Genomic DNA, 57,671 nt, shown 5'->3' with positions numbered 1-57,671 from the left:
TACGTCCCCTGCGATGCCGTTTCCCGGCACCTTCGGGCCGGCATATCACCCCAGGACCGGCGATCAGTCATTTACATGGGCCCAGTCCAGGATCACCTTGCCGGACTCTCCGGAAATCATCGCCTCAAATCCCTTGCGGTAATCTTTGATGTCGAAATGGTGCGTGATAATGCCGCTGATATCCAGACCAGCCTGAAGCATAGTGGACATCTTGTACCATGTATCCCATACCTTTCTTCCATAAATACCGCGCAGGTTCAGTCCGTTGAAGATGACGGTCTCCAGATCCACCTTGGCATCTGTCCTCTGCAGTCCGAGAAGCGCGATCTTGCCGCCGTGCTTCATATTGTGGATCATATCGTGGAGCGCTGCCTGGGAACCGGACATCTCAAGACCAACGTCAAAGCCCTCTGTCATTCCGATCTCTTTCATAACATCCGGAAGCTTTTCTTTGCCCAGATCAACTACCCTGGTAGCACCCAGCTTCTTTGCCAGGTCGAGACGGTACTCGTTGAAATCTGTCACCACCACGTGTCTTGCGCCCGCAAATTTTACGATAGCTGCTGCCATGATACCGATGGGGCCTGCGCCTGCCACCAGTACATCCTCACCCAGCACGTCATAGGAAAGAGCTGTGTGGGTCGCATTTCCAAAGGGATCGAAAATCGCATACATCTCTTCCGGTATATTAGGATTGCAGGGCCATACGTTGGAAGCCGGGATGACCAGATACTCCGCAAACGCTCCGTTGCGGTTTACACCCACACCCTTGGCATCCTTGCAGTTTTCCTTGTGTCCTTCCAGACAGTTGCGGCATTTTCCACATGTGATATGTCCTTCTCCGGACACCAGGTCACCGATATTAAATCCGCGAACGCCTTCCCCTGTCTCCACGACTTCCCCAACATACTCGTGGCCGGCCGTAAGACCAATGGGAATCGTATGCTGTGCCCAGTCATTCCACTGCCAGATATGTACGTCTGTCCCGCAGATCGCTGTCTTGTGGATCTTGATCTTCACATCATTCGGTCCTACCTCCGGTATGGGTACTCGCTTCATCCAGAGTCCCTCTTCCGGTTTCTCCTTGACAAGCGCCCACATCATTCCATCATTTTTTCCTTCTCCCATGATATACATACCTCCATATTCTATCAATTACTGCCCCGTTTTTATAGAAATATTCTATAAAAAATAGCGGCAGCCTGCCTTTGTTTATTATAGCACTCCTGGCCAGTGACTACAATTATATATTGACAAATTTTATGCATTTTGCATTATTTTAATTGTTAATCTTATAACATTTTTGTAAGATTTATTCTACTTTTTACAAGTTTTTTCACTTTTTCTATAGCATTATTGATGATAATATGCGATAATAAGTCCTATCAGGAAATACAGCAACTGAAATCATGAGAGAAAGAGAGGAGAAGCAGATCCAAACATATCTGCGAAAAAAAGTATGAAAAATCTAATCAAAAAATGGAACAGCATCAGTCTTGTAACGCGTATCATCTGCGGATTGATCATCGGTATCATCCTGGGGCTTGCTGTTCCACAGGCAACCGGCATTTCCATTCTCGGAGATCTGTTCGTTGGGGCGCTCCGCGGCGTTGCACCCGTCCTGGTATTCTTCCTGGTCATGAGTGCACTGTGCCACATGGGCGAAGGACAGAAGACCAACATGAAGGCCATCGTGATCCTCTACTGCCTGGGCAACCTTCTGGCCGCTCTGGTAGCTGTGATCGCGCACTATATCTTCCCGGTCACCGTAACCTTCTCCGAGAACACTGCTACAAGTGATGTAGCTCCCCCGAGCGGCGTTGTAGAAGTGCTGACCAACCTTCTGATGAACCTGGTGGACAATCCGGTGAATGCCATCGTGAACGCCAACTACATCGGCATCCTGGCATGGGCCATCATCTTCGGCGTAGCCCTCAAGAAGGCCGGCCCCGGCACGAAAAAAGCCCTGGAGGATATCTCCGAGGCCGTTTCCGTTGCCGTGCAGTGGGTTATCAGCTGTGCTCCCTTCGGTATCATGGGCCTGATCTTCGGCACCATCTCCGAGCAGGGACTGGGTGCACTTGTAGAGTACGGAAAGCTGATCGCTGTTCTGGTTGGCAGTATGGCGGTTGTCGCTTTTATCATCAACCCGCTTGTTACATTTATATGTGTGCGCAAAAATCCATACCCGCTCGTGTTCACCTGCTTAAAAGAGAGCTTTATCACGGCGTTCTTCACAAGAAGCTCTGCCGCCAATATCCCGGTCAACATGGAGCTCTGTAAGAAGCTGAACCTGGATGAGGATACATATTCTATCTCCATCCCGCTGGGATCCACAGTCAACATGGCCGGAGCCGCTATCACGATCTCCACCATGGCGCTGGCAGCAGCGACAACACTGGACATCCAGGTATCCTTCGGATCCGCTCTGATCATGTGCGTACTGGCAGCAGCAAGTGCGGCCGGAGCTTCCGGCGTGGCCGGCGGTTCCCTTCTGCTGATCCCGCTCGCCTGCAGCCTCTTCGGCATCCCGAACGATATCGCTATGCAGGTTGTCGGCGTAGGCTTCATCATCGGCGTTATCCAGGATTCCTGCGAGACAGGTATCAACTCTTCCACAGATGTTCTCTACACAGCCTGTGCGGAGTTCCGCGACAGACGGCTTCACCCTGAGAACTACGTTGGAAAGCCGGAAGCTCGCTTCAAAGTTCCTAAGAACAAATAAGATAATACAGACAAGTAAATATACGGCAAGTAGAATAGGGTGCCGCCCGATCATCAGATCAGAGGATCGGGCGGCACCCTTGTTCTGTTTATGGAAAAATCAAGAGAGTATCCCTCTGTTTGTGGACATACTCCTGGTTCAGAAAAGATACGAAAGGGTTCTTCCTGCCAGCAGCCACATAAAGTTGACATCCGCTCACACGCCGTCTCAACCCTTCTGGATAAATAAATGTTCTGGGAAACTTATTGTATTTTTTGATATTGCTCATATCTGATGATACCATGGATCACGACCTTTGGAGTCCGTTTTCTATTTTAAGCACAAAAAAGGAGCATTGCTCCACAGATGAATGACTCATCTATTTTGCAACACTCCTTTTCTTATCAACTCTTTTTACTTTCTGCTGCTGTCTTACCATTCAAATTTCTTTTCGAAATATTTCTCCAGATCCTCGATCTTCACTCTCTCCTGCTCCATGGTATCTCTGTCGCGGACAGTCACTGCGCCATCCTCCTCCGACTCGAAATCATAGGTCACGCAGTAGGGCGTTCCAATCTCATCCTGACGGCGGTAACGCTTTCCGATATTGCCCCGCTCGTCAAACTCACAGTTGTACTTTTTGCAGAGCTTCGCATAAACCTTTTCAGCTCCCTCGCTCAGCTTTTTAGAGAGAGGCAGCACACCGATCTTCACGGGTGCGATCGCCGGGTGGAAATGAAGGACCGTGCGCATGTCTCCGCCCTCCAGCTCCTCCTCATCGTAGGCGCTGCACAGGAAGGCAAGGACCATCCTGTCTGCTCCCAGGGAAGGCTCGATGACATAGGGAATATATTTTTCTTTCTTCTCATCGTCAAAGTAAGTCAGATCCTGCTTGGAAACCTCCTGATGCTGGCTCAGGTCGTAATCTGTCCTGTCAGCGATACCCCAGAGCTCACCCCATCCGAAGGGGAAGAGAAATTCCACATCCGTGGTCGCACGGCTGTAGAAGCACAGCTCCTCAGGTGAATGGTCTCTCGGACGGATTTCTTCATCCTTGATCCCAAGTGTCTTCAGCCAGTCAAGACAGTATTTCTTCCAGTAAGCGTGCCATTCAAGGTCCGTTCCCGGTTCACAGAAGAATTCCAGCTCCATCTGCTCAAATTCTCTTGTACGGAAGATAAAGTTTCCGGGTGTGATCTCATTTCGGAAGGATTTTCCGATCTGGCAGATACCAAACGGGATCTTCTTCCTGGATGTACGCTGCACATTCTTAAAGTTTACAAAAATACCCTGGGCTGTCTCCGGCCGCAGATACACAGTATTTTTAGCGTCCTCTGTCACTCCCTGGAAGGTCTTGAACATGAGATTGAACTCCCGTATCTCTGTAAAATTATGTTTTCCGCAGGACGGGCATGGAACACTGTGTTCCTTGATGAAGGCCTCCATCTGCTCGTGACTCCATCCATCAATGGTAGGGCCGATGTCAATGCCGTTCTCCTGGGCAAAGTCTTCGATCATCTTGTCCGCGCGAAATCTCTCATGGCACTCTTTACAATCCATCAGGGGATCGCTGAAGCCGCCCAGATGCCCGGATGCCACCCATGTCTGGGGATTCATCAGGATTGCACAATCCACACCTACATTGTATGGATTTTCCTGGACAAATTTCTGCCACCATGCCCTCTTTACGTTGTTTTTCAGTTCCACGCCAAGATTTCCATAGTCCCATGTATTTGCAAGACCGCCGTAAATCTCAGACCCCGGATAGACAAAACCTCTTGATTTCGCAAGGGCCACGATCTTGTCCATTGTCTTTTCAACCATTTTTCTTCCTCTCCTTTATATAGTTCTGGATAATGTCAATATTATACCGTTAACCACCGCAGTTTTCAAGCCCCGATCATCTGCTCCAGTATATCCAGCGACTTAAAATGGCGGTCCACATAGATTTCCATGTACCTTTTCATGATCAGGCCCAGCTCACCCAACACCTTCTCCGAGACAGCAAAAGTGTACAGCTTTTCAATGCTGGAAGTCTCGATGTACTGCATCGTGTAGAGGGTGGATGGGTCCATGGGCAGACAGTCCGCGCTGAGGTGCCGGCACCCGTCACATACCAGGCCGCCCTTAAGGGGGCTGAAGGAGCTGCCCTCCGCATTTTTCCTGCAGACTACACAGTGGAAAACATCCGGTCCTTCTCCGTTAATGGTAATGGACTTCAGCTCATATATGTACCGTATCAGTTTATCAGGGATGGACTTCTTGGCCAGGGCCCGGAGGGTCTGATAGAGCAGCTTCAGGAGCTGGGTCTCATCATTCGCCTCCCGTGCATAGTAGTTGGCAATGTCCATAAAATAGAACCCGTAGCAGGCTCCCTCCACGTCCATCCGCAGCTCCGCAAAGTAGTTGGAGATAGAGGCGGATACCAGCGTGTAGGAGGTGCGCCCCTCATACAGGGAAAAGCTGCCAAAGGAGAAGGGTTCAGTCGCACCTGCCAGGAGGCTGTTTGGCCTGCGCGCCCCCCTGGCAAATGCGGCAATCTTGCCCCGCTCCTTTGTCAGCAGCACGACCCGCTTATCATATTCACCGATAGGAGTGGTCAAAAGGACCATCCCTGTCAACATTATCTGCTCCACTTTTCTCCTCTCCCATCCCGGCCACAGCGCTGTCATACTTCTGCATGATCTCCATGCATCTTTCCATTCCCTTGTACTCGAGATAGTCTTTGACCGCTCCCGAGCGCATGAACCTGTCCCAGTATCCTTCCATTGTATCACCTCATCCTGTTCCTGATGAGGTTAGCATCTCCTCTGGACAGTTCTTTTTATTCATCCTCCCGGTATCCAAAATTTTTCATCAGGTATTCACTGTCTCTCCAGTCCTTTTTCACCTTCACCCAGAGCTTCAGATTTACCTGGCATCCCAGCATTTTCTCAATTTCGTACCGGGCTGTGCTGCCGATCTTTTTCAACATATTTCCTTGTTTTCCAATGATTATCCCCTTGTGGCTGTCCCGCTCGCAGATAATGGTAGCATCGATGTGCATGACCTTCCTGTTTTTTTTCATGCTCTCTATCGTCACGGCGATGCCGTGGGGGATTTCTTCATTTAAGCAGTGAAGGGCCTTCTCCCTTATCAGTTCAGCCACGATCTGGCGCTCCGGCTGGTCTGTGATGGTGTCCTCATCGTAGAACTGCGGGCCAAAGGGCAGGTATTTCATGATCACCTTCAGGAGCTCATCCGTATTTTCTCCGCTCCTGGCAGATACAGGCACGATTTCGGCAAAATCGTAGAGGTCCTTGTAGGCGGCGATAGCAGGGAGCACGTCCTCCTTCTTTACCATATCCACCTTGTTGATCACAAGGATCACCGGTGTTGTCACCTTCCGGAGCTGGTCCGCAATGTGCTTTTCACCTGCCCCGATAAACGTGGTGGGCTCCACGAGCCAGAGCACCACGTCCACCTCGTTCAGGGTGCGCTCAGCGATATTGACCATATACTCGCCCAGCTTGTTCTTCGCCTTATGTATGCCCGGCGTGTCCACAAAGATGATCTGGCCCTCCTCCGTGGTCAGCACGGTCTGTATCCTGTTCCTCGTAGTCTGGGGCTTGTTGGATGTTATCGCAATCTTCTGGCCGATCAGATAGTTCATGAGCGTTGATTTCCCGACATTTGGGCGACCTATGAGAGTCGCAAAACCCGATTTAAAATTGTCTGTCATATTAACTCCTTTTACTCCATTTCACAGGGGATCGCGCACAATTGCGCACCAGTTAGTGTTAATCCGGACGTAACACTTTTTAAAAGTGTTACGTCCCCTGTTAAAAGTTTGTCACACTGTCAAACATGTCCCTGTTTTCCTCAATTTTCTCCTCGCTTCCGATGACGCAGATCTGGTCCGCCGCCAGCATAGCCTCCACAACGCCTGCCAGAGCCCGGATATCCTCCTGGGTGGCGTCCAGCACCTGGGCCCGTTCTGCCCGTATCATCTCAGCGCTGACATGGTTCATATAAAGGTTCATGGACCTGTCTCCCTTGGCCGCCGGGGTCATAGGCTGATCCAGATTGCTGATGGTACCTATGATATATTTGTTCATATCCCGGTCGCTGACTGTGAAGCTTCTCAGATAGTCCGCAACACCCTCGTACACGTCCATGGTGCGCTTTAAATGAGGATCACGATAAGAGACCAGATATCCCTCCCCGATCCGGTTAAAGCTGCTCATGCAGCCGTAGGCACCGCCCTTGACGCGGATATTCTGCCACAGGTAGTCGTAGCTCAGGATCACCTTCAGTATCTGCAGGGCCCCTGTGTAGGACGCCCCGTGGTCGATGAAGTTGCCGGTGCGGGCCACATACTGGACCTTGGAGGCTGTCCTGAAGCCCTCGTTCTTCTTCTGGCAGTGGATCACGCAGGGCGTCCCCTGCGCCTCCCCGGCGAAGAGGCTCTCCTTCATCTCTCCTGCCAGCTCCTCCATCCCTTCCAGTCCTTCCCGGGAGGCGGTGTAGCTGACCATCATATTGTCTCCCCGGAAGATATGGCGGGTCAGGGTCTCAAGGGTCCGGGTCAGGTCCTCTTTTCTCTCCTCAAAGTGGTCTGTCAGGTCTGCCACGAACTGATAGAACTCAATGCCGTTTGTCATATCCTTGAATTTCGCCGAGGGCGAGGCGTAGGACAGTGCCCGCAGGGCGGCCGTGGTGTGTCCCGAGGACTGGAACCGCATGAGGAGCCGGGATTTCAGCATATCCAGTATCTCCCTGATCCGCTTTGTATCCTCCAGTTTTGACCCGGTCAGGATCTCCCTCATCATGCGGAAGGCAAAGGGGAGCTGGCCGTACATAGCCTTTGCCTTGATCTCAAAGGTGGCCCGGAATGCCTTCTCCTCCACTCTTGTCACATCGTTGTAGAGCTCCAGGGATGTGCCGATACCGCCGGTGTGGCTGTTGATCTCGTTGAACAGTTCCCCGTATCCGTAGTTCTCCGTGTCGATAATGCCCAGCACGGACTGAAGGATACCCACATACCCCAGCAGTTCCTCCGGCACATCCGAAAGATCAAACATCAGATCCACATAGCCGATCCCGTTGGTCCAGGTCTCGTGGAACACAGCAGGCACACCGGCAAGTGTCATCTCCTCGTTGATGATGGGCGCAATCTCCCGGGAAATATCCGTCCTCTGCAGCACGGGGATCTTCTCAATATCCTCCGGCCTGTCCGGCTGGGACTGGTAGTCCTCCAGCTCTTTGGTCTGCTCCACCAAGCGCTCTTTCTGGGCATCGCTGAGGCTGTCCTTGAGGGCCTCCAGCTTCTCCTCCAGCTCCCTGTCCATCCTGGCCGTGCGGCCCTTCTCCGGCTTCACCACGACAATGGCCCCGTGAGTGTTGTCCAGCAGGTATTTCCGGATCAGCTCCTCATAGTACCCTGTTCCCACCTGACTTTTCAGGAACGCAAATGTATCCAGGGCATCAATGTGCATAAATGGCTCGTTTTCATCGTAGAGCCAGCTGTCCATCATCTGCAGCCCGTACATAAGTCCCTTGGGATAGCTGCCGAAGTCCGCCTCCCTGTACCGGAATTCATGGTAGTTGATCCCCGCCTCCAAGGCTTTCTTGTCTATGCCTTTGTCCGCTGCATCTGTCAGCACCTCTTCGATGATGCGGATAAATTCCTCTTTCTGCTCCGCGTTGGCATTTTTGGCAACAACAGAGAAGATGGGCTGGTAGATGCCGTTGTCGTAGGAGCCCATGATGTCCTTTCCGATACCGGCGTCTGTCAGCGCCTTCTTGAGGGGCGCTCCCGGCGCGGACAGAAGAGCGTAATCCAGGATCTGGAAAGCCAGATACAGCTCTTTGTCCAGGCTGGTGCCGATCACTTTATTGTAAGAGAGGTAGGTGTTATCCTCCTCCGGTTCATCGCTTGCGATGGAGTAGGGGATCTCCTTTTCCACCATCCTGTCAAAAGGCTTCTGCAGACGGATGGCCGAGTCCACCGGCTCATTCTCATAGGCGCTCAGATATTCCGCATCCAGCCAGTTCAGCTTCTCCTCCATGTCCATATCCCCGTAGAGGTAAATGTAGCTGTTGGACGGATGGTAATATCTCCGGTGAAAATCCAGGAACTGCCCGTAGGTCAGCTCCGGGATCACCTCCGGGTCCCCGCCGGACTCATTGGCGTAGGAGGTGTCCGGGAACAGGGTATTCAGCACCACTCTGTCCAGCACACCCTCAGGTGAGGAAAAGGCCCCCTTCATCTCATTGTACACGACCCCGTTGTAGGTCAGCTTCCCGTCCTTCTCCTCCAGACGGTAGCTCCACCCCTCCTGGCGGAAGATCTCATCGTGCTCGTAAATATTCGGATACAGCACAGCGTCCATATACACATGCATCAGGTTCTGGAAATCCCTGTCATTGCAGCTGGCCACCGGATAGACCGTCTTGTCCGGGTAGGTCATGGCATTTAGAAATGTGTTCAGGGAGCCCTTCACCAGCTCCACAAAAGGATCCTTTGCCGGAAAATGCTTTGACCCGCACAGGACCGAGTGCTCCATGATATGAGGCACCCCGGTGCTGTCTGAAGGCGGTGTGCGGAAGGCGATGCTGAACACTTTGTTATCATCGTCATTTTCGATGAGGACCACTCTTGCTCCGCTCCTCCTGTGTCTTAAGAGGTAGCCCGTGGATCTGAGCCCCTCCAGCTCCTCCCGTCGGATCAGCTCATATGCTCTGCAGTTTTTTATCTCCATACTATCTATCCCCGTTTCTTCTTTGATCTCTTTTTATCTGAACATATATTATAGCAGTTTTCCCGCAAATAAGAAAGCTAATCATCTCTTTTTACCCCCCTGACCAGATGAAAAAAATCTCAGGATGTGCTATAGTCAGGGCAGATTGAAAAAAGCAGATCGGAGGATATACAAATGACAGCATTCAGACATTCCACACCGGATGATATGGAAGAGATCATGGAAATCACAGAGCGGGCCCGCACCTTTCTCAGGTCCCAGGGACTGGACCAGTGGCAGAAGGGCTACCCGGACAGGCAGACCTTCCTCTCGGACACAGCCACAGGCTTTGGCTATGTGCTGGAGGAGGAGGGGCATATCGCCGCCGTGTGCGCTGTCACCTTCACCGAAGACGCGTCCTACGGGGAAATTTACGGCGGACAGTGGCTGACCCAAAACAGGGACGGAAAAGCACCCGCCTACGCTGCCATCCACCGCATGGCCGTGAACGCCTCTCTGCGGGGGAGAGGGTATGCGGGCCGTCTCTTTGAGGAGGTCGCTGCCCTGGCCCGGGAAAGCGGCATGGACAGCATCCGCATCGACACCCACGAGGGAAATCTGCCCATGCAGAGGGCCCTTGAGAAATCCGGCTTCGCCCGCTGCGGCACCATCTTCCTGAAAGGCGGGGCTGAGGACGGAGACCCGAGGATCGCCTTTGAGAAGCTTCTCTAAAAATATCGCCCGGAACAGGAAAAGAACCCGGAAGAGCTGCTCGCAGCCCCGCCGGGTTCCCTTGCTTTCACGCTGTCCATTCCAGACGGACAGCCACTATTTTACTGCCAGGATCTTAAAATCGTCCGCCTCTTTGCCAATCTGGCAGAGGAGGCGCCTCATGTTGCTCTCCTTCAGATTCCCGTCCAGAGTCATGGTGATCTTCTGTACTCCGCCCTCTGTAGACAGATTCATGCTGTCTATGGCAATCTTGTTCAGCTTTGTCATATTGATGAACAGATTGAGATCGCTGGTCGCCGCCGGGCAGGTAAAGGATATCTCCACCCGCGTGTGGGCGGCATTTTTATCCACGCCTGCCGCAGCCGCAGCGCCATCCACCACTGCGTCCTGCATGGCTGTCAGCTTGCCGTACTGGTATCTTCTGCTGACGCTCATAAGATGGCGCAGGAATGTAACATACTCATCGTAAACTTCCTTGTCCACATCCCCGGCTCTCTTCTCGATAATGGAAAGTTCTCTCTCGAGGACGAACACATCGCCCCCTGTCTGGGCCTTCACCTCGGCCACTTTTTTTGCACATTCCATTCTCTTCAAAAACAAAGGTTTCATCTGTGTATCCACAGCGTCAATATCCGCGCGAGCTTCCTCAAGTGTCATGATCCGTCTCCTTCCCTGTCTCTTTTATATAATTTCGTACTTCTTTACAACCGTGTTACAGAAGCGCTCCCTGCTTCTCCAACTCCGCGCGCACCGCCTCTGCCGGAGCCTCACCGTGAAGCGCCTGGCAGGCCGCCGCCACGCCTGCTGCATGCCCGGTAGCAAAGCATGTTCCCATGACCCGGACCGCCGCGTGGGCTGTCTGCTCGGAGGACACCATCCTTCCGGCACCGTAGAGATTGTCCAGGCTCTCGCACTGGAGAGCGCCCAGTGGCACGTCAAACCAGCTTCCCTCAGACACCTCGATGTAGGTTCCCATCTTGTTGGCATCCATGTGGATCTCCGGCTTCCATCCGGCCCTGGCCACACCATCGGGCCGCTTTCTCCTTCCCAGCACATCCTCTGCCGTGATGATCTCCTTGCCCTTCATCCGCCTCGTCTCCCGGAAGCCGATGGCCGGGCCGATGACTGTCAGCTCACAGTCCTCCATGCCGTGGAGATACTTTTTAAAGGCCTCCACGTAGTAGAGCACCTGTCTTCTCGTATCCAGCTCCATTTTCGTGAGCTCCTCGCAGTCCAGGCCTGCGGGGATGGTGCTGGGAAGCAGGACTGCCACCTGATCCGAGCCTTCCCTTTTCAGGATGAAGCCCTTCTCCTTTGTCAGGTGGGGAATACCATCCTCCTTTGCCCGTATGACTGCCTTCTCCACCGCCTGAGGCGTCAGGTCACAGGAGGTGTCCACGCCGCTTAAGCGGAAGGGAAGCGTGGCCGCCTGCACATTCCCGTTTTCATCTCCCCAGAGCGTCGGAGCGCCCGCCAGGTGGACCACATTGGCGTCTCCGGTCGTGTCCACAAACGCCTTTGCCTCCACCAGGAAGCCCCCCTCATCGTCCACGCATTCAAGGGCTGTCACTGCCCGCTCCTCCGCGCAAACGCCTGTGATCCTTGTGTGGAAAAAGCAGGTGACGCCGGTCTTTTCCAGCACATTGTCCATGGCGCACTTCAGATACTCCGGATGAAAATTGACATTTTTATTTCCCGTGGCAGAGACAACATAGTTCCAGGAGCTTTCGCTGAGAGCCTTCATCTCTTTCAGGATCAGCTCTCCCGCTCCTTCCACGACCCGAACCGGGTTTCCGCCGCAGGTGAAAAATCCGCAGAAGGCAGCCACGCCGGAATGGGTGGCCTCGCCTCCAAGGTAAGGATTTCTCTCAATAAGCAGTGTCTTTGCCCCTGCCATGGCAGCTCCGGCGGCGGCAGCAACTCCTGCCGTCCCGCCGCCTGCCACGACTACATCATACTGATATTTTCTTTTCATGTGAATTTCTCCTCTCACACAACAGATATCCTTTTATCTCCTATGCAATGAACAGAGATCCAAGCGGGTATGCGATAAAGCTGAGCACCAGGATACCTGCGATGGCAAACAGTCCGCCCCACACGAACATGGACTTGGTGTCTGTCCATCCTGAACCAATGGCAACCGTGTTCACCGTACTCTGTCCTGCCGGCGTCATGTTGCAGATCGCCGCCGCAAAGCCTACCATACATACAACAGCGCCCACATTCACGGAACCTGCCGGAAGGGCTGTCAGGACAGACAGGGCAACCGCGCTAACAACTGTTGTGGTAACGATATTGGACGAGAAGTTGGTCTCGATAACCGCCCATGTCATGAAGAACAGGATCAGTCCGATCACGGGGAGGTTTGCTGTCAGAGGCTCAAGCGCACCTGTCAGCCAGGAGCTGATGCCTACGTCCTCGTTTGTCAGGCAAGAGCCAAGCTGCGTGGCTGCCGCTGTCATCAGTACGCTGCCCCAGAGGACCCCCTTGCTGACAGTCTCTTTAAAGTTCATGATGCTCTCGCCGTTCACACGCACAACGAACAGGATGATGCATCCAAGAAGCGGAGGCATGGCTGTTGACCAGCTGTTGACGGTCTCGTAGAACTCCGGAAGCACATTCTGCACAAGGCTGGGAGCCACCCAGAGAAATACGGTGAGGGCCATAACGCCAAGTATCACTTTCTCTTTGAAATCCGCCGCCGGAACAGTTCCGCGAAGACTCATGGCCTTATCCGGCTGGATGTCCTTCATATCGTCCGGACGGTAGATAAATTTAAATATCAGGATCAGGATCACGATCAGGATGATACCTGTGGGAATACCCATAGCCATGTACTGGAACTGGTTTACATCATTTCCCGTAGCCGCTGTGTAGTACCCGATGGCCATTGTGGGCCACACATGGCCGATGGCTGTCATACCGGAGGAAAGGCTGATGCAGAAAGCAGAGCCCATCATGATCATATTTCCGGCCTTGCCGCCCTTCTTAAGTCCCAGTACCTGGTAGATATCCTCCAGGAAGGGCATGAAGGCCACGAACAGTACGGACGGGGAAATAAAAAGTCCCATAAACGTCACAGCCGCAAGCAGGAAACACACAAAATACCAGGGTCCTTTTCTTGCGATCCTGTTTGTGATAAAATAAATGGTACAGCGACGCACAAAGTTGGTCTTGGAAAGCGGATATACCAGCATGAAGGTAAACAGCAGGAAGGCTACCGTTGTATTGCCGAACGCCCCTGCAAATGTACCGGAAAATCCGAATATCGGGATCAGTCCCAGAGCCAGCAGCGTGATCATACTGGGCCAGTCAATGGAAATCCCGATCCACATGATGAGTGAACCGAAAAATACACCCAGCACAGCCCATGCGTCTTCGGAAAGTCCTCCCATGGCCGGCATAAACCGGGAGCCTATGATGACTACAAGGGCAAGTACCAGGAATGCAGTGTCTTTTACGCTTTTCTTGTTTTGCATTGTCATTCTCCTCTCATTCCTATTACTTTATTACTTTGATGTATTAAATTACTGTTATATTATAAACAATCTCGTGCTATTTGTAAAGAATTAATATATTATAATACCAATAGGTTTTTCTTATACCATAATCCATTCATAAAGGAGGTCATTCCCATGCAGATCCAGCAGATGCGCTATGTGCTTGCCGCCGCGGAAAAAAAGAGCTTTTCAGCGGCAGCCAAAGCTTTATTCCTCTCCCAGCCCTCCCTGTCCCAGCAGATCCTCCATCTGGAAAAAGAGCTGGGGGTCTCCCTCTTTGTCCGCCACTCCAAGTCCGTCTCCCTCACCGAGGCAGGGGAGCAGTTCGTCACAGCGGCCCGGCGGATCCTCAATGAAGTAGACCAGCTTGCAGAAAACATGAAAAAATACAGTATCCTGGAGGCAGGGACGCTGCGCATCGGCATGCTCTGGATCGCGGGATATCTCCAGCTTCCCAGAGTGATCACCGATTACCACCAGCTCTTTCCGCTGATCAGCTACCAGCTCCATGTGGACGGCAGCAACACTCTGATGCGCATGCTGGCCGCCCGGCAGCTCAACGCCGTTTTCGTCATCGCATCCGACGACCTTTCGGACAGCGAGGACTTCTACTGCCACAAGATCATGGAAGACCATTATGTGGCCGTTATGTCACAGGCCAATCCGCTTTCCGGAAAAGACACCCTCTGCATCCGGGATCTGGACGGGGCAGACATTCTGATGCCTGCAAAGGAATCCGCCTTTCGCAAGGATATTGAGCAGGTCTTTGCCCGTTTCCAGGCAGTCCCCAATGTTCTCTGCGAGACCAGCCAGTCTGACATTGTCATGCAGCTCGCTGCCCAGAATCTTGCCGTGGGCTTTGCCTCACGCTCCATTGCGGAAAGGCTCCTCGTGCCGGGATGCCGCATCGTTCCTCTGGAAGTCAGTCTGTCCCGCACCATCTACTACGTAACCTTAAAAGAGCTTCTGGATACCCCCGCCGTCCGGTCTTTCACTGATTTTGTAAAGTCCTATCCGTTTTAAAAAGCGGGGCTGTGCCGTCAAGGCACAGCCCCGCTTTTCTTTTATCAGCAGAAGCCTATCCTTCCTCTTTTCCGTAAATATGTCTCAGCACAAGCAGCACTCCCAGTGTAAGTACGATACCTGCCGGAAGAGCGATCCAGGCTGTCTGCACAAACCCGGCAATGATGTAGGTCACAAACGAGATGGCCGCCACTGTGATCGCGTAGGGAAGCTGCGTCGTGACATGGTTCACATGGTTGCACTGGGCTCCCGCTGACGACATGATCGTGGTGTCCGAGATGGGCGAGCAGTGGTCGCCGCACACAGCACCTGCCATGCAGGCGGAGATGGAGATGATCATCATGGTCTCGTTCTGTCCCTGGAAGACAGCCACAACAATGGGGATCAGGATACCGAATGTTCCCCAGGATGTTCCTGTGGCAAAGGCGAGTCCGCATCCTACCAGGAATACGATGGCGGGCAGGAAATTCATCAGCCCGTCCGCACTGGACCTCACAAGCTCGGACACAAATACGTCCGCTCCCAGACTGTCTGTCATCGCCTTCAGCGACCACGCAAAGGTCAGGATCAGTATGGCCGGAACCATGGCCTTAAATCCGTCAGGCACACAGGACATGCACTCTCCAAACCGTATCACCCTGCGCGCCATGTAAAAAACGATCGTGATCACGTAGGCAAAAAAGCTTCCCAGCACAAGACCCACAGAGGCATCGCTCTGAGAGAAGGAGGTGACAAAGTCCGTTCCGGAGAAGAAGCCTCCTGTGTATATCATTCCTATAACACAGCAGATGATCAGCACAACGATCGGAAATACAAGGTCGATGACCCTTCCCTTGCCCTCCACGATTTCCTTTTCCGCATCTGCGTAGGGCCGGTCCGGCGTAGTATATATATCTCCCTTGATCGCGTTATCCTCATGAAGCCTCATGGAACCGTAGTCCACCTTAAGAACAGCCAGACCGATCATCATGACAATAGTGAGCAGTGCGTAGAAGTTGTATGGGATAGCCCGGATAAAAATGGAAAATCCATCCTCTCCCTCCACAAATCCCGTCACAGCTGCAGCCCAGGAAGAAATCGGCGCTATGATGCACACCGGAGCCGCAGTGGCATCTATCAGATAGGCCAGCTTTGCCCTGGATATCTGATGCTTGTCCGTCACCGGCCGCATGACACTTCCTACTGTGAGGCAGTTAAAGTAGTCATCGATAAAAATGAGCACACCGAGGAGGATCGTGGAGAGCTGAGCGCCTGTCCTTGTTTTGATGTGGTCCTTGGCCCACTCTCCGAAGGCGGCTGAACCGCCCACCTTGTTCATCATGCACACCATGATACCGAGGATGACAAGGAACACGATGATCCCCACATTGTAGCTGTCCGAGAGCACCGAGATGATGCCTCCCTGGAATACATGTGTGATGGTCCCCTCAAATGTGAATCCCGAATAAAAAATACCGCCGATCAGGATCCCGATAAACAGGGAGCTGTACACTTCCTTTGTGATCAGCGCCAGCACAATGGCCACGAGGGGCGGAAGCAGGGACCACGGCGTGGCAAACAGCTGCGGGACATACTCTTCTCCCTCCTCAGCCGCAAAAGCCAGGAGCGGACTGCAGGCCACGAAGAGCATGACCAAGGAGAGCGTCCACAAAATCTTTCTTTTTACATTTCTCATAAGTACCTTCCTCTCTCATACAAAGACTTCTCGAGGGGACCCAAAGGGCTTCCCCGCAAAAACAAAAATACCATGAATAAGCGCTGCGTGCACTCATTCATGGCATGTCAAACCAAGGTCAGATATACTGCCTTCCCGCCGACAGGACAGTGTATGTTCCTCATCCATTGATACTATGATAGCGCTCCACAGTTGTGACAGTCCGCAGGATCTTCTCCGTACGGCCCAGGGAACCCACTCCGGGCAGCTGTTCCCTTCGGCAGAGTCCCCTTTCCCTGTGCGGCAGTCCTCCCGGGACCATGGCCGCGCGGTACTGATGGACACTGCGCCTCTATCCAGTCTTACTTATCCATATATACATTTCTATCATCTTTGGCCGGGAAAGTCAACCGTTATTTCCACATCCACACTGTAAATCTGACGAAAACCCGTCCTGCATGGATCACCACGGGTGCCTCAGGGCGCATTCCGGGATGGCAGGCACTCGCCAGGGTACCGGACAGGCCCGGACTTTGGCTTTCCGTCATCACAAAAGCGGCCAGCAGACGGTTGTCCGCCTGCTGGCCGCAGCTTTATCTCTGTCTGATCTGTTTTACAGAACCTTCTTATTCCTCTGTTCCGTACAGGGTAACGAGCTTCTTCAGGTAGTCGTATCTCTCTTTTGCCTCCTGCTCGTTCTTTGCAAACAGGACCTTTGCCTTCTCCGGGTTGGATCTTACAAGTGAATTGTAACGAACCTCGCCGTTCAGGAACTCCTGGTATCCTTCCATCTTAGGCTCTTTGCTGTCCAGAGTGAACTTCGCACCCTCTGCTGCCGGGTTGAACCGGAAGTTGTTCCAGTATCCGCACTCTACAGCCAGCTGCTCCTCTGTCTGGGCTTTGCTCATGCCCTTCTTGATACCGTGGTTGATACACGGAGCGTATGCGATGATAAGAGACGGTCCCGGATATGCCTCAGCCTCGGAGATGGCCTTTACAGTCTGGTTGAAGTCAGCTCCCATGGCGATCTGAGCAACATATACGTATCCGTAGCTCATGGCGATGCCGGCCAGGTCTTTCTTCTTTGTCTCTTTTCCGCCTGCTGCGAACTGAGCAACCGCGCCTGTCTTTGTAGCCTTGGAGGACTGTCCGCCTGTGTTGGAGTAAACCTCTGTATCGAATACCATGATGTTGATATCCTTGCCGCTTGCAAGTACGTGGTCAACACCGCCGAATCCGATATCGTAAGCCCATCCGTCACCACCGAAGATCCACTGGGATTTCTTGGACAGGAAGTCTTTGTTGTTCACGATTTCCCTGCATACTTCGCAGTCGCATCCTTCCAGAGCTTTTACAAGGTTGTCTGTAGCAGTTCCGTTTGTAGCGCCGCATCCGTATGTGTCAAGCCACTCTTTGCATGCAGCTTTCACTTCCTCAGAAGCTTTGTCGGACTCCATAACAGACTCAACTTTTGTCTTCAGACCTGCTCTGATCGTGTTCTGAGCCAGCAGCATACCATATCCGAACTCTGCGTTGTCCTCGAACAGGGAGTTGTCCCATGCCGGTCCCTTGCCTTCCGGTGTTACCGTGTAAGGTGTGGACGGTGAGGAGTTACCCCAGATGGAGGAGCATCCTGTAGCGTTGGCAATGTACATTCTGTCACCAAAGAGCTGTGTGATCAGTTTTGCGTAAGGTGTCTCGCCACATCCTGCACATGCGCCTGAGAACTCAAGCAGCGGCTGTTTGAACTGAGAACCTTTTACTGTATTTTCTTTGAATTTTGCTACTACTTCCGGTTTTACAGGAATCTCTCTTCCGAAGTCGAATCCTGTCTGGCATCCTGCGTTCTCTTCCATGTTTGCCATAACGAGAGCCTTCTCGCCCTTCTTGCCCGGGCAGACATTTGCACAGGAACCGCATCCTGTACAGTCGTAAGCTGATACAGTGATGGCGAACTTCATGCCAGGCATGCCGATCATATCGATCGTGTCAAATCCTTCCGGAGCCTTGGCTGCCTCTTCCTCTGTCAGCGCTACCGGGCGGATAACTGCGTGCGGACATACATACGCACAGCGGTTACACTGGATACAGTTCTCTGACTTCCATACCGGGATGTCTACTGCGATACCGCGCTTCTCGTATGCAGATGTACCGGACGGTGTGGAACCGTCTACGTAATCCTTGAAGGCAGATACAGGCAGTGTATTTCCTTCCTGAGCATTTACCTTGGACTGGATATTCTTAACGAAGTCTACGACCTCTGTCCTTCCGCCCTTAACCTCAGGTGTGAATAATCCTTCATCTGCACAGTCTTTCCAGCTCTCGGGAACTGTCACTTCGTGCACCTGTTTTGCACCTGCATCGATGGCATCGTAGTTCATCTGTACGATCTTGTCACCTTTTCTTCCGTAGGTAGCCTTTGCAGCGGCCTTCATCAGGTCGATGGCTTCCTCTTCCGGAATGATGGCAGCCAGTTTGAAGAATGCAGACTGAAGGACTGTGTTGATACGTCCGCCAAGTCCGATCTCCTTACCGATCTTGATACCGTCGATCGTGTAGAATTTGATGTTGTGGTTAGCGATGAATGCTTTCACCTGTCCCGGAAGGTGTTTCTCCAGTCCTTCCATATCCCACGGGCAGTTCAGAAGGAATGTTCCTCCGTCTACCAGCTCCTGTACCATGTTGTACTTGTTGATGTAGGACGGGTTGTGGCATGCAACAAAGTTAGCCTTCTTGATCAGATATGTGGATTTGATCGGCTTCTTACCAAAACGAAGGTGAGACATTGTCACACCGCCGGACTTCTTGGAGTCATAGTCAAAGTAAGCCTGTGCGTACATATCTGTGTTGTCACCAATGATCTTGATGGAGTTCTTGTTCGCTCCTACAGTACCGTCGGCTCCAAGTCCCCAGAACTTACAGTTGATGGTTCCTTCCGGAGTTGTAACAAGCTGCTCGCCCTCTTCCAGGGAAAGTCCTGTCACATCGTCCACGATACCGATCGTGAATTTCTCTTTTTCTGTGTTATTGTATACAGCAACGATCTGTGCCGGTGTTGTATCCTTGGAGCCTAATCCGTAACGTCCGGAAAGTACCGGAACTGCGTCGAATTTTGTTCCCTTTAATGCAGCGACAACATCCAGCCACAGAGGCTCGCCGAGAGCTCCCGGCTCTTTTGTCCTGTCTAATACAGAGATTGTCTTAACTGTATCCGGGATCGCATCGATCAGTGCCTGTGCGCTGAACGGTCTGTACAGACGTACTTTTACAAGGCCGACTTTCTGGCCTGCCGCGAGCAGGTAGTCAACTGTCTCCTCGATCGTGTCGCATACAGAGCCCATAGCGATGATGACTTTCTCTGCATCCTCTGCTCCGTAGTAGTTGAACAGCTTGTAGTCTGTGCCGATCTTGGCGTTAACCTTGTCCATGTACTCCTGAACGATAGCCGGCATAGCTGTGTAGTACGGGTTGCTTGCCTCTCTTGCCTGGAAGAAGATATCCGGGTTCTGAGCGGAACCTCTCTGGCACGGATGGTTCGGGTTCAGAGCGTGTTTTCTGAACGCATCGATGGCATCCATATCTACCAGGTCCTTCAGGTCCTCGTAATCCCATGTCTCGATCTTCTGGATCTCGTGAGATGTACGGAAGCCGTCAAAGAAGTTGATGAAAGGAATGCGTCCCTTGATAGCTGCGCAGTGTGCAACCGGTGTCAGGTCCATAACTTCCTGTACGCTGGACTCGCAGAGCATTGCGCATCCGGTCTGACGACAGGCATAAACGTCTGAGTGATCACCGAAGATAGAAAGCGCGTGGCTTGCAAGTGCACGGGCAGATACGTTGAACACGCCCGGGAGCTGCTCGCCGGCGATCTTGTAAAGGTTGGGGATCATAAGAAGCAGACCCTGGGAAGCTGTATAAGTAGTAGTCAGGGCACCTGCTGCCAGTGATCCGTGAACAGCACCTGCTGCGCCGGCCTCTGACTGCATCTCTGTAACCTGCACTTCCTGTCCAAAGATGTTCTTTCTTCCCTGTGTCGCCCACTCGTCTGTGGCCTCTGCCATAACGGATGAAGGCGTGATCGGGTAAATAGCTGCAACGTCTGTATATGCGTATGACGCATGAGCTGCCGCATGATTACCATCCATGGTCTTCATTTTTCTTGCCATTTTCTTGTTCCTCCTTAGATTTTTGAAAAATAATAATTTAATTTTTCACATATATCTTTATTATAGACCGTGCCATTTTAAAAGTCCAGATTTTACCCTGTTTTCTTTTGTTTCTTTTTTGGTACAAGCCCCTTTCTCCCGCACACGATCCAGACTGCGGATACCACCACCAGCACGCCTGCCAGCACCTGGGACACCGGGATCTCCGTGCCCGGTATCCACAGCTGGTCCGTCCTGAGTCCCTCGATCCAGAACCGGCCGGCTCCGTAGCCCGCCAGGTACAGGAGAAAGATCTCACCCTCAAACTTCTTGTGAGTCCGATACAGGAGCAGGAGCACCAGCACCATGAGGCACCAGAGAGACTCATACAGGAAGGTGGGGTGGACCTGGATGTAGGACACCCCGTCCACCACATCCATGTGCTCCCGGATCTTCTCCGTCACGTCCGATGAGCGCACCGCGTCCAGAGGCAGCCTCATGGCAAGGGGTCCGTCGGTATAGTCTCCGAAGGCCTCCCGGTTAAAGAAGTTGCCCCATCTGCCGATCATCTGTCCGGTCACAAGCCCCAGCACCGCCGTGTCCAGGAGCCGGGCCACAGGCAGTTTTTTCACCTTTGCCACCACAAACACGGTGATCACCGCCGCTATGACGCCGCCGTAGATGGCCAGGCCGCCGTGTCGGGTGTTGAATATCTCCAGCAGATCGTCCTTATACATATCCCAGGCAAAGATGACATAGTAGAGCCTGGCCCCGATGATCCCGAATATGATGGCAAAGATGGCCAGGTCCAGGTAGTCCTCCTGGTTCTGGCCTGTCCTCTTCGCCTCCATCATGGCCATACCGATGCCCGCCAGCATGCCGATCCCGATCACAATGCCGTAGTAGGCAAAATCAAAACCGAACACGGTCACCGTCTTTCCCACGTTTTCCAGGTGGATGCCAATATTGGGGAATTCAATTGAAGTGTGCATGATACATCTTGTCCTTTCCCGTCTGTCTCTCTACACATTGAAACGGAACAGCATGATATCTCCGTCCTTGACCACGTAGTCCTTTCCCTCCAGGCGGACCAGCCCCTTCTCCTTCGCCGCATTGTGGGAGCCGCAGGCGATCAGGTCGTCGTAGGCCACCACCTCGGCCCGGATAAATCCTCTCTCAAAGTCAGAGTGGATCTTGCCGGCAGCCTGGGGCGCTTTTGTACCGTTCTTGATCGTCCATGCCCGCACTTCCGGCTCCCCTGCCGTCAGATAGCTGATAAGTCCAAGGAGACGGTAGCTTGCCTTGATAAGCTTTTCAAGGCCGGACTCGGAGAGCCCCAGATCCTCCAGGAACATCTTCTTCTCGTCATCGTCCAGCTCCGCGATCTCCTGCTCGATCTGGGCGCACACAACGAACACCTCGCAGCCTTCTTTGTCCGCGTACTCCCTCACCGCCTGCACGCCGGCGTTGGAGGCGCCGTCGTCAGCCAGGTCGTCCTCCGCCACATTGGCGGCAAAGATCACCGGCTTCCAGGTGAGAAGGTTGTAGCTCTCCAGCCACTCCTGCTCCTCCTCGTCCTCAGCCCCGTCAAAGCTCTTGGCCAGCTTACCCTCCTCCAGGTGGGCTTTTATCTTCTCCAGGAGCTTCAGCTCCTTGGCCGCCGTCTTGTCATTTCTGGCCACCTTTGTGGTCTTGGCGATGCGCCGCTCCAGGATCTCCAGATCTGAGAATACAAGTTCCAGATTGATGGTCTCGATGTCGCGGAGCGGATCAATGCTTCCATCCACGTGGACAATATTGCTGTCCTCAAAGCAGCGCACCACATGCACGATGGCGTCCACCTCCCGGATGTTGGCCAGGAACTGGTTCCCGAGGCCCTCTCCCTTTGAGGCTCCTTTGACAAGCCCTGCGATGTCTACAAATTCAATGGCCGCCGGGATGATCTTCTTTGTGTGATACATCTCTCCCAGCACGTTCAGCCTCTCGTCAGGCACTGTCACCACGCCCACGTTGGGGTCGATGGTGCAGAAGGGGTAGTTTGCGGACTCCGCCCCCGCCTTTGTCAGTGAATTAAATAATGTGCTCTTGCCCACGTTGGGCAGGCCTACGATTCCTAATTTCATATATCTCTACATCTCCTTTATTTTTCTTGTATTTACAAGGCTTTCTTCGGTGGCACAACACCATATTTACACAATTTTCGCATGGATATACGCCGAGTTATATGTCAGAATACCCGATTCCTTTCCCCAGGCGGAAAAGGTTCCACTGCAACACTCAGATTATATCACAGTGACCTTAAACCCTCAAGAGTATAGTCGTCAGATTACAAGACTCTGACTGATGTACTCTTCAAATTCTTTACGTGTTACCAATTTTCTGTACCACAAAAAAGCCGCTGACAGGTAAGATCCCTTCATTGGAATTCTTTCCCGCCAGCGGTTTCTCATGAAATATCTGTTTTAACTTCCGGAAACCTTCCTACGCATCCTCACTTAATTTTTTTACTAATGATATGATCCTTCCTGCGCATTCACGGATCTTTTGTTCTGTCAGATCACCCCGTGCATACGCCTGCCGGATATTCTCATCATCATCACTATTTCCCGGCATGATGATATCATTTCCGGCATCGGCACATTTCCACGGGATACTTCCGTCCTCCGGTACTGTTGTATTCCAATCCGACATGATCACGCCTTCAAATCCCCATTCCTTTCGTGCGACAACCGTACACAAGTCGTAACTGTTCGCCGCATGGACGCCGTTGATCAGATTGTATGATGACATGATTGCCGCCGGTGTACTCTCTTTTACCGCAATCTCAAACCCGCGCAAGTATATCTCACGCAGCGCCCGCTCTGAAACACAGGAGTCCACTCCCATTCTGTTATCCTCCTGATTGTTGCAGGCAAAATGTTTGACCGTCACACCACATCCTGTTTGCTCCTGAACACCCCTGGTGACTGCGGATGCAAGTACGCCTGTCAGAAGCGGATCTTCCGAAAAATATTCAAAATTTCTCCCGCAGAGAGGATTTCTCTGGATATTCATACCGGGTGCCAGCCAGAGATCTATATGGAATTCTCTCATTTCTTCCGCAACTGCACGTCCGAACTCGCAGAGCAGGTCGGTATCCCATGTCTGCGCCAAAGCAGTGCCTACCGGAAACGCCGTACAATACTGATAGTAAGTGTCCGCGTTTTCATAAATTTCCTCTGATTCCAGAAAACCGTTTTCCAGAGAACCTAAAACGCCGGCGCTGTGAACAGAGTCTGTCTCCCTGTCAACCTGGTAACTCTGTCTGAGCCTCAGACCTGCCGGTCCGTCCGCCATGATCAGAGAACGGATATCATATTTTCCCTCCAGTGATTCTGTTGTCTCGCCCGCCGAACCGGGTACACGGATTCCGGCTGATCCAAGTGTACTGGCTCCTGCTGTAATATTACCGTACAGAAGCGGGATCAGTTCCTCCACAGAATACTGTTCTTCTGCCGGTGATACATACTGAATTTCCGGTTGGCTGCATGGCACAAATTCATATACCGGTATCGTTTTTTTCTTTTCTTCCTCCGCTCTGCTTTCACTGTTTCCGAAACTGTCCCGACATAGTTCTTCAAACGGCTCTTTTCGGGGACAGATCCGGTGCGTTCTCTCCAGAACCACTTCCCGGGGGACTGTGAGATAAGCCGAGAGCACAGCAGAATCCAGACTGTTTCCCACCCATATACCGTATGTTCCTGCTTCCACGATCCACGCCTGCCGCTCTTCAGAAAATACGGCAAGCTGCTTCTGCCGGATCTCCACAACTACTTCCCGGCTCTCTCCCGGCATCAGACGGTCTGTCTTTGCAAATCCCGCAAGTCTTCGGCTCTCTTTTTCAATTCTGCCCTGAGGAAAAGATACATATACCTGCACCACTTCCCTGCCGGCATAGCTTTGTCCTGTATTTGTGACCGCGACCCGTGCCTGAACAGAAGATTTTTCCGTCTGCAGGACACGGAATGCCAAGCCGAACGATGTATAGGAGAGTCCGTATCCGAAAGAAAACAGCGGCTTTACGCCAAAACTGTCAAAGTAACGGTACCCCACATAGATACCTTCCCTGTACTCTTCTTTTTCCAGATCTCCGTTGAGATAGCTGTATGTATCTGAGAAAGGGTAGTCCTCATACTGCCGGGCCCATGTTGCCGTAAGTTTTCCTTCCGGCACCGCCCTGCCGAAAAGAATATCCGCAACAGCGTGTCCACCTTCCTGCCCCGGCTGGGAAATGTTCAGAACCGCACGGATATTCTCCGTTTCCTGAAGGATATCCGTAAGCTCAACCGGACCGCCGGAGTTCAATATCAAAATCAGAGGAATATGAAACCTGTCAAGGTACAATATATCCTCCCTCTCTCTGCTGCTCAGATAATAATCTCCCTTTTCAATGCGCCGGTCTTTCCCTTCTCCGGAGATCCTGCTTATCACATAAACCGCGGCAGCGGCTCCCTTCAGATCCGTTTCCTGAATTCTGCGTCCGTCCGGAAGAGAAAACGGATTCGCCGCGTAGGCATCAAATGGATTCTGTACATGACGCACATCCTCCAGTATCTTTTCTTTCCACTCTTCTCTGGCTTCTTTATAACGTTTATCATAATCCTGGATCCAGTCCTCATTTGTAACCACTGCTCCGGCTTCTTTTATTCCTCTGTAAACAGAAATACTGTTCCTGTTATTTACATCGCCGGATCCTATGCCGCCTTTTACTGTCTTCCCGGCGCCGCTGCCGAACAGGGCGATGGGATCAGACGTCTTCAGCGGGAGCATCCCCTCGTTTTTAAGAAGCACGATTCCTTCCGCCGCCGCTCTTCTCGCCAACGCGCTGTGTCTTTTCTCACGTTCAGACAGTTCCTGTTTCAGACTGCCGCTGTGTATCTGTTTTTTCATTATCATACCCCGTTATCTATTATAATTTTTTATATTACAGCAAAAGAAACCGCCACCGTGTTTTCCTGCATATTAAGAGGATTGCCCCGTAGCGGTTTCTCAGTTTTTCTGCCTTTTATTCTTTTACACCACCAAGCGTTACGCCTGCAATGATGTATTTGGAAAGAAGAAGATATACAATAATGATCGGCACGATTGCTACTGTGATCATCATGTAGATTTTACCCATATCAAAATTCATATAATCCGCGCCCCGGAGCGTTGCAATCAGGATCGGCACCGTCATTTTGTCCTTGGACTGAATCACCAACGCAGGAATAAAGTAATTATTCCATGAACTTACAAAAGTAAATATTGCCTGTACTGCAATCGCCGGCTTCATGATCGGGATTACAATCTGGTTAAACGTCCTAAACTCTCCTGATCCGTCAATTCTTGCCGCTTCTACAAGGGACAGCGGAAGAGACGACTGTAGATAACTGTACATAAAGTAAAATACAGCGGGAGACGCAATGGACGGTATGATCAGCGGAAGAAGCGAATCATACATACCCATATTTGTGATCAGCCGAAGAAAACCCATTGCCGTTACTTGTGTCGGCATGACAAGTATTGCCATGATAAATGTAAATGCAACTTTTTTGGCCTTAAAATCATATGCGTAAAGACCGTATGCGGTCAATGCTGAAAAGTATGTACAGAGAGCCGCTGAACAGGCAGAAACAATCAGACTGTTCAAAATTCCCTTAAACATTGGAAAACTTCCATCATTTGCAACGTTCTTCAAGTTTTCCAGAAAATAGGTTCCCGGAATTGCCGAAAAACCTTTTTGCAGATCTGCATGGGAACGTGTTGCGTTCACAATCAGGATATAAAAGAAAAATAGGCATAAGAACGAAAGGAATATAAGCACTATATAGGCAAGTATTGTCTTTCCCCGCATTCTATTTTTCGATTTCATAACCTATCTTCCCCCTTTCCGTGTTTTTCTTAATTTCTTCTTTTCCGCTTTTGTCCCATCATCGCTGCTCCCGTTTGTGATTCTGTATACAAAGAAACATAGGATTCCGCTTACAATAAACAGATATACGGACAACGCTCCTGCCATTCCATAGTTTCTGCTCTCCAGATGGCTGTTAAGGAACATAATCAGTGTCATGGATGTACGGTCCGGATTTCCCTGTCCATTGGTCAGGATCTGCGGTACATCGAACATCTGCAACCCTCCAATAATTGATGTGATCAATGTATATGCAAGAATCGGTCTGATCTGCGGAAGTGTTATATAAAAGAATCTTTGAATGCCTGTACATCCGTCCAGTTCACAGGCTTCAAATATATCCGGACTAATCCCCATGATTGCCGCCATAAGCATAATCGTCGTATTTCCAAACCACATCAGGAAATTCATAAGTCCTATAAGGGATCTGGTCCCGATCACGGATCCGAGGAAATCTATCGGCTTGCTGATCCATCCTAGAGATATCATGATCGAATTGATCGGTCCGTTTGTTGAAAACATTGCAAAAAACAGCATTGCAAATGCGGATGCCATGATCAAGTTCGGGAGATAGATAACCACCTTAAAGAACTGCTTGCCTCTGATCTTCAGACGGATATCCGTAAACCAGTTTGCAAGAAGCAGCGCCACAACAATCTGCGGAATAAATCCAATGACCCAAAGGATCAGTGTATTGCCCGCATATTTCAGCATATCTGATCCCAGCAGGCTGATATAATTCTGCATCCCGATAAAATCGGGACCGATTTCTTTGATCCCCGACCGGTAATATTCAAAGAAACTATATCTGACTGTATCGATCAGAGGAATCAAAGAAAAAATCAGAAAACATATAAAAAACGGCAGGATAAAAATATATCCCCACTTAGCATAGCTGACACTTTTACGCTTCTTTTTCATAAAGTATCATTCCTTTCTGTTTCCGGCAGCCCTACGGACTGTCCGTCCGCGGGGCTGCCGGCTTGCTGCATTATTCGGGCCACTCAACCTCTGTGATATCCGGATAACGCTCTTTGATTGCGGTTTCAAAGTTTGCTTTCGCCTTGTCAAAGTCTACATTACCCTGAAAATAATCGCTGAATGAGTTCTGGAACAGTTCGACACATCCCAGATCATACGCTGAAAGCGGAGCAATCTTTATATTTTCCGCTACCGGTGCGTAGTACTCATATGCGTTCTGTCCGCCCAGGAAATCAGATGCATATGTATCGTCTGCGGCTGCCTCTTCCATACCGCTTACCGTATTTGTAAAGTCAAGATAATCCTTGGAGATTTTCAGCAGAGTATCTTTGTCTGCAGTCATTGCCAAAATAATGTCCTTTACGTGTTCTGGATTGTCCGTACCCGTTGCCGCATGGATGTAAGATCCGCCCCAGTTGTATTCCTGCGGAGGATTCGTGACTGCCCATGCGCCTGCATCGCCGTCCCAGTTCGGGTTCAAGGTAAAGTCAATGCCCCACGGCGGAAGCAGGAATGCGAACACCTTGGAAGAAGATCCCATTGCCTTGTTCCAGTCATCATTAAACTGGCCTTTTACAGTCTTGTCCAGATAGCCGGCATCCAGCCACTCTTTGGAATTTTCCACCCAGTCCATGATCAGCGGGTCTATTTTTACTGTAGTCTCGCCGTCCGCTACCCAAGGCTCGCTCATATTGTTGCTGTATACACGGAATGTATCTGCATAAGAAGCAAATGTATAATATCCTTTTGCCTTCAGCTCCTCGGCAGTTGCTTTCAGAGTATCCCAGTCTTTTACTTTCTCGCCTACTGCTGTCGGATCATCCGTTCCGAATACATCCTTTGCAATATCTCTGCGGTATACAAGGACTCCCGGGCAGCACTGCCAGGTAGAACCTCTCTGGACTCCTTCACGGTCAGAAGCTGTTGTCTTTGTAAAGTCATACTGATCTGCAAGATCTGTGTCCGGATCAATTCCCAGATCAGTAAGCGGCATTGCAACGTCGGCTTCTGCATCCGTATATTTATAAACATAATCTGTCTCTGATAAGAAAATATCGATCTTATCATCTGCCGCCGCGTCCGCCTGGTTCATGAGCGCTTCATCGAGTTTCTGCTGGTAGACGCCGTCCTGGTTCGGATTGATCACCCAGTGAATCTCCGTTCCATCTTTCAATGTGGTTACTGTTCCGTCATCGGATGTACTCTCAACTTCCGGATACACAGCCTCCAGCCGAGTACGGAACTCATCATTCCAGCTGTAAATATTGATGACCTTTCCCTCTTCCGTGCTCTCTGTTGTTCCGGATCCTTCATCAGATCCCGAACTGCCGCAGCCTGCCAGCAATCCTGCCGCAGTGACTGCTGCCATTAAAGCAGCAAATACTCTCTTTTTCATTGTTCAATCCTCCTGTCTTATATTATCCACAAGGCCCCCGCCCTGCTTACGATGATAGAATTATAGCTCAAGCCGGCTGCTCAATATATTATAAATTCCGAAAAAATATCAGATTTATGACCCGTTTTCGGCACATTAAGATTTCATGTCATGATTCTGATATTTTTCCCCCTTTTTCTGATTTTTGCTATATAAAGATTCTTATATAATTTCCATAAATAATAAATAAGAATCATGAAAGGAGACGCAAAATGAAACATCTGCAGTTTATTGACGAATACGGCAGTTTTTCTATAAAACAGCCGGAAAATACTAGTTATCTTTATTTTCCGCTGGCATCAGAAACAGGGTTGAAGAGTTCTCTTACCCCAAATCTGGGCGGTGACTCCAAGACAGATCAGGAAACCTTCTTATTAGAACCTGTCAGCGCGGAAAATCTTCATAACAACCGTTCTGTCAGAAATTTCTGGCTTGTATGTGAAAAAGAAGGGATTTTCTCTGCGACTGGCGCATCTGCAAAGCAGGAAGCGGTAAAGTTTACAGCCCTTCAGGATCAAAGCAAAATTACCGCAGGATTCATGTGGCATACACTGGAAAGGTTCTCTTCCGCCCTTTCCCTTGAGACACGGATCACTTCCTTTATTCCTGTAAATGATAATGTAGAAATCATGCACATTACTGTCCGTAATCAGTCAGACAGTACAAAGGATCTGATCCCTTACGCCGCAATTCCGATCTACGGACGGAGCGCTGATAATATAAGGGATCACAGAAATGTAACTTCCATGCTCCACCGCATCCGGACAGATTCCAATGGAGTCTTCGTCCGTCCGACAATGTCTTTTGACGAGCGGGGACATCGTCCCAACACAAAAATCTACTATGTATGCGGATGCAGCGGCAGCGGTCAGGCTCCGGAAAGTTTCTATCCCACTGTAGAGGACTTTCTGGGAGAAGGAGGCACCTACACACATCCCCGTGCCGTCTGTGAAAATTACTCCGGTGTGCCGGCAGGAACCACAGCCGCCGGCAAAGAAGCAATGGGCGCTTTCCGTTTCCCCCGGATCCGGCTTGCCCCCGGCAAAGAAGCGGAATATATCCTGCTCCTCGGAGTAGAAGGCACACACGAGGGCATTGCCCGTATTTATGAAAAATACAACTCTCCGGACAAGGTACGGAAGTCTCTAGAAATAACGAAATCATGGTGGAAAGAGAAAGTCAACACGGGATTTCATACCGGAGACGCCGATTTTGACCGGCTAATGAAATGGATCTGTTTCCAGCCTTTCCTCCGGCGTCTGTTCGGATGTTCTTTCCTGCCTCATCACGATTACGGAAGAGGCGGACGAGGGTGGCGGGATCTCTGGCAGGACTGCCTTTCTCTCCTTCTCATGGATCCAAACGGAGTAGGGCAGATGATAGAGAAAAACTTCGGCGGAGTGCGGATCGATGGAACAAACGCAACGATCATCGGAGACGGAGACGGCAATTTCATCGCAGACCGCAACGGAATCTCACGGGTATGGATGGATCACGCACTCTGGCCGCAAATGACTACGAAACTTTACATCGACCAGACAGGTGATATCGATATCCTGAACAGGCAGGCTCCTTATTTTAAAGATGCCCAGTCAGACAGAGGAACACAGATCGATACCCTGTGGGATGCCGGGCAGGGAAATCTGCTGCGCACAGAGGACAATAATATTTATACCGGAACCATATTGGAACATCTTCTGATTCAGCAGCTGACCGCTTTTTATGAGGTCGGTGGCCACAATATTTACCGCCTTCGGGGAGCTGACTGGAACGACGCCCTGGACATGGCCTCCGAACACGGAGAAAGCGTCGCTTTTACCTTTGCATATACAGGGAATCTTCGCGAGCTTGCCTCAATGATCCGGCTTCTTGAAAGCCGCTCTCCTGTAAAAGAAACAAAACTGACCGAAGAGCTGCGGATCCTGCTCAACGATGATCCTGAATTATTTGAAAACACAGCAGACAAAATAAATTTGCTTGCAAGCTATACCCAGAGCTGCCGGCACAGGGTCAGCGGCAGACGGTTTTCCGTCCCTCTGTCCGAACTGGCGGAAAATCTGGAGCACAAAGCTGACTGGCTGACGGGTTATCTGAAGGATCATGAATGGATTGACGGCGGAGCGGATGAAGGATGGTTTAACAGTTATTACGATAATCACGGGCGCGCGGTAGAAGGATTTTTCCCAAATGAAGTCCGAATGATACTCACAGGGCAGGTTTTTGCAATTATGGGGAATGTCGCTTCGGAACAGCAGATCCGCAAAATCGTAAACAGCGCGGATCACTATCTCTACCAGAAAGAGATCGGGGGATACCGGTTGAACACGGATTTCCATGAATTAAAGTTTGACATGGGACGCATGTTCGGGTTTGCATACGGTGAAAAAGAAAACGGAGCCGTATTCTCCCATATGACTGTGATGTATGCCAACGCCCTGTACCGCCGTGGTTTTGCCAAAGAAGGATGGAAAGCGCTGAAAACATTGGCAGAAACTGCCCTGGATTTTGACACCAGCCGTATCTATCCGGGGATTCCGGAATATTTCCGCTCCGACGGAAGAGGAATGTACCACTATCTGACAGGAGCCGCAAGCTGGTTCATGATGACCATGATCACTCAGGTCTTCGGCGTCCGTGGAGAGGCCGGGGATCTCATCCTGGCTCCCCGGCTTATGGCCGAACAGTTCGACGATCAGGGAAAAGCATCGGTCAGCCTTGTTTTCGCCGGAAAGAAACTTGATGTCATCTACGAAAATCCTGACAGGAAAGACAGCGGCGCCTACAAAGTCTCCTCGTCTTTCTGCGAAGGGCAGAAGCTTCAGACAGACAAACTCGGCCGCGCCGTTCTTCCTCGCAGAATGCTTGATACTCTTTCGGGTGGACGTCACCGTATCATAGTAAAGCTCAATTAAAACCAATGGAAAGGACAGAAATAAGATTATGAAATATGGATATTTTGATGACAAAGAACGTGAATATGTGATCGACCGTCCGGACACACCTGCTCCCTGGGTAAATTATCTGGGATCGCCGGAGTACGGAGCGATCATCTCTAACAATGCAGGCGGATACAGCTTTGCCAGATCAGGGGCAAACGGGCGTATCCTCCGGTATATATTCAACCAGTTTGACCAGCCTGGGCGCTACATTTATATCCGGGATAACACTTCCGGCGATTACTGGTCCGCCTCATGGCAGCCGGTAGGAAAAGACACCAAAGAATATCAAAGCAAATGCTGCCACGGTATGGGTTATACAAGAATGCTTGCAGATTACAGCAGCATACATTCTGAGGCGGACTACTATGTTCCCCTTGGGAAATCCTATGAAGTCTGGGCGCTTTCCGTGACCAACGAATCGGACCGGAAGCGGGAGCTTACACTTACCGGATATGCAGAGTTCACAAACCACAGCAATTATGAACAAGATCAGGTGAACCTCCAGTATTCCCTTTTTATCACCCGCACATTATTTGAAAAAAACCGGATCATCCAGCAGATTCACGGTAATCTCGATGCACTGAGGGAAGATGAAAAAGTAGATGATAAAAAGGTAACAGAACGATTCTTCGGTCTTGCGGGAGCAGAAGTTTCCTCCTATTGCGGAGATAAAGCAGTATTTCTGGGAAAATACCACGGATACGGCAATCCTCAGGGCGTAATCTCCTCTGATCTTGGAAACGTAAACAGCTACAATGAAAACTCATGCGGCGCTCTCTCCTGCAAGATCACTCTGGATCCCGGCGAATCCAGGACTGTACTCTTTCTTCTCGGTATGAAGCCTTCCGCGGAAGCGGCCGCTATCATCGACTCCTATAAAGATCCGTCCGCACAGGTAAAACAGGAGATCAGCACACTGAAAGCAGACTGGTATGGAAAACTGGATCATCTGAAGATCAAAACGCCAGATCCCGCCTTCAATACGATGGTCAATACATGGAACGCCTACAACTGTTTCATAACCTTTGTCTGGTCAAGGGCCGCATCTTTCATTTACTGCGGACTGCGAAACGGCTACGGCTATCGTGATACCGTACAGGATATTCAGGGAATCATCCATCTTGCCCCTGAAATGGCATGTGAGAAGATCCGCTTCATGCTCTCGGCACAGGTAGATAACGGCGGCGGTCTTCCACTTGTAAAATTCACCCATGATCCGGGACATGAGGATACGCCGGACGACGCCTCCTATGTCCGTGAAACCGGGCACCCCGCCTACCGCGCCGACGATGCCCTCTGGCTGTTCCCGACAGTCTACAAATACATCTCGGAGACAGGAAATACCGCGTTTCTCGATGAAGTCATCCCCTTTGCCAATAAAGATAAAGGAAGTGTTTACGAGCATCTGAAACGCGCCGTACAGTTTTCCTTTGATCATCTGGGCCCCCACGGTATGCCTGCCGGATTATATGCGGACTGGAATGACTGCCTCCGCCTCGGAGCAGAAGGGGAATCCTCCTTTGTCGCACTGCAGTTCTACTATGCAATGACCATATTAAAAAAATTTGCCGTCCATAAACAGGACAGCGAATACATCCGCTATCTCGAAAAAAAGCAGAAAGAAATCGGAGAGAAGATTCAAAAACTTTGCTGGGATAACGACCGTTTCATCCGCGGCTTTACTGAGAATGGTGAGCGGATCGGCGCAGCAGCGGATCCGGAGGCAAATATGTGGCTGAATCCCCAGAGCTGGGCTGTCATCAGCGGTCTTGCATCCAAAGACCAGGCTGATGCCGCTCTGGAAAATGTGTATCAGAGGCTCAATACATCATACGGCGCCATCCTGATGGATCCGCCCTACCATGCACACGCATTTGACGGCGCACTTGCCGTAATCTATAATCAAGGGACAAAAGAAAACTCCGGCATCTTCTCTCAGTCCCAGGGCTGGCTGATCCTTGCTGAAGCTCTCAGCGGCCATGGCAACCGTGCATTTGAATACTTTACGGAAAATGCGCCTGCCGCCCAGAATGACCGGGCAGAGATCCGTCATCTTGAGCCGTACTGCTATGGACAGTTTACAGAAGGGCCGGCCAGCAGACATTTCGGCCGTTCCCACGTACACTGGCTGACAGGAACCGCTTCCACCGTAATGGTAGGCTGCGTAGAAGGGATTCTCGGACTGAGGCCGGATCTGGATGGGATACGGATCGAACCGGCAATACCTGAAACATGGGATTCCTTTGAGATGGATAAAGATTTCCGAGGGAAGCATCTCCACATCCGGGTTGAAAATCCGGATCACCGTGAGTCCGGCTGCAGGAGCCTGATTCTGAACGGGAAAGAACTGCCTGATAATTACATACCTGAAGAACTGCTCACAGAGAGCAATGAAATTTTCCTGACAATGTAAATACAAACGGGATACAGGCCAAATGGTAACTGTATCCCGTTTTTTCAGGAATTCTCTTTGTCCGGCGCTCAGGCATCGCCGTCGTTCGGTTTTGGCGCATCTGTTTCGATGTTCCACTGAACCATATAGTATTCATCTCGGTATTTCTTTGGAGTCATCCCAACCGCTTCACGGAACTGCTGTATAAAATGACTCTGAGATGAAAAAGAAAGCCTGTTTGCAATTTCTATCATAGAATAATCACTGAATCTGAGAAGGTTCTTCGCCATATCAATCTTCTGTCTGCGTATATATACGCTTACGGACACCCCTGTCTCTTTTTTAAACAGGCGGGAAAGATAACCTGACGATACGCCAAGTTCATCTGACAAATCTTCAATCGTAATCCTCTCTTTAATATGCGAATATATGTATTCCTTGCATGCATTAATATGCTTCGAATTAGTATCATTGCAGGAATATTTACGCATTTTCTCCGTATAGTCCATGACCATCTCGTCATGAAGTTTACGTACTTCCGTTTTCGTATGTATATCGTCCAGTTTCTGGATATAAAAATCACTCATTCGGAAAGCCTGTTCCAGCTCCATACCGTTCTGCCTGCAAAGGCGCGTGATCATGGCGGTTGTGATCACAAAGTGATACTTCAGATTAACCACAGGATCCCTTGAGAGAATGCCTACTCCCTCTTCTTCTATAAAGCGCCCCTGCTCACAATTCTTTTTGACTGTTTCCACATCTCCTGTCGCCACTGCCCGGTAAAACAAAAACTCTTCCGTGGGTTCACGGTGTTCGATCTCGTCAATGTCATCATCTGCTTCTAATAGAAACCATTCATTTTTGTAACCCATAATCCAGCCTCTTTAACCGCTCTATGTGCATACTTACTAAGCAAAATCCCGGGTCTCCATCAGGATGACGATCCCGCCGATAAAATCAATGACCACTTCATCCTCCTGGAACTCATTGCTCACGCAGAGACTGTCGTAAGGCGTCAGCGTATGATCCTCCAACGGGTACTTTGCCCCGCAGATATTAAATCCGTAAATTGTCTCCCCCAGCGGGAACACGGAAAAGTAGTCCCCGAAGGCATCCTCTTTTTTCAGGTGTGTCTCTCCGCCAATAAGCCGTATCCTGTTCATCGGATCCAGAATGACAGCATCGATCCCGGCCTTGAACGGAATCGTCAGAGTCTGTATATTCGCCCACAGATGGTCCACCCGGCTTCCGGTAGCGCCCAGGATCACCATCTCGTGGCATCCCAGGGTGATGGCAAGCCGCACTGCGATCTCCGTGTCAGAGGCGTCCTTGACCGGATTGAACTCACGCACGGAGACGTGGGTCTCGTTTTTATAATAGTCCACGATCTCCTGGGACAGACTGTCAAAATCTCCCACGATATAACTGGGCTGGATCCTGTGACGATACAGGAACTCCACCCCTTTGTCCACGCCGATAATGCATGGATCTTCGCACTCCCCGATGGTCTTTTCTATCAGCTCTTCGTACAGAATTCCCCCGCTGATGATCACTGCTCTCCTACTCATAGCTCTTCAGTATCTCCATGAAATTCTTTGTATTTTCTGCCGGGCTGCCGTTAAAGACAGCGGAGCCGGCGACGATCACATTGGCCCCCGCATCCAGCACCTCATGGACATTGGTCAGGTATACGCCGCCGTCCACCTGGATGTTCAGATCCATCCCTTTTTCCACGGCCATCGCCCGCACAGTCCGGATCTTGTCCAGAGACTCGGGGATAAATTTCTGGCCGCCGAACCCTGGGTGGACGCACATGATGAGGATCATCTCCACATCGCCCAGGTACTTCTCCACCTCCGCCGCCGGCGTCTCTGGACAGATGGAAAGTCCCGCCTTCATGCCGCACGCATGGATCTTGTCCAGGGCGGCCTTCACATCCGGGCATGCCTCAAGATGGACGGTCACACCGTCCGCTCCCGCCTCCTTGAAGGCCTCCACATAGCGGATCGGATCCTGCACCATGAGGTGGGCGTCCATGAACTGTCCCGTAGCGTGACGGATGGATCTCAGCACAGGCATGCCAAAAGAAATACTGGGGACAAACATGCCGTCCATAACGTCAAAATGGAGCCAGGCAGCTCCGTTTTCCTCTGTCAGCCGGATCTCCTCTCCCAGCTTTGTAAAGTCCGCCGCCAGTATGGACGGCGCTAAAATGTAGTCCATAACCTCAATACCTCCTCTTTGCCTTCAGCTCTTCATACATATCCAGATAGCTGTCGTACCGGGTCCTGTGTATCCTTCCGGCATCCACCGCCTCCTTCACGGCGCAGTCCGGCTCGTGCACATGGTCGCATCCATTGTATCTGCACTGTCCCTCATAGGGGAAAAATTCCGGGAAATAATGCTTCAGCTCCTCCTTCTCGAAATCGTTTGTGTAGAGGGAGCTGAATCCCGGCGTATCCATGATATAGGAATCTCCGTCTATGGCGATGAGCTCGCTGTGGCGGGTGGTGTGCCGCCCTCTCTCGATCTTCTCGCTGATAGAGCCGGTCTCCATCCGGATCTCGCTCTGGAGCAGATTGATGAGGGAGGATTTTCCCACGCCGGAGGGGCCTGCCACTGTGGTCGTCTTCCCCTCCAGGATTTCCTTCAGCTGCCGGATATTTTCCCTTTTCTCCGCGCTTGTAAAGAGGATCTGGCAGCCGCAGTCCCGGTAAATCTCTTCCAGCTGCGCCAGCCTCGGGTCATCGGCGATGTCCTTTTTGTTAAAACAGAGCACGGCCGGGATCTCTTTTCTCTCCATCATGACCAGGAAACGGTCCAGCAGGTTCAGATGGGGGTCCGGCTTTGCCGCCGCAAAAACGACGAGGGCCTGGTCCACGTTGGCCACCGCCGGCCGGACCAGCTCGTTTTTTCTCGGCAGGATGCGGACCAGGTTTCCCTCCCTGTCCCTCTCGTCCAGCACATCTATCTCCACATTGTCCCCCACAAGGGGCTTTTTGTTCTCTTTCCTGAAAATCCCTTTTGCCTTACATTCGTAAATACCGGATCCCGCCACGTGAACGTAGTAGAACCCGGCAATACCTCTTATGATCTTTCCCTGCATGGATTACTGTCCTTCTCCTGTGTCCGGTTCATCCGGCTCATCTGTTTCCCCGCCGGACGAAGACTGTCCCTGGCTTACCACCAGGTTGACTGTGGTGCCTCTGGACACGCTGGTCCCCACGCCGGGGTCACAGGATATCACCTGGCCTGCCGGTGCCGAGTCCTCCCTGTAGGTCACGGTCCCCACACTGAGCCCGGCGCTGGCGATCAGCTGGCGGGCATTGCTCTCCGACACGCCCACCACAGAGGGCACGCTGACCGGTCTTGACCCCAGGCTGACCACGATATTCACGTTTGTCCCCGCGTCCACCTTTGTGCCGCCCGACGGGTCCTGGGAAATGACATTTCCCTGAGCCACGCTGTCACTGTAGTCCGTGGTGACTGTCACTTTCAGCCCGGCGCCCGACAGCGTGTTCTTGGCTGTGTTTTCATCTGTGCCCCGCACGTCCGGAACACTGACCTTCTCTTCCCCCTTGCTGACCTGTATGGTCACAGTGGAGCCCTTGGCTGCCTGGGTACCTGCCTCCGGGGTGGTAGCCACGACTTCCCCCTGGGGCTGACTGCTGTAGACTGCGGTGGATTCTACCTTAAAGCCTGCATCCTCCAGGGTCTTCTGGGCATCCGCCTCGTCCTGTCCCACCACGTTGGGCACCTCCACCTGCTCCTCGGCTTTGCCGGTGCTCACATCCAGCGTGATCTGCGTGTTCTTCTTTACTTTTTCACCGTCCTCCGGATCCTGTCCCATGACATAGCCCTTGTCATACTGGGCAGACTCCTCCTGCTTGCCGATCTTCCATCCAAGTCCGGCGTCGTTCAGCTCCTTCTTGGCGTCGTCCAGTGTCATGCCCACCACATCGGGCACCTCCACCTGGCCGCTGTCCTCCTCCTGCTGGGTCCCTGAGCCCCCGAAGCGGAACAATCCGGCTGCCCGGCCGATCACAAGGGCAAGCACCAGTATGATGATGACCGCCACGACGATGGTCATGATCTTGATGACCTTGTTCATGCGGGGATTGACCTCATCGCTGTCGTGGTCGTCCTCGTCCTCGTCGTAATCCTCATCGTCCTCGCCGTAGTCGTCATCCTCGTCATCATCTCCATAGGAACTGCGGATATCGTCCAGGTCATCCTCCGTGATGATCACAGTGTCCGCATTTCCTACAGGGACGATCTGGACAAAATCTCCCTCCGGGTCCACAAGGGAATGCTTCAGGTCCTGGATCAGCTCGTCCACATCGCTGTATCTTCTCTCCGCGTTTTTCTGGGTACATTTCAAAATGATCTGCTCAAGACTGTAGGGGATGTCGGGCACCAGCTCTGAGGGAGGCGTGATCTCCTCCTGCAGATGCTTCATGGCCACCTCCACCGTGGTGTCACCGTTGAAGGGAACCTGGCCTGTGACCATCTCGTACAGTGTGATACCGATGGAATAGATGTCGCTCTTCTCGTCGCTGTAGCCGCCCCTCGCCTGCTCGGGTGAGGTGTAGTGGACCGACCCCATAGCCACTGTGGTCGTGGTCGTGGAGGTCACCATCCTGGCAATGCCAAAATCTGTCACCTTCACCTTTCCATCGTTGGATATAATAATATTCTGGGGCTTGATGTCCCTGTGTATGATGTGATGCTTGTGGGCCTCCTCGATGCCCGAGCACATCTGAATGGCGATGCTGATCACTTCTCTGGCGGAGAGGCGCTTCTTCCGGTCTATATACTCCTTCAGCGTGATGCCCTCCACAAGCTCCATGACCATATAGTAGAGTCCCCTGTCCTCCCCCACATCATAGACATTGACGATGTTGGGATTCAGGAGGCCCGCCGCGGCCTGGGCCTCGGAGCGGAACTTCTTTACAAAGGTCGCATCCTCCCGGAACTCTTTTTTTAAAACCTTGATAGCGACATAGCGGTTCAGCATCGTATCCCTGCCCTTGTAGACATCCGCCATGCCGCCTGCGCCTATCTTCTCTATTACCTCATATCTGTTTCCTAAAAAAATACCATCTTTTACCATTTGCCTACCTCATCAGCGATGGGCTCTGCCATCACTACCCCTATATTATCTCTGCCTCCATTTGCATTTGCCCTGTCGATCAGCATATGCACAGCCTCTATGATATCTCTGGAGCCTTTCACGATGCCGAACATGACTTCGTCTTCCACCATGTTGCTCAGGCCGTCCGTACACATCAGTATCTTGTCTCCCCTGCTGATGCGGAACTCATAGAAATCTGCCTCCGCCTCGTCCTTGACTCCCATAGCCCTGGTGATGATGTTCTTGTCCGGGTGGTTTCTGGCCTCCTCCGCCTTGATGCCTCCCAGACGCACCATCTCCTCTACCAGAGAGTGGTCCTTGGACAGCTGACGGATGTTGTCACTGATCAGATAGAGCCGGCTGTCGCCGATATTCGCAAAGTGCAGCGTATTGTCAATGACCGTGGCCGCCACCAGGGTAGTTCCCATGCCCTCCAGCTTTACATCCCTTTGCGCCTCCTCGATCAGTCTGCGGTTAGCGGTGTCAATGGCAGCTTTGAAAATCTCATCCGGTCTGCCCGGCGCGCTCTTTTCCAGTTCTTTTTTCAGCGTCTCAACGGTAAATTTGGATGCGAAATCGCCGGCCTTGTGGCCGCCCATCCCATCCGCAACTACCAGGAGATTCGGGAACGGTCCGATAGGACTGTCTGTCGCAAATACATAGTCCTGATTTACCTCCCGTCTTCTCCCCACATCAGTCAGCGCGTAAAATTTCATCTGCCCTTTCCTTTCCCGCAGCCGCGTAGCGTCTCCGTAATTGTCCGCAGGCCCCGTCAATATCGGAGCCTCTTTCCCTTCTTATAGTAACATTTATTCCGTTTTTTTCAAGTTTATTTTGGAATTTGAGGGCATTTTGGCGGCTGGGCCGCACGTAGCTCCTCTCCCGCACCGGGTTCACCGGAATCAGGTTGATATGGCAGTTTCTGTGTCCGGCTATGCGAATCAGCTCCGCCGCGTCCTCGTCCGTGTCATTGACATCCTTCACCAGACTGTACTCAAAGGTGATCCTCCTGCCCGTCTTCTCGAAATAGGTGTCGCAGGCTTCCAGCACCTCTGAGAGCTCGTATCTGTTTGCCACGGGCATGAGGCTCTTCCGCTTTTCCTGGGTGCCCGCGTGGAGGGACAGAGCCAGGGTGATCTGAAAGCCCTCCTCCGCCAGCCGAAGGATGCCGGGCACAATGCCGCAGGTGGAGGCGGTGATGTTCCTCTGGCTGATGTTCAGCCCCTCAGGGGCGCTGACCATGCGGACAAAGCGGACGAAATTGTCGTAGTTGTCCAGAGGCTCCCCGGTGCCCATGACCACGATGTTGGACACTCTCTCCCCTGTTATCTTCTGGATCCTGTAGATCTGCCGCAGCATCTCCGAGGTCGTCAGATTCCTTATGAGCCCGCCGATTGTGGAGGCGCAGAAGCGGCACCCCATCCGACACCCGGCCTGGGAGGAAATGCAGACAGAATTCCCGTAGTCATATTTCATGAGGACGCTCTCCACCATGTTGCCATCCTCCAGCTCGAAGAGGAATTTCTCCGTAGGGTCCGCCTTGGAAATCTGCCTCTCCACCAGCTCCACCCTGGCAATCTGGTACTCCTTGTCCAGCTTTTCCCGCAGGGCCCTGGAAAGGTTGGTCATCTCCTCAAAGCTGTCCGCCAGCTTCACGTGGAGCCACTGGTAGATCTGCTTTGCCCGGAAGGCCTTCTCGCCGGCCGCCCGCATCTCCTCTGCCAGCTCTTCGTATGTATAAGAACAGATATCTTTCTTTTTCCCCATCGTTTCCCCCATATGCTTAATCCTTTCTGACGAAAACAGCAATGTAAAATCCGTCTCCCGCCTGCTGCCCGGGGAGGAGCTGCTCCTCGCTCACCAGCCGGAAGTCCGGATGCTCCGCCTGGAACCAGGCCGCGTTCTCCTCGTTCTCCTCCCGGTTGATGGTGCAGGTGCTGTAGACCAGCTTCCCGCCGGGCTTCACATACCTCCACACCACCGAGAGCATCTTCCTCTGCAAAGAAGCAAGCTCAGCCTCGCTTTCCGGTGTCATCCGGTATTTCAGGTCGCTCTTTCTCCCCAGGACTCCAAGTCCTGAGCATGGAAGATCCGCGATCACAATGTCTGCCTTCTCCACAGATTCCTCATCCAGGACCGTGGCGTCCCAGCGGACTGCCCGGATATTGTCCATGCCGGACCGGCGGATATTGTCCCATATGAGCTCCACCTTGTAGTCGCTGATATCCCTGGCCTCCACCATACCTGTTCCCGCCAGCATATCCGCCAGGTGGAGCGCCTTCCCGCCGGGGGCAGCGCACACGTCTATGACATAGGCCCCCTCCTTCGGGTCTGCCCGCCGGGCCACCAGCATGGAGCTGATGTCCTGCACCTGGAAGTCCCCCTCCTGAAAGCTTGGGAGGGCCGCCAGATAGTCATAGCCGGAGATGAGAAGAGCGCAGGGAAGCTCCGGCACTTCCTCCGCCTTCACCCCTTCACGGGTCAGCTTTTCTTTGAGCTCCTTCCTGGAAATCTGGTGGAGATTGCAGCGGATGGAGGTGGGCTTCTCCTGAAGGAAATCCTGCAGCATCCTCTCCACCTGCTCCAGGCTGTATACAGAGAGCCACTGCTCCAGTATCCACCGGGGCATGGAGTAGGCCACGCTGAGATGCTCCAGGGTCCCCTCCTCCGGGTAGGACACTGTGTCCAGGTTTCTCGCAATGGAGCGGAGCACCCCGTTGACAAATCCCCTCAGACCGCCAAATCCCCGTGAGACCGCCAGCTTCACCGCCTCGCTGCAGACAGCACGATTAGGAACGCTGTCCATGTACTTCAGCTGATAGACCGCGCTCCTGATAATGGCCTGTATGACAGGCTTCATCTTCTTTACTTTTACTTTTGAAAACTGGTCTGTGATATAGTCCAGCTCGATCATCCGCTCCAGGGTCCCCTCCACCACTCTCGTGATAAAGGCCCTGTCACTTTTATCCAGATACTGATATTTCCCCAGCACCTGATTCAGCGCAATATGGCTGTACTGTCCGTCCCTGGTGACAAGGAGAAGGATCTCCACCACCAGGTCCCTTGTATTGACTTTTGCCATCGGTCCCTCCTCTTTCTCTCTTTGTCCGTCTTGCGCGGCTCTATCTCCGCCTGTTTCCTGCCAGCAGGATGATACGCAGAAGCTGCAGGATGGAGGCCGCCGCCCCCGCCACATAGGTGAGTGCCGCCGCTCCCAGCACCTTCTTTGTGCCCTGGAGCTCGTCCGGGTACATGATACCGGAGCTGCCCAGGATGCGCACCGCTCTGTTGGAGGCGTTGAACTCCACCGGCAGGGTCACAAGCTGGAACAGGACCGCCAGGGAGAAGGCAAGGATGCCCAGGTTCAGGAACATCTCCGAGGAGCGGCCTGTAAAGAGGAGCCCGATGAGGATGAGGGGCCAGGCCAGGGTGCTACCCAGGTTGGCCAGGGGCACCAGGGACCCTCTGATCTTCAGGGGCACATACCCCTGGGCGTGCTGCATGGCGTGCCCGCACTCATGAGCCGCCACCCCCACCGCCGCCAGGGAAGTAGAGCTGTAGGTGGCGTCGGAGAGGCGCAGCACCTTGGTCCTGGGGTCATAGTGGTCGGTCAGGTTTCCTGCCACCCTCTCCACCCGCACATCGTAGATGCCCGCCCGGCGCAGCACCTCACATGCCGCCTCCTGCCCGGTCAGGCCGCTGTGGCTGCGGACCCTGGAATATCTGTTAAAGGTGGACCGCATTTTGGCGGAAGCCGCCAGACAGATGATCACACCCGCAATGACAAGTATATACGTGGGATCAAACCAGTAATACATTGGATACAACATAATGATCAACCTCCTAGAGGAGTATTATATACGAAAAACAGGCTGTCAACCTGTTTTTCATATAAATTTAACACTTTTTCATTTATTCTTCAATTTATCCTTCGCCAAGCCTTGTCCCGGGCTCCAGCCTGTAGCCTCTGAGAAAGGCGTCCGCAGCCATTTGCTTCTTTCCCGGGATCTGCAGCTGTGTGACTGCCAGAAGTCCCTTCCCTGTCTGGACAAGGAAGCCCTCCTTCGTCACCTCCGCCACGGTGCCGCAGGGCTGTCCGCTCTCCTTTTCCAGCACCTCTGCCCCCCAGATCTTCATGGTCTCTCCCTCCCAGATGGTCCAGGCGCTGGGCCAGGGATTCAACCCCCGCACAAGCCGCTCTATGGAGGCAGCGTCCTCTGTCCAGTCGATCCTGCCCGTCTCCCTGGACAGCTGCCGGGCATAGCGGGTGGGCGTCTCCCCCTGCTTTTCGGGATGCGCAGTTCCATCCTCCAGGGCCTTCAGCGTCTCCACGCAGAGCTCTGCCCCGGCTGCAGCCAGCTTGTCGTGAAGGCTGCCGCCGGTCTCGTCCGCCTCGATGGGTACCTCTGCTTTGAGGAGCATATCCCCGGTGTCCAGCCCCTCGTCCATCTGCATGGTGGTCACGCCGGTGACCGTCTCCCCGTCGATGATGGACCACTGGATGGGCGCGGCGCCTCGGTACTTCGGCAGGAGGGAGGCGTGGACGTTGATGCAGCCGTAGGGGGTGAGCTCCAGGATTTCCTTAGGGAGGATCTGTCCGAAGGCAATGACTACCATCACGTCCGCCCCATAGCGGGCCAGCTCCTCCACGCAGCTCTTCTCCCTCACCTTCACAGGCTGAAAGACCGGGATGCCGTGCTCCAGGGCCTTCTCCTTCACCGGCGTGTACTGCACCTTCCCGCCTCGCCCTCTGGGCCTGTCAGGCTGGGTCACGGCCAGCACCACCTCGTGCCCCGCCTGTATCAGGGCCTCCAGGGTCCCCACGGAGAAATCCGGAGTCCCCATAAAGATCACTCTCATCTACTCATCCTCCTCATCGTAGGTCACATCGTGGAGCTCTCCCTCCACAAGGTCCACGTACATCTTTCCGTCCAGATGGTCGATCTCGTGGCAGAAGGCCCTCGCCAGAAGTCCGGTGCCCTCCAGCTCAACCTCTTCCATGTCCTCGTTCAGCGCCTTTACCTTCACATAGTCAGGCCTTGTCACCTGGCCGGATTTGCCGGGCACGCTCAGGCACCCCTCCTCGCCTGTCTGCTCGCCGGAGGTCTCCAGTATCTCCGGGTTCACGAGGATGATGGGGCCCTCCCCCACATCGATGACAACGATCCTCTTGAGCACACCCACCTGGGGGGCCGCAAGCCCCACTCCCAGGGCCTCGTACATCGTATCCAGCATATCCTGGATCAGGACCTTTGTCCGCAGGGTCATCTTCGTCACTTCTTTGCACTGCTTGGTCAGCACTTCGTCTCCAAGCTCTCTTATCTTTCTGGTTGCCATATATCTCAAGCTCCTTCTATAAAAATATTCTCTGTCTGTCAAAACGGCGTCCTGTCAAAAGGAATGCAGGGGGTCAAAATCAAACTGGATCCGGATGTCGCGGAACCCCCGGTTCAGCTCGATATACTGCTCCATCCTGTCCTTCGCCTTAACAAGCATACCATATTTCTCACATTTTAGATAGAGTATCTTTCGGTAAACATCGCTCACCTTCCCCACATAGGGACTGGCCGGACCGATCACCACAAGCTGTCCCGAGGCCCCCAGCCGGGCCGCGAATCCTCTCAGGTAGGCGGAGGCGGCTGTCAGCTTCTCCTCGTCCTCCGCAGACAGGAGCACGGCGAGGAGATGGGCAGTGGGCGGGTATCCCATCATCTCCCGGTACCGTATCTCCTCCTCGTAGAATGCCTCGTAGTCCTGACGGGCAGCGGTCTCGATGCTGTAGTGGTCCGGACTGTAGGTCTGGATCACCACCTCGCCCCCGCAGTCTCCTCTTCCCGCCCTGCCGGCGGCCTGTGTCAGGAGCTGGAAGGTGCGCTCCGCGGAGCGGTAGTCGTCGCTGTAGAGGGACATGTCCGCAGCCAGCACGCCCACCAGGGTCACGTTGGGGAAATCGTGGCCCTTGACGATCATCTGGGTGCCCACAAGGATATCCGCCTCCCCGTCCCCGAAGGCGGAGAGGATCTTCTCATGGCCGTCCTTTCTCCGGGTGGTGTCCGCGTCCATCCGGAGCACTCTGGCCCCCGGGAACTCCCGCTTTACCATCTCCTCGATCTGCTGGGTGCCCGCCTTAAACCCGCCGATATGGGGTGAGCCGCACTCCGGGCAGGTCCGCACCATGGGCCTCTCGTAGCCGCAGTAGTGGCAGACGAGCTGCCCGCCCCGGTGTGCGGACAGGGACACATCACAGTGGGGGCATTTGATGACATGGCCGCAGGCCCGGCAGGACACAAAGCCCGCATAACCTCTCCGGTTGATAAAGAGCATGGCCTGCTGTCCCTTTTTCAGCCGGTCCTCCATGAGCGCTCTCAGTCTGTCGCTGAAGATGGACCGGTTTCCCCTCTTCAGCTCCTCCCGCATATCTGCCACACAGACCCGGGGCAGAGCGGCGCTGCCGGCCCTGGATGGCAGGCGCAGCAGCACGTACTCTCCCCTCTCACAGCGGTAGAATGCCTCCAGGGATGGCGTGGCCGATCCAAGCACCACGCCGGCTCCCTCCAGACGGGCCCTCTCCACAGCCGTCTCCCGGGCATGATACCGGGGTACCTGCTCACTCTTGTAGCTCCCCTCGTGCTCCTCGTCTATGACAATGAGGCCCAGCCTGGGAAAGGGGGTAAAAAGGGCGGACCTTGGGCCGATCATGACGTCTATCTCCCCCTTTTTCGCCCGCTGCATCTGGTCATACCTCTCCCCTGCCGACATCCGGGAGTTGAGGATGGACACCCGGTCCCCGAACATCCTCTGAAATCGGAGCACGGTCTGCCAGGTGAGGGCGATCTCAGGGATGAGCACAATGGCCTGTCTGCCCGCCTCCACCACCTTCCGGATCATGGCCATGTAGACCTCCGTCTTGCCGCTGCCGGTGACGCCGTAGACCAGGTAGGTGCGCCGCAGCCCCTGGTCATAGTCCTCTGCAAATCTCCGGATGGCCGCCTCCTGCTCCGGAGTGTACGCGATCTGTCTTCCTTCTTCCCCTCCGGCCTGCACCGGGTTCCGGTACACCCGGGAGGACTCTGTGCCAAGAAGTCCCGCCTCCTCCAGGGCCCGCACCACCGGACGAGTGATATTCAGCTTCTCTCTGGCCAGGTCGTAGTCCAGCCTGGGGCTTGAAAGGAGGGCCTCAAGAAGACGGGCCCGGGCCTTCTGGTTCTTCTTCTGATACCACCGTAATCTCTCCTCTCCCTCCTCCGGGGAGACGAGAAGGACCAGTGTCTTCTTCTCCCTCTCCCGCTCCTTCCTCTTGATGGGGAGGACTGTCTTCAGGGCCTGGATCATGGTTCCCCCGTAGGACTCCTTCATCCAGGCGGCCAGGGCCACCAGCCGGGTCTCGATGCCCACGCTCTCCTCCGGCACTGCCAGGATTTCCTTTATCTTCGCCGGATCGTAGCCGGGAGTCTCGGAAAACCCCACAATGTATCCCCGGGTCTCTTTATTTCCCTTTCCAAAGGGGACAAGGACCTCCGTCCCCACCTCCAGCCTTCCTTCCAGCTCCTCCGGAACCGTGTACTGGAATATTTTGTCCAGCTTTTCAGTTGTAATGTCAATGATGATGTCTGCGTAAATCCTTCTTCCCGGCATCCTTACCCGTCCTTCTCTCCCCGGAGTGCATCCAGTATGGTCTCCCTGTCGTCCATGGGATACCGCACTCCCTGTATTTCCTGGTATGTCTCGTGTCCCTTTCCCGCGACCAGGACCACGTCCCCGCTCCCGCTCCTCTCCAGCGCACAGCGGATAGCCTCCCTGCGGTCCGGTATGACCGTGTAAGTCCCTTCCGTCCGCCTCATTCCCTCCACAATGTCTGCTATGATGTCCTCCGGTCTTTCCTCCCTGGGGTTGTCGCTGGTGATGAACGTCTCGTCCGCCATCCGCCCCGCCGTCTCCCCCATCTCGCGGCGCCTCTGCCTGGACCTGTTTCCCCCGCATCCAAAGAGGACAATGAGCCGGCCTCTCGCGAACCCCCTCAGAGTGGACAGGGCACAGGAAAGGCTCATGGCATTGTGGGCGTAATCGAGGAAAATGGTCCGCCCGCCCGAGGAGGAAACCAGCTCCATCCGTCCCGGGACTCTGACCCGGCTCAGGGCCTTTCGCACTGTCTCCCCCCGGGCGCCCAGCTCAAAGGCGGCAGCCGCAGCTGCAAGGGCATTGTACACATTGTATCTCCCCGGGAGAGGGATGAAAAAGGTCCCTTCCCGGCCCTCTATCTCAAAGCTCATGCCGATGCGGCCTCCCCTGGTCTCCTCCTTTATCTTTACGGCCCGCCACTTTGCGCCCTCCCCCGTGCCGAAGGTGACTCTCCTGCACCCGGTCCGGTCAAAGATTTCCCCATAGCAGGGATCATCGATATTGCCAAGCCCGGTCTCGCACTGGAGGAACAGAAGATGCTTGCACCGCCGGTACTCCTCCATGCTGTCATGCTCCCCCGGGCCGATGTGGTCCTCCCCCAGGTTGGTGAATATCCCCATGCGGAAGGGAATGCAGGCGGTCCGCTCCAGCTTCAGCGCCTGGGAGGACACCTCCATCACCGCACTTGCTATGCCCGCCTCCCTCATCTCCTGAAAATATTTCATGAGCTGGCAGGACTCCGGGGTTGTGCGTGTGCTTTGAAAGCGCCGCAGCCCTGTGTCCGTCTCGACAGTCCCCACCAGGCCGCAGGCTCCCTCCTCCATCCGCAGGATATCCCGCAGCATCCAGGCAGTGGTTGTCTTCCCCTTGGTCCCGGTTATGCCGATGACCCGCAGGTGCTCTGCAGGATATCCCCGGGCAGCCGCGGACATGGCGGCCAGGGCCCAACGGGTATCAGATACCCGGATCACCGTCACGCCGGGGGGGCAGGTGATCTCCTTCTCAGCCACAATGACCCACGCGCCTTTTTCCACCGCCTCCGGGACAAACCCGTGTCCGTCTGTTCCGTACCCCGCAATGCAGACGTAGACATCCCCCCTCTTTAAATCCCTCGTGTCGTTCGTCACACCCTCTGCCGGGGTGTGGACTGTACCTTGTATCACCTCATATCTCACCTGTGAGAGCAGCCGGGTCAGTTCCATATCTGCCTCCCGCGATATAAGCCTTATCTATAATTTTCACACAGCCGGGGGAGCCAGTCAACTGTTTCCGTGCGCCAAATTTCCCGGTCGGGTGACAAAAGGGCCGGAACAACATGTCCAGCCCTTTCTCTATTCCTGTCCTGCAAATTCTTTCACAACCTTTTTCTGGATGCGCAGCAGAGTCTCCGCATCCCGGGGCCCCAGAAATTCCAACAGCCTGGCCACATCCTCCAGCGCCTTCTCTCTCTTGTCTTCGATCTCAGCTCTGCCTGCAGGAGTAAGAGAGACGATGACCTGCCTGTTATCCTGGCAGTCAGCCGCGCGGGTCACCCACCCCTTCATCTCCATATGCTTTAAAAGCGCGGCAATGCGCGCTGTGCTGACCTGCATCTCTCTGCTGAGATCCTTCGGGAAGGCTGTCCCTCCCCTTTTTTCCAGATAGTTCAGGACAAAGCACTCTCCCTTCGTGAGCCTGGCCAGCTCCTCATTCGCCGCCACATGAGACCATTCAGAGCGCATTTTCAACAGCTCCTCTGCCATCTCTTTGTAATCCATGCTTTCTCTCCATCCGCAATTGCTATTAGTATTAGTAATAATCATAGGCCCCACGGCAGAGTTTGTCAATCCTTGTTTCAAAGAGGCAGCTTTTACGCCAGGCTGCTGACAAAAGAGGTCACCAGCCGCTCGAAGTGATCTTTCACCCTGTCGGCCGTCTCCTGCACCTCCTGGTGGTCCAGCGGCCTGTCCAGTATGCCTGCTGCCATATTGGTGATACAGGATATGCCGCACACACGCATTCCCATATGGCGGGCTGCCATGGCCTCACAGACCGTGCTCATGCCCACGGCGTCCGCCCCCAGGGTGCGGAGCATCCGTATCTCCGCCGGCGTCTCATAATTGGGTCCGGACATCTGGGCATATACGCCCTCCCGCAGGACGATCCCCTCTCTTTGCGCCGCACCCCGCAGCTTCTCCATCAGTCCCCGGTCATAGACCTGGCTCATATCAGGAAAGCGGGGCCCCAGCTCCTCCATATTGGCTCCCCGCAAAGGACTGGGAACAAAGGAAGAAATATGGTCTGTGAGCATCATCAGGTCACCCGGCTCGTAGGACAGGTTGATCCCTCCTGCCGCATTGGTCAGAAGGAGCGTGTGCGCCCCCAGCATCCCCATCAGCCGGACGGGCAGGACCACCTCCTGCATGTCGTACCCTTCGTAGTAGTGGACTCTCCCCTGCATCAGCACCACAGGCACTCCCCTCACCGTGCCGAAGAGGAAGCGTCCCTGATGGCCGGCCACAGTGGAGACCGGGAAGCCCTCCAGCCGGCTGTAGGGTATCTCTGCCTCCACCCGGATCCGCTCCCCGTAGGCGCCGAGCCCTGATCCCAGCACGATGGCCGCGCCGGGAACAAGATCCGTCCTCTCTCTTATGATATCCACATAGTTTTTCAGTCGTCTGTACATAGTCTTCCCCTTTCTCCGCAATTCTCTACAGCAGCTCAGGCAGCCGGGAGGTACCTATAGTCCCCTCCGGCAGCTCCAGGCCGAAATTGTCCGTCACGGTAGCCCCTATGACGGCAAAGGTGTCCGCATCCGGCAGTGCCCCTCCGCTCTCCATGGAGGGAGACCAGGCAATAAAGGGCACGTACTCCCGGGTGTGGTCCGTCCCTGTGTATGTGGGGTCATTGCCGTGGTCCGCCGTCAGGATCACCAGGTCATCCTCCCTCATAAGCTCCATCAGCCGTCCCAGGCCCGCGTCAAACCTCTCTATCTCCCCCGCATACCCGGCAGGGTCTCTCCTGTGTCCCCACAGGGCGTCAAAGTCCACCAGATTCGTAAAGCACAGTCCCCGGAAATCCTCCCGGCACAGTCCGCAGGTCTGCTCCATGCCGTGTACGGAGCTGTCCGAGTGGAGGGAGCGGGTGATCCCCTCACCCGAGAAGATGTCGTGGATCTTGCCAACCGCGATCACATCGAGGCCTGCGTCCCTGAGCACGTTCATAGCCGTCCTTCCAAATGGCTTCAGCGCATAGTCCCGGCGGTTGCTGGTGCGGACAAACTGGCCCTTCTTCTTTCCCACATAAGGTCTTGCAATGACCCGCCCCACCTTCCACTCATCCCTCATAGTAAGCTCCCTGGCAATCTCACAGCACCGGTACAGTTCAGCAAGGTCAAAGGTCTCCTCGTTGCCTGCGATCTGGAGCACCGAGTCGGCAGAGGTGTAGACGATCATGGAGCCGTCCCGTATCTCCTCCTCCCCCAGCTCGTCCAGGATCTTCGTCCCACTCTCGCTCTTGTTGCCTATCACCCTTTTGCCGCACCGCTTTTCCAGCTCGGCGATCAGCTCCGGCGGAAATCCGTGCTCCGTAAAGGTCTTAAATGGTTTCTCCACCTTCAGCCCCATCATCTCCCAGTGACCGGTCATGGTGTCCTTGCTCCTGCTGGCCTCCGCCATCCGCATGAAGCGCCCCGCAGGCGCCGGAACAGGGCCCAGCTGCGGACAGGGATGCAGGTTCAGCATGCCCAGCTTCTGCAGATGAGGGATGGAGAGAGGACCCACAGCCCGAAGGATATGTCCGAAGGTATCCACACCCGCATCTCCGTACTCCGGTGCGTCGGGCATGGCTCCTACGCCCAGAGAATCCAGGACAATAACGAAAATCCTTTTATAGCGTTTCATAGTCTCCTCCTTTCGCGGCCCGTATCTGCCGGAGCAGCTCCTGCTTTACACTGTCGTCCGCAAAGGAGACCTCAGCGGCGTTCTCCATCATCCGGCGGATCTCCAGGTCACTGATACCATAAAGTTCCTGCACAAGCTCCAGCTCCCCGGACAGCGTGCTGCCGCTGACCGTGCGGTTATCGGTGTTGACAGTGACCTTCAGTCCCCCGTCCAGAAATTCTCTCAAAGGATAATCCCCGGGGCTCTCCACCGCCTTTGTCTGGAGATTGCTGACAGGGCACAGCTCAATGCCGATATTCTTCTGCCTGCAGAGCCTTTTGAGCTCATCCTGCCCTCTCATCGCAATCCCGTGGCCGATCCGCCAGGCTCCGGCGTCTATGGCATCCCGGATATTTGCAGGGCTCCCGCACTCTCCCGCATGGATGGTGAAGGGCATCCCCATCTCTTTTGCCCGGGCAAAGAGCTCCAGGAAATCCGCCATGGGATAGGCCGCCTCATTGCCCGCCAGGTCCGCCCCGCACACGCCCTGGCCCAGAAACTCCCGGGCCGCCTGAAGCATAGCCAGATTCTGCTCAAAGGTATGCCCCCGCATGGCGCACACAATGACATTGTACTCTGTCCCAAGCTCTCTTCTGCCCTGCTCCAGCCCTTCCAGGAGGGACCGTATCACCCTCCCGCAGGTAAGGGAGCCGTGAGCCGAGAGGGAGGGCGCAAAGCGCACCTCCACATATCGCACATTCTCCCTTGACACAGATTTTATAAAGTCATACCCGGCTCCCCGCAGCCCCTCCTCGTCCTGGAGGCAGGCAAGGGGCAGGCTGAATTTTTCCAGGTACTGCAAAAGGCTCCGGCAGTCCCTGTCCACCTGCAGCTCCTTAAGGGACACCTTCCTCCCCAGCCTCTCTTCCACGAACTCCCGGCTCAGGGAACCGTCCAGGTGGCAGTGCAGCTCCACCTTGGGGAAATCCGTCCATTTATTTTTCTGCATAGCCTATGCCTCCCTCCTGACGTAAAAAATACAGCGCTTTATCCGGCTGTCTAGCCCTTCTCATAGAGGAATCTCTCCGGCAGTTCCACCTGAAATTCCTCTGCAAGGTCCTGGAAATCCTGAGGCTGGATCGTCTGCCGCTTGTCCGGGCGCATGGAGAGCACCTTCACCAGTATCTCGGCAGATTTCTCCACGGTGTGCATCAGTCCGAAGGTCAGGTCAAAGTCCTCCCCGGAGCAGAACATGCCATGATGAGCCCAGACAGCCACATTGTATGTGCGCATCAACCTGCTTGTCTCCACTGCAATATCTCTGCCGCCGGGCACCATCCATCCCACAACGCCGATGCCGTCCGGGAACACGATGGGGCACTCTGTCATCATCTCCCAGATTTCCCTTGTAAACACCTCGTCTCTGAGGGGAAGGACAAAGGTGAGAGCGATCACATTCGGGGTGTGGGCGTGGTAGATGACTCTGTGCCTTCCGCCTGAGACTTCCTTTTTCACCTCATGGTTCATCAGGTGGCTGGGCAGCTCGCTGGTAGGTCTTCCGCCGTTCACCAGCCCCCAGCAGATCCGGTAATTTTCTCCCTTCCCATCGATTTCAATAATGGCCGTACTGTCCTCCGGGTCCAGAGACACGTTACGAAAATACTTCCCACTTCCGGTGACCAGAAAATATTCCTCCGCAAGTCCGGGGACAGAAGCGCCAATGGACTTCCACTCTCCGGTCCTGTCAAGCAGGGGAAGCACCTCCCGAACTTCCTCCTCCTTCATGCGATAGGTAAGATTTCCTCCGTTCCTCTCATGCCATCCAAGCTCCCATCCGTCACTGCACATTTTCATAAAACCCTGTACAAATTTTGCATCCGTAACACCACTCATTTTTACTTCTCCTTTTTCTTTTATTATATCTCTTCACCGGCGATCTGCCTACTGTCTGCCGGCCAGAGTTTTCCTCTCGTACTCCTTTACTTCCTCAAACCATGACTCGCCCACAGGAACCCCTTCCTTTTCGCAGAAATAATCCCATACAGCTCCGAAGGGGTATGTCTTCAGCTCCTCCCGCAGCACCATGACCTCCGTAAGCCTGCCCTCCTTCTGGAGCTCTGCCAGTCTTTCATTTGGTGTCAGGAGCGCATAAAGAAGGGCCTTTCGAAAGCTCCGCAGCCCCACCGTCCAGGCAGCTATGCGGTTGATACTGGCATCAAAGAAATCCAGGCCGATCATCACTCTGTCCAGAGCATTATTCCTCACGATCTCTCCGGCTATCTCCCTCGTCTCATCGTCAAAGAGCACCACATGATCCGAATCCCAGCGCACCGGCCTTGTCACATGCAGCGCGATCCTGTCAAAGAAAAGCAGCATGGCAGAGAGCTTGTCCGAGACCATCTCCGTGGGATGGTAGTGACCGTTGTCCATCAGGGGGAGGATGCCCCTTCCGGCCGCATAGCTGACGGCAAACTCCCAGGAGCCGACCGTGTAGGACTCCATGCCGATGCCAAACACCTTGGACTCCAGACACACAAGCACCTTCTCCCTGTCGTAGGGGAGGTCCAGGATCTGGTCCAGAGAGGCTTTAAACCTGGCTCTGGGCGACAGGCGGTCCGCCGGAATGTCCTTGAATCCGTCTGGTATCCATATGTTCATGACACAGGGCTGCCCTGTCTCCTCAGCAAAATACTCCGCGATCCGAAGACATGCCTGTCCGTGGCTGCAGCCTGTCTCTGTCCACCTGCACTCCATCCTCAAAAACCGCATAGGATGCATGGAGATTCAGCTTTGTCCTGCCCGGGGCCAGGGCCAGCACCTTGTCTATATCCTCCATCAGCTCTTCTGGTGTCCTGGCCCGCCCCGGATAATTTCCGGTTGTCTGGATCCCGCCTGTGAGCGGGCCGTCATAGTCAAAGCCAGCCACGTCGTCGCCCTGCCAGCAGTGCATGGACACAGGGATCTCCTTTAAAATATCCAGCGCCCGGTCCGTGTCCACAGCTATTCCGGCATATCTTGACTTTGCCTCCTTGTAACGCTCCTCGGCTGTCATTTCTTTTATTCTCCCTTCTCACATATTCTCTGCGGCGCAAATACCTTTATCCCAAACGACTCTCTGACGTGCTCTCTCGCCTCCTTCAGGCTGCCAAACACGCCGTCCGCCATCATCTGCACCACCAGATTGCCTATAGCGGTCGCCTCTGTAGGGCCGGCGGACACACAGCGCCCGGTAACCTCTGCCGTGATCTGGCTTAAGTAATCAGCGTTCGCTCCGCCTCCTATAATGTGGATCCACGGGTAAGTCTGTCCCGTGACCGCTTCTATCTCCTCTATCGTCCTCCCATAGCACTCTGCCAGGCTCTGATAGATCACCGCCCCGATCTGCCCTGGCGTGTCAGGCACCTGCTGTCCTGTGCTCCGGCAATATGCCTTCACAGCCTCTTTCATACTTTCCGGGGCCAGAAAGCTGTCGTCATTTACATTTACTCTGGAGGGGAAAGACTTGTTTTTTTCTGCCTCCCCGCAGATCCATGCAAAGCTGTAGGCATCTCCGTCCTCATGGCGCACAGACTGTATCATCCACAGGCCCATGATATTTTTCAGAAGCCGAAATCTCCTGTCATAGCCCCCCTCGTTGGTGAGATTTGCTTTCATCGCCTGCCCGGTCAGGACTGCCTCTCTCACCTCTGTCCCCATCAGGGACCATGTGCCGGAGCTGATGTACAGCCCTGTGTCCTCCCGGCATGGCATGGCGAGCACGGCAGATCCCGTATCATGGGTGGCCGGCAGCACTACCTGACAGTCAAATCCCACCTCTTTTCGGATCTTCTCCTGAAGCGTCCCGAGGACCGTGCCCGGTCTGTGGATTTTCTGGAAGATCCTGCCAGGAAAGCGAAGACGCTCTATGAGCTCTCTATCCCACTGTCCAGTCCTCGCATTCACAAGCTGAGTGGTAGTCGCATTTGTGTACTCTGCCGACTTCTGTCCTGTCAGCAGAAAATGAAAATAGTCAGGGAGCATGAGAAGGCTGTAAGCCCGGCTCAGCAGCTCCGGCTCACGCTCTCTCAGGGCCGCAAGCTGATACACGGTATTAAACAGCTGCTTCTGGATCCCGGTCCGCATATACAGCTCCTCCTCCGGCACCGTCTCATAGACCTTCCGGTCCATCCCCCTTGTCCGTCCGTCTCTGTAACCCACAGCCGGGCCGAGCAGGCGGTCCTTCTCATCCAGGAGCACAAAGTCCACCCCCCAGGTATCAATCCCCATACTCCCGGGAGTATATCCCATCCTAACGCACTGCTTCATGCCGTTTATGATCTCGCCAAACAGCTCCTCCACATTCCAGCAAAGCTTTCCGTCCCTCTGAGTCATCCCGTTTGGAAAGCGGTAGATTTCTTCCATCTTCATCCTGCCGTCTTCCATATATCCCAGCATATGACGGCCGCTGGAGGCTCCGATATCCACCGCCAGATAGCTCTTCATCTGCTTCCTCTCTCCTTTCGTTTTTCTTTTAGGATACCCTCTTTTTCTCCGGTTTTTTAGGTCTGCATTTTCAAAAAAAACGGACCTTATTTGCAGCATGTGCTATACTATATACTAACATACACCCAATTGGAGAGGAGAGGCAGAATGGATCCACGGATTTTAGAAATATTAAAACAGATCACACCGGAAGAACAGGAAATCCTGAATGGAAATACAGATGTCCGGCGCGAGCTCTACACATCCGCCAAAAGCTTTATCATCGACAGCGGAAGGCTCCTGTCAAAGGGAAAGCTTATTGAGGTCCGCCCCCACACAAGGTTTGTACACTTCCCCCGGCACGGTCACAACTATGTGGAAATGGTCTACATGTGCGCCGGCTCCACCACCCACATCATTAACGGATCCCACCGGATCGTGCTCTCAGAGGGGGACCTGCTTCTCCTGGGGCAGAACGCTACCCAGGAAATCCTTCCTGCCGGGGAAAATGATATTGCCGTCAACTTCATCATACTCCCTGAGTTTTTTGACAAGGCTATACACATGCTGGAAAGCGGGAGCATCCTCTATAATTTTATCCTTTCCACTCTTCAGGCGCACAACGCAGGAAGGAGCTATCTCCATTTTCATGTCCGGGATGCCCTTCCCGTCCAGAATCTCATTGAGAACATGATCTGGACGCTGGTGCAGAAGAGTTCTGCTCCAAATACGATCAATCAGTTCTCCATGGGCCTGCTCTTCCTCAATCTGACCAGCTTTGCAGACGCCATTGACTATGAAGAGGGAGAGCTCTTTGACCAGAACCTGGTCTTTATGGCTCTGCAGTACATCGATGAGCACTACCGCTCCGGCACCCTGGAGGAGTATGCCTCCTCTGTTCATATGAAGCCCTACGCCATCAGCCGCCTTTTAAAGCAGCACACCTCCAGAAATTTCAAGGAGCTCCTCATGGAGCGCAGACTGCAGCAGGCCGCCTATCTGCTGGCAAACACAAAGCTCCCGGCAGAGGACATCCTGCATGCGGTAGGCTATGAAAACAGCAGCTTCTTCTATCGCAAATTCAGGGAAAAGTACCAAAAAAGCCCCAGAGAATTCCGTCGGATATCCCAGCCGCCGAACAGATAGACAGGAAAGAGCTTCTCACAGGGAACGGGGACTGTCCTCCTGCCGGACAGCCCCCGTTCCCTATATCTGTTCCCCTGAGTGCAGCTTTTTCTTTTACAGCCTCTTCGACTTCTCTGTAGCCACGTTGATACACTCCATGACCGCGCCTCTCATGCCGCCCTTTTCCAGCGCCTCGCAGCCCTCAATGGTTGTTCCTCCCGGAGAGGTGACCATATCCTTGAGCTGGCCCGGGTGGATGTCCAGATCCAGGATCATCTTTGCCGTACCCAGGCAGGTCTGAGCCGCCAGCCGATAGGCGGCAGCCCGGGGCAGTCCCTGCTTTACGCCCCCGTCAGCCATTGCCTCGATGAACATGGCCACATAGGCCGGGCCTCCGCCGCTAAGGCCACAGACCGCGTCAATGAGATGCTCCGACACCTGCTCCACAGTACCGATGGATTCGAAAAGCTCCTCGGCCGCCGCCATCTCTTCCGCCGCAAGGTCATTGTCGGAGCAGAGGGCGAACGCTCCCTCAAACACCATGGCCGGCGCATTGGGCATAGTCCGCAGGATGCGGGGACTTCCCTTACACATCCCCCTCAGTCTCTCCGCCGTGATCCCGGCCACTATGGAAACGAGGGCCTTCCCCTCCAGGGCGTCCCCGCACTGGGCCAGCGTCTGCTCCGTGTACTGGGGCTTCACCGCCAGCAGGATCAGGTCGCTGTTCCTGCACACATCCGCACAGTCCGCCCCCAGAGCCACTCCCCATTCCTCTGCCTTCTCCATGGCGGCTGCGCTGACATCATAGACCATGGCGTTTTCCCTGGCAAGCACACCGCTCTCCAGAGCTCCGCGGAGGATTGCTCCTCCCATGTTTCCGCATCCGATCCATCCAATCTTCTTTGTGATCATTTTCATTCCTCCTAGTATAATAATGGTGTAGTCAATAATGACTACGGGTTAATAGTTACAAAGTCTAAATGAATAACTGAAGGAGGGCTTCCCTCTCCATCAGATGTTATTGTTTCCTTACCGT

43 protein-coding genes, 1 pseudogene and 1 riboswitch are annotated in these 57,671 nt (G+C 53.4%); of the genes and pseudogenes, 6 read left to right on the top strand and 38 right to left on the bottom strand.

The genetic code is table 11. The features are described from left to right. Nucleotides 1–63 precede the first annotated feature (63 nt). Nucleotides 64–1,128: an L-threonine 3-dehydrogenase gene (gene tdh, locus B5E62_RS12565; protein WP_087174923.1), complete on the bottom strand. Its 1,065-nt coding sequence runs from the start codon at nt 1,126–1,128 to the stop codon at nt 64–66. A 331-nt stretch (nt 1,129–1,459) separates the two neighbouring features. Here tdh and sstT point away from each other — a divergent pair, with 331 nt between their 5' ends. Next, the gene (sstT, locus tag B5E62_RS12560) at nt 1,460–2,725 is read left to right on the top strand and encodes a serine/threonine transporter SstT (RefSeq protein WP_087174893.1); all 1,266 of its coding nucleotides are present in this window, start codon (nt 1,460–1,462) and stop codon (nt 2,723–2,725) included. Nucleotides 2,726–3,136: 411 nt separating this feature from the next. Here the strand turns inward: sstT and B5E62_RS12555 are convergent, their stop codons facing one another. The 5 genes from B5E62_RS12555 to B5E62_RS12540 form a co-directional block, all read right to left on the bottom strand. Continuing rightward, nucleotides 3,137–4,528, bottom strand: coding sequence for a glycine--tRNA ligase (locus B5E62_RS12555; protein ID WP_087174892.1), 1,392 nt, complete (start codon nt 4,526–4,528; stop codon nt 3,137–3,139). Nucleotides 4,529–4,593: 65 nt separating this feature from the next. After that, nucleotides 4,594–5,340, bottom strand: a complete 747-nt coding sequence (gene recO, locus B5E62_RS12550; RefSeq protein ID WP_087174922.1) for a DNA repair protein RecO — start codon at nt 5,338–5,340, stop codon at nt 4,594–4,596. After that, nucleotides 5,288–5,473 (bottom strand): hypothetical protein, encoded by a 186-nt coding sequence (locus tag B5E62_RS16805; RefSeq protein WP_143468869.1) that lies wholly within the window; start codon nt 5,471–5,473, stop codon nt 5,288–5,290. The genes recO and B5E62_RS16805 overlap by 53 nt, the downstream gene beginning before the upstream one ends. Before the next feature lie 55 nt (nt 5,474–5,528). Next, nucleotides 5,529–6,425 carry a GTPase Era gene (era, locus tag B5E62_RS12545; RefSeq protein WP_033124373.1) on the bottom strand — a complete coding sequence of 299 codons (897 nt, stop codon included), beginning with the start codon at nt 6,423–6,425 and terminating at the stop codon, nt 5,529–5,531. Between the two features lie 100 nt (nt 6,426–6,525). Next, on the bottom strand, nt 6,526–9,447 hold the full coding sequence (locus B5E62_RS12540) for an insulinase family protein (protein WP_087174891.1): 2,922 nt from the start codon (nt 9,445–9,447) through the stop codon (nt 6,526–6,528). Between the two features lie 174 nt (nt 9,448–9,621). On the opposite strand from B5E62_RS12540, the gene B5E62_RS12535 reads away from it, so the two are divergent. Continuing rightward, the gene (locus tag B5E62_RS12535) at nt 9,622–10,158 is read left to right on the top strand and encodes a GNAT family N-acetyltransferase (protein WP_087174890.1); all 537 of its coding nucleotides are present in this window, start codon (nt 9,622–9,624) and stop codon (nt 10,156–10,158) included. Between the two features lie 96 nt (nt 10,159–10,254). Here B5E62_RS12535 and B5E62_RS12530 read toward each other — a convergent pair whose 3' ends face one another. From B5E62_RS12530 to B5E62_RS12520, 3 genes are read right to left on the bottom strand one after another with little or no spacing between them, the layout of a single operon-like run. Continuing rightward, nucleotides 10,255–10,815 carry a chorismate mutase gene (locus B5E62_RS12530; RefSeq protein ID WP_087174889.1) on the bottom strand — a complete coding sequence of 187 codons (561 nt, stop codon included), beginning with the start codon at nt 10,813–10,815 and terminating at the stop codon, nt 10,255–10,257. Nucleotides 10,816–10,870: 55 nt separating this feature from the next. Beyond that, entirely contained in the window at nt 10,871–12,133 is a 1,263-nt protein-coding gene (locus tag B5E62_RS12525) for an FAD-dependent oxidoreductase (protein ID WP_087174888.1), read from the bottom strand. A gap of 40 nt (nt 12,134–12,173) precedes the next feature. Beyond that, a complete protein-coding gene (locus tag B5E62_RS12520; protein ID WP_087174887.1) occupies nt 12,174–13,637 on the bottom strand; it encodes an SLC13 family permease in 1,464 nt (487 codons plus the stop codon). Between the two features lie 156 nt (nt 13,638–13,793). Here B5E62_RS12520 and B5E62_RS12515 point away from each other — a divergent pair, with 156 nt between their 5' ends. Beyond that, a complete protein-coding gene (locus tag B5E62_RS12515; protein ID WP_087174886.1) occupies nt 13,794–14,681 on the top strand; it encodes a LysR family transcriptional regulator in 888 nt (295 codons plus the stop codon). Nucleotides 14,682–14,736: 55 nt separating this feature from the next. Here the strand turns inward: B5E62_RS12515 and B5E62_RS12510 are convergent, their stop codons facing one another. The 8 genes from B5E62_RS12510 to B5E62_RS12475 all read right to left on the bottom strand — a co-directional run bounded on the left by B5E62_RS12510 (nt 14,737) and on the right by B5E62_RS12475 (nt 28,786). Further along, the gene (locus B5E62_RS12510) at nt 14,737–16,356 is read right to left on the bottom strand and encodes a Na+/H+ antiporter NhaC family protein (RefSeq protein ID WP_087174885.1); all 1,620 of its coding nucleotides are present in this window, start codon (nt 16,354–16,356) and stop codon (nt 14,737–14,739) included. A 171-nt stretch (nt 16,357–16,527) separates the two neighbouring features. Next, nucleotides 16,528–16,698, bottom strand: a riboswitch (Lysine riboswitch). A gap of 263 nt (nt 16,699–16,961) precedes the next feature. Continuing rightward, nucleotides 16,962–20,501 carry a pyruvate:ferredoxin (flavodoxin) oxidoreductase gene (nifJ, locus tag B5E62_RS12505; protein WP_087174884.1) on the bottom strand — a complete coding sequence of 1,180 codons (3,540 nt, stop codon included), beginning with the start codon at nt 20,499–20,501 and terminating at the stop codon, nt 16,962–16,964. A gap of 92 nt (nt 20,502–20,593) precedes the next feature. Then, the gene (gene lgt / locus B5E62_RS12500; RefSeq protein WP_087174883.1) at nt 20,594–21,472 is read right to left on the bottom strand and encodes a prolipoprotein diacylglyceryl transferase; all 879 of its coding nucleotides are present in this window, start codon (nt 21,470–21,472) and stop codon (nt 20,594–20,596) included. 30 nt (nt 21,473–21,502) lie between these two features. Then, the gene (gene ychF / locus B5E62_RS12495) at nt 21,503–22,603 is read right to left on the bottom strand and encodes a redox-regulated ATPase YchF (RefSeq protein WP_087174882.1); all 1,101 of its coding nucleotides are present in this window, start codon (nt 22,601–22,603) and stop codon (nt 21,503–21,505) included. A 358-nt stretch (nt 22,604–22,961) separates the two neighbouring features. Continuing rightward, nucleotides 22,962–25,415, bottom strand: a complete 2,454-nt coding sequence (locus B5E62_RS12490; protein WP_442911358.1) for a glycoside hydrolase family 3 C-terminal domain-containing protein — start codon at nt 25,413–25,415, stop codon at nt 22,962–22,964. A 109-nt stretch (nt 25,416–25,524) separates the two neighbouring features. Further along, the gene (locus tag B5E62_RS12485; protein ID WP_087174880.1) at nt 25,525–26,370 is read right to left on the bottom strand and encodes a carbohydrate ABC transporter permease; all 846 of its coding nucleotides are present in this window, start codon (nt 26,368–26,370) and stop codon (nt 25,525–25,527) included. A 3-nt stretch (nt 26,371–26,373) separates the two neighbouring features. Next, nucleotides 26,374–27,330 (bottom strand): carbohydrate ABC transporter permease, encoded by a 957-nt coding sequence (locus tag B5E62_RS12480; protein ID WP_087174879.1) that lies wholly within the window; start codon nt 27,328–27,330, stop codon nt 26,374–26,376. 70 nt (nt 27,331–27,400) lie between these two features. After that, nucleotides 27,401–28,786 (bottom strand): ABC transporter substrate-binding protein, encoded by a 1,386-nt coding sequence (locus B5E62_RS12475; protein ID WP_087174878.1) that lies wholly within the window; start codon nt 28,784–28,786, stop codon nt 27,401–27,403. 251 nt (nt 28,787–29,037) lie between these two features. Here B5E62_RS12475 and B5E62_RS12470 point away from each other — a divergent pair, with 251 nt between their 5' ends. After that, a complete protein-coding gene (locus B5E62_RS12470) occupies nt 29,038–31,737 on the top strand; it encodes a GH36-type glycosyl hydrolase domain-containing protein (RefSeq protein WP_087174877.1) in 2,700 nt (899 codons plus the stop codon). A gap of 28 nt (nt 31,738–31,765) precedes the next feature. Continuing rightward, a complete protein-coding gene (locus B5E62_RS12465) occupies nt 31,766–34,177 on the top strand; it encodes a GH36-type glycosyl hydrolase domain-containing protein (RefSeq protein WP_087174876.1) in 2,412 nt (803 codons plus the stop codon). Nucleotides 34,178–34,245: 68 nt separating this feature from the next. Here B5E62_RS12465 and B5E62_RS12460 read toward each other — a convergent pair whose 3' ends face one another. The 20 genes and pseudogenes from B5E62_RS12460 to rhaB form a co-directional block, all read right to left on the bottom strand. Continuing rightward, nucleotides 34,246–35,028, bottom strand: a complete 783-nt coding sequence (locus B5E62_RS12460) for a helix-turn-helix domain-containing protein (protein ID WP_087174875.1) — start codon at nt 35,026–35,028, stop codon at nt 34,246–34,248. A gap of 36 nt (nt 35,029–35,064) precedes the next feature. Beyond that, nucleotides 35,065–35,724 carry a thiamine diphosphokinase gene (locus B5E62_RS12455; protein WP_087174874.1) on the bottom strand — a complete coding sequence of 220 codons (660 nt, stop codon included), beginning with the start codon at nt 35,722–35,724 and terminating at the stop codon, nt 35,065–35,067. Continuing rightward, nucleotides 35,717–36,379 (bottom strand): ribulose-phosphate 3-epimerase, encoded by a 663-nt coding sequence (gene rpe / locus B5E62_RS12450; protein ID WP_087174873.1) that lies wholly within the window; start codon nt 36,377–36,379, stop codon nt 35,717–35,719. Before rpe ends, B5E62_RS12455 begins: the two co-directional genes overlap by 8 nt. A 4-nt stretch (nt 36,380–36,383) precedes the next feature. Further along, nucleotides 36,384–37,262: a ribosome small subunit-dependent GTPase A gene (gene rsgA, locus B5E62_RS12445; protein WP_087174872.1), complete on the bottom strand. Its 879-nt coding sequence runs from the start codon at nt 37,260–37,262 to the stop codon at nt 36,384–36,386. 3 nt (nt 37,263–37,265) lie between these two features. Further along, nucleotides 37,266–39,269, bottom strand: coding sequence for a Stk1 family PASTA domain-containing Ser/Thr kinase (gene pknB / locus B5E62_RS12440; protein WP_087174871.1), 2,004 nt, complete (start codon nt 39,267–39,269; stop codon nt 37,266–37,268). Then, nucleotides 39,263–40,006 carry a Stp1/IreP family PP2C-type Ser/Thr phosphatase gene (locus B5E62_RS12435; protein WP_087174870.1) on the bottom strand — a complete coding sequence of 248 codons (744 nt, stop codon included), beginning with the start codon at nt 40,004–40,006 and terminating at the stop codon, nt 39,263–39,265. Before B5E62_RS12435 ends, pknB begins: the two co-directional genes overlap by 7 nt. Next, on the bottom strand, nt 39,984–41,069 hold the full coding sequence (gene rlmN / locus B5E62_RS12430) for a 23S rRNA (adenine(2503)-C(2))-methyltransferase RlmN (RefSeq protein ID WP_242957905.1): 1,086 nt from the start codon (nt 41,067–41,069) through the stop codon (nt 39,984–39,986). The genes B5E62_RS12435 and rlmN overlap by 23 nt, the downstream gene beginning before the upstream one ends. Before the next feature lie 4 nt (nt 41,070–41,073). Beyond that, a complete protein-coding gene (gene rsmB / locus B5E62_RS12425; protein WP_087174869.1) occupies nt 41,074–42,372 on the bottom strand; it encodes a 16S rRNA (cytosine(967)-C(5))-methyltransferase RsmB in 1,299 nt (432 codons plus the stop codon). A gap of 40 nt (nt 42,373–42,412) precedes the next feature. Beyond that, nucleotides 42,413–43,120 carry a zinc metallopeptidase gene (locus B5E62_RS12420; protein ID WP_087174868.1) on the bottom strand — a complete coding sequence of 236 codons (708 nt, stop codon included), beginning with the start codon at nt 43,118–43,120 and terminating at the stop codon, nt 42,413–42,415. A 94-nt stretch (nt 43,121–43,214) separates the two neighbouring features. Beyond that, on the bottom strand, nt 43,215–44,150 hold the full coding sequence (gene fmt / locus B5E62_RS12415) for a methionyl-tRNA formyltransferase (protein WP_087174867.1): 936 nt from the start codon (nt 44,148–44,150) through the stop codon (nt 43,215–43,217). After that, a complete protein-coding gene (gene def, locus B5E62_RS12410) occupies nt 44,151–44,627 on the bottom strand; it encodes a peptide deformylase (protein ID WP_087174866.1) in 477 nt (158 codons plus the stop codon). A 54-nt stretch (nt 44,628–44,681) separates the two neighbouring features. Further along, nucleotides 44,682–46,910, bottom strand: coding sequence for a replication restart helicase PriA (priA, locus tag B5E62_RS12405; protein WP_087174920.1), 2,229 nt, complete (start codon nt 46,908–46,910; stop codon nt 44,682–44,684). A 17-nt stretch (nt 46,911–46,927) separates the two neighbouring features. Further along, complete coding sequence (locus tag B5E62_RS12400; RefSeq protein WP_087174865.1) at nt 46,928–48,391, bottom strand: UDP-N-acetylmuramoyl-L-alanyl-D-glutamate--2,6-diaminopimelate ligase; 1,464 nt, start codon at nt 48,389–48,391, stop codon at nt 46,928–46,930. Between the two features lie 129 nt (nt 48,392–48,520). Beyond that, the gene (locus tag B5E62_RS12395) at nt 48,521–48,946 is read right to left on the bottom strand and encodes a MarR family winged helix-turn-helix transcriptional regulator (protein WP_162610306.1); all 426 of its coding nucleotides are present in this window, start codon (nt 48,944–48,946) and stop codon (nt 48,521–48,523) included. 92 nt (nt 48,947–49,038) lie between these two features. Then, a complete protein-coding gene (locus B5E62_RS12390; RefSeq protein WP_087174863.1) occupies nt 49,039–49,854 on the bottom strand; it encodes a purine-nucleoside phosphorylase in 816 nt (271 codons plus the stop codon). A gap of 25 nt (nt 49,855–49,879) precedes the next feature. Next, entirely contained in the window at nt 49,880–51,070 is a 1,191-nt protein-coding gene (locus B5E62_RS12385) for a phosphopentomutase (protein ID WP_087174862.1), read from the bottom strand. Continuing rightward, the gene (gene add, locus B5E62_RS12380; protein WP_087174861.1) at nt 51,057–52,058 is read right to left on the bottom strand and encodes an adenosine deaminase; all 1,002 of its coding nucleotides are present in this window, start codon (nt 52,056–52,058) and stop codon (nt 51,057–51,059) included. The genes B5E62_RS12385 and add overlap by 14 nt, the downstream gene beginning before the upstream one ends. A gap of 50 nt (nt 52,059–52,108) precedes the next feature. Beyond that, nucleotides 52,109–52,942: a rhamnulose-1-phosphate aldolase gene (gene rhaD / locus B5E62_RS12375; RefSeq protein WP_087174860.1), complete on the bottom strand. Its 834-nt coding sequence runs from the start codon at nt 52,940–52,942 to the stop codon at nt 52,109–52,111. Nucleotides 52,943–52,990: 48 nt separating this feature from the next. After that, nucleotides 52,991–54,101 (bottom strand): annotated as a pseudogene (locus B5E62_RS12370) (L-rhamnose isomerase). Between the two features lie 5 nt (nt 54,102–54,106). Beyond that, nucleotides 54,107–55,531, bottom strand: a complete 1,425-nt coding sequence (rhaB, locus tag B5E62_RS12365; protein WP_087174859.1) for a rhamnulokinase — start codon at nt 55,529–55,531, stop codon at nt 54,107–54,109. A gap of 147 nt (nt 55,532–55,678) precedes the next feature. On the opposite strand from rhaB, the gene B5E62_RS12360 reads away from it, so the two are divergent. After that, nucleotides 55,679–56,656 (top strand): AraC family transcriptional regulator, encoded by a 978-nt coding sequence (locus B5E62_RS12360; protein WP_087174858.1) that lies wholly within the window; start codon nt 55,679–55,681, stop codon nt 56,654–56,656. Nucleotides 56,657–56,749: 93 nt separating this feature from the next. Here the strand turns inward: B5E62_RS12360 and proC are convergent, their stop codons facing one another. Beyond that, nucleotides 56,750–57,547, bottom strand: coding sequence for a pyrroline-5-carboxylate reductase (gene proC / locus B5E62_RS12355; protein WP_087174857.1), 798 nt, complete (start codon nt 57,545–57,547; stop codon nt 56,750–56,752). Between the last annotated feature and the right edge of the window lie 124 nt (nt 57,548–57,671).

The sequence above is a fragment of the Lachnoclostridium sp. An118 genome (assembly GCF_002160985.1).
In the GTDB taxonomy this organism is placed as follows: Bacteria; Bacillota; Clostridia; order Lachnospirales; family Lachnospiraceae; genus Claveliimonas; species Claveliimonas stercoravium.
This window is presented reverse-complemented; position numbering and strand designations above follow the sequence as displayed.

Coding starts and splice junctions, on each gene's coding strand:
- tdh (WP_087174923.1), bottom strand. CDS start 1,128: ATGGGAGAAGGAAAAAATGATGGAATGATGTGGGCGCTTGTCAAGGAG.
- sstT (WP_087174893.1), top strand. CDS start 1,460: ATGAAAAATCTAATCAAAAAATGGAACAGCATCAGTCTTGTAACGCGT.
- B5E62_RS12555 (WP_087174892.1), bottom strand. CDS start 4,528: ATGGTTGAAAAGACAATGGACAAGATCGTGGCCCTTGCGAAATCAAGA.
- B5E62_RS16805 (WP_143468869.1), bottom strand. CDS start 5,473: ATGGAAGGATACTGGGACAGGTTCATGCGCTCGGGAGCGGTCAAAGAC.
- era (WP_033124373.1), bottom strand. CDS start 6,425: ATGACAGACAATTTTAAATCGGGTTTTGCGACTCTCATAGGTCGCCCA.
- B5E62_RS12540 (WP_087174891.1), bottom strand. CDS start 9,447: ATGGAGATAAAAAACTGCAGAGCATATGAGCTGATCCGACGGGAGGAG.
- B5E62_RS12535 (WP_087174890.1), top strand. CDS start 9,622: ATGACAGCATTCAGACATTCCACACCGGATGATATGGAAGAGATCATG.
- B5E62_RS12530 (WP_087174889.1), bottom strand. CDS start 10,815: ATGACACTTGAGGAAGCTCGCGCGGATATTGACGCTGTGGATACACAG.
- B5E62_RS12525 (WP_087174888.1), bottom strand. CDS start 12,133: ATGAAAAGAAAATATCAGTATGATGTAGTCGTGGCAGGCGGCGGGACG.
- B5E62_RS12520 (WP_087174887.1), bottom strand. CDS start 13,637: ATGCAAAACAAGAAAAGCGTAAAAGACACTGCATTCCTGGTACTTGCC.
- B5E62_RS12515 (WP_087174886.1), top strand. CDS start 13,794: ATGCAGATCCAGCAGATGCGCTATGTGCTTGCCGCCGCGGAAAAAAAG.
- B5E62_RS12510 (WP_087174885.1), bottom strand. CDS start 16,356: ATGAGAAATGTAAAAAGAAAGATTTTGTGGACGCTCTCCTTGGTCATG.
- nifJ (WP_087174884.1), bottom strand. CDS start 20,501: ATGGCAAGAAAAATGAAGACCATGGATGGTAATCATGCGGCAGCTCAT.
- lgt (WP_087174883.1), bottom strand. CDS start 21,472: ATGCACACTTCAATTGAATTCCCCAATATTGGCATCCACCTGGAAAAC.
- ychF (WP_087174882.1), bottom strand. CDS start 22,603: ATGAAATTAGGAATCGTAGGCCTGCCCAACGTGGGCAAGAGCACATTA.
- B5E62_RS12490 (WP_442911358.1), bottom strand. CDS start 25,415: ATGATAATGAAAAAACAGATACACAGCGGCAGTCTGAAACAGGAACTG.
- B5E62_RS12485 (WP_087174880.1), bottom strand. CDS start 26,370: ATGAAATCGAAAAATAGAATGCGGGGAAAGACAATACTTGCCTATATA.
- B5E62_RS12480 (WP_087174879.1), bottom strand. CDS start 27,330: ATGAAAAAGAAGCGTAAAAGTGTCAGCTATGCTAAGTGGGGATATATT.
- B5E62_RS12475 (WP_087174878.1), bottom strand. CDS start 28,786: ATGAAAAAGAGAGTATTTGCTGCTTTAATGGCAGCAGTCACTGCGGCA.
- B5E62_RS12470 (WP_087174877.1), top strand. CDS start 29,038: ATGAAACATCTGCAGTTTATTGACGAATACGGCAGTTTTTCTATAAAA.
- B5E62_RS12465 (WP_087174876.1), top strand. CDS start 31,766: ATGAAATATGGATATTTTGATGACAAAGAACGTGAATATGTGATCGAC.
- B5E62_RS12460 (WP_087174875.1), bottom strand. CDS start 35,028: ATGGGTTACAAAAATGAATGGTTTCTATTAGAAGCAGATGATGACATT.
- B5E62_RS12455 (WP_087174874.1), bottom strand. CDS start 35,724: ATGAGTAGGAGAGCAGTGATCATCAGCGGGGGAATTCTGTACGAAGAG.
- rpe (WP_087174873.1), bottom strand. CDS start 36,379: ATGGACTACATTTTAGCGCCGTCCATACTGGCGGCGGACTTTACAAAG.
- rsgA (WP_087174872.1), bottom strand. CDS start 37,262: ATGCAGGGAAAGATCATAAGAGGTATTGCCGGGTTCTACTACGTTCAC.
- pknB (WP_087174871.1), bottom strand. CDS start 39,269: ATGGTAAAAGATGGTATTTTTTTAGGAAACAGATATGAGGTAATAGAG.
- B5E62_RS12435 (WP_087174870.1), bottom strand. CDS start 40,006: ATGAAATTTTACGCGCTGACTGATGTGGGGAGAAGACGGGAGGTAAAT.
- rlmN (WP_242957905.1), bottom strand. CDS start 41,069: ATGGGGGAAACGATGGGGAAAAAGAAAGATATCTGTTCTTATACATAC.
- rsmB (WP_087174869.1), bottom strand. CDS start 42,372: ATGGCAAAAGTCAATACAAGGGACCTGGTGGTGGAGATCCTTCTCCTT.
- B5E62_RS12420 (WP_087174868.1), bottom strand. CDS start 43,120: ATGTTGTATCCAATGTATTACTGGTTTGATCCCACGTATATACTTGTC.
- fmt (WP_087174867.1), bottom strand. CDS start 44,150: ATGAGAGTGATCTTTATGGGGACTCCGGATTTCTCCGTGGGGACCCTG.
- def (WP_087174866.1), bottom strand. CDS start 44,627: ATGGCAACCAGAAAGATAAGAGAGCTTGGAGACGAAGTGCTGACCAAG.
- B5E62_RS12400 (WP_087174865.1), bottom strand. CDS start 48,391: ATGGAACTGACCCGGCTGCTCTCACAGGTGAGATATGAGGTGATACAA.
- B5E62_RS12395 (WP_162610306.1), bottom strand. CDS start 48,946: ATGGATTACAAAGAGATGGCAGAGGAGCTGTTGAAAATGCGCTCTGAA.
- B5E62_RS12390 (WP_087174863.1), bottom strand. CDS start 49,854: ATGTACAGACGACTGAAAAACTATGTGGATATCATAAGAGAGAGGACG.
- B5E62_RS12385 (WP_087174862.1), bottom strand. CDS start 51,070: ATGAAACGCTATAAAAGGATTTTCGTTATTGTCCTGGATTCTCTGGGC.
- add (WP_087174861.1), bottom strand. CDS start 52,058: ATGCAGAAAAATAAATGGACGGATTTCCCCAAGGTGGAGCTGCACTGC.
- rhaD (WP_087174860.1), bottom strand. CDS start 52,942: ATGAGTGGTGTTACGGATGCAAAATTTGTACAGGGTTTTATGAAAATG.
- rhaB (WP_087174859.1), bottom strand. CDS start 55,531: ATGAAGAGCTATCTGGCGGTGGATATCGGAGCCTCCAGCGGCCGTCAT.
- B5E62_RS12360 (WP_087174858.1), top strand. CDS start 55,679: ATGGATCCACGGATTTTAGAAATATTAAAACAGATCACACCGGAAGAA.
- proC (WP_087174857.1), bottom strand. CDS start 57,547: ATGATCACAAAGAAGATTGGATGGATCGGATGCGGAAACATGGGAGGA.